At 62.7% G+C, this 57,671-nt stretch carries 46 protein-coding genes, 1 tRNA gene and 3 pseudogenes (1 of these 50 running past the window's edge); 19 read left to right on the top strand and 31 right to left on the bottom strand.

Annotated features, from left to right (window positions below; all coding sequences use genetic code 11):
• Positions 1 to 967, bottom strand: the 5' portion of a protein-coding gene (locus P1U48_RS10785) for an acyl-CoA dehydrogenase family protein (RefSeq protein WP_301068989.1). Its footprint begins 236 nt before the window's first position; only the first 967 of its 1,203 coding nucleotides appear in the window; the start codon lies at positions 965 to 967; the stop codon falls past the left edge of the window.
• Positions 968 to 1,138: 171 nt separating this feature from the next.
• Between P1U48_RS10785 and P1U48_RS10780 the strand changes: the two genes are divergently transcribed.
• Positions 1,139 to 1,429, top strand: coding sequence for a hypothetical protein (locus P1U48_RS10780; protein WP_301069044.1), 291 nt, complete (start codon positions 1,139 to 1,141; stop codon positions 1,427 to 1,429).
• A 185-nt stretch (positions 1,430 to 1,614) separates the two neighbouring features.
• Here the strand turns inward: P1U48_RS10780 and P1U48_RS10775 are convergent, their stop codons facing one another.
• From P1U48_RS10775 to P1U48_RS10735, 9 genes and pseudogenes are all read right to left on the bottom strand, one after another.
• Entirely contained in the window at positions 1,615 to 1,971 is a 357-nt protein-coding gene (locus P1U48_RS10775) for a DUF5368 domain-containing protein (RefSeq protein ID WP_301068988.1), read from the bottom strand.
• A gap of 11 nt (positions 1,972 to 1,982) precedes the next feature.
• Positions 1,983 to 3,173, bottom strand: coding sequence for an FAD/NAD(P)-binding oxidoreductase (locus P1U48_RS10770; protein WP_366142877.1), 1,191 nt, complete (start codon positions 3,171 to 3,173; stop codon positions 1,983 to 1,985).
• Positions 3,174 to 3,572: 399 nt separating this feature from the next.
• Entirely contained in the window at positions 3,573 to 3,713 is a 141-nt protein-coding gene (gene cydX / locus P1U48_RS10765; RefSeq protein ID WP_301068986.1) for a cytochrome bd-I oxidase subunit CydX, read from the bottom strand.
• 14 nt (positions 3,714 to 3,727) lie between these two features.
• Positions 3,728 to 4,891: a cytochrome d ubiquinol oxidase subunit II gene (gene cydB, locus P1U48_RS10760; protein ID WP_301068984.1), complete on the bottom strand. Its 1,164-nt coding sequence runs from the start codon at positions 4,889 to 4,891 to the stop codon at positions 3,728 to 3,730.
• 5 nt (positions 4,892 to 4,896) lie between these two features.
• Complete coding sequence (locus P1U48_RS10755; protein ID WP_301068983.1) at positions 4,897 to 6,507, bottom strand: cytochrome ubiquinol oxidase subunit I; 1,611 nt, start codon at positions 6,505 to 6,507, stop codon at positions 4,897 to 4,899.
• 122 nt (positions 6,508 to 6,629) lie between these two features.
• On the bottom strand, positions 6,630 to 8,270 hold the full coding sequence (cydC, locus tag P1U48_RS10750) for a thiol reductant ABC exporter subunit CydC (RefSeq protein WP_301068982.1): 1,641 nt from the start codon (positions 8,268 to 8,270) through the stop codon (positions 6,630 to 6,632).
• The gene (gene cydD / locus P1U48_RS10745; protein ID WP_301068981.1) at positions 8,267 to 9,934 is read right to left on the bottom strand and encodes a thiol reductant ABC exporter subunit CydD; all 1,668 of its coding nucleotides are present in this window, start codon (positions 9,932 to 9,934) and stop codon (positions 8,267 to 8,269) included. Before cydD ends, cydC begins: the two co-directional genes overlap by 4 nt.
• Positions 9,935 to 10,119: 185 nt before the next feature.
• A pseudogene (locus P1U48_RS10740) lies at positions 10,120 to 10,321 on the bottom strand (IS3 family transposase); the annotation flags it as partial.
• Between the two features lie 6 nt (positions 10,322 to 10,327).
• Positions 10,328 to 11,344 (bottom strand): hypothetical protein, encoded by a 1,017-nt coding sequence (locus P1U48_RS10735; RefSeq protein WP_301068980.1) that lies wholly within the window; start codon positions 11,342 to 11,344, stop codon positions 10,328 to 10,330.
• A 143-nt stretch (positions 11,345 to 11,487) separates the two neighbouring features.
• On the opposite strand from P1U48_RS10735, the gene prs reads away from it, so the two are divergent.
• Together prs and P1U48_RS10725 are read left to right on the top strand one after the other, a co-directional pair.
• Positions 11,488 to 12,459: a ribose-phosphate diphosphokinase gene (gene prs / locus P1U48_RS10730; RefSeq protein WP_301068979.1), complete on the top strand. Its 972-nt coding sequence runs from the start codon at positions 11,488 to 11,490 to the stop codon at positions 12,457 to 12,459.
• 207 nt (positions 12,460 to 12,666) lie between these two features.
• On the top strand, positions 12,667 to 13,509 hold the full coding sequence (locus P1U48_RS10725) for a hypothetical protein (protein ID WP_301068978.1): 843 nt from the start codon (positions 12,667 to 12,669) through the stop codon (positions 13,507 to 13,509).
• A 38-nt stretch (positions 13,510 to 13,547) separates the two neighbouring features.
• Here the strand turns inward: P1U48_RS10725 and P1U48_RS10720 are convergent, their stop codons facing one another.
• The 3 genes from P1U48_RS10720 to P1U48_RS10710 form a co-directional block, all read right to left on the bottom strand.
• On the bottom strand, positions 13,548 to 14,552 hold the full coding sequence (locus P1U48_RS10720; protein ID WP_301068977.1) for an SUMF1/EgtB/PvdO family nonheme iron enzyme: 1,005 nt from the start codon (positions 14,550 to 14,552) through the stop codon (positions 13,548 to 13,550).
• A complete protein-coding gene (locus tag P1U48_RS10715; RefSeq protein ID WP_301068976.1) occupies positions 14,549 to 16,237 on the bottom strand; it encodes a hypothetical protein in 1,689 nt (562 codons plus the stop codon). The genes P1U48_RS10720 and P1U48_RS10715 overlap by 4 nt, the downstream gene beginning before the upstream one ends.
• 73 nt (positions 16,238 to 16,310) lie before the next feature.
• Entirely contained in the window at positions 16,311 to 17,345 is a 1,035-nt protein-coding gene (locus P1U48_RS10710; protein ID WP_301068975.1) for an NAD-dependent epimerase/dehydratase family protein, read from the bottom strand.
• 354 nt (positions 17,346 to 17,699) lie between these two features.
• On the opposite strand from P1U48_RS10710, the gene P1U48_RS10705 reads away from it, so the two are divergent.
• Entirely contained in the window at positions 17,700 to 19,133 is a 1,434-nt protein-coding gene (locus tag P1U48_RS10705; protein ID WP_301068974.1) for a UbiA family prenyltransferase, read from the top strand.
• Between the two features lie 218 nt (positions 19,134 to 19,351).
• On the opposite strand, the gene P1U48_RS10700 is transcribed toward P1U48_RS10705, so the two are convergent.
• Positions 19,352 to 19,759 carry a GtrA family protein gene (locus tag P1U48_RS10700; RefSeq protein WP_301068972.1) on the bottom strand — a complete coding sequence of 136 codons (408 nt, stop codon included), beginning with the start codon at positions 19,757 to 19,759 and terminating at the stop codon, positions 19,352 to 19,354.
• Positions 19,760 to 20,169: 410 nt separating this feature from the next.
• On the opposite strand from P1U48_RS10700, the pseudogene P1U48_RS10695 reads away from it, so the two are divergent.
• Positions 20,170 to 20,307, top strand: a pseudogene (locus P1U48_RS10695) (elongation factor P); the annotation flags it as partial.
• A 44-nt stretch (positions 20,308 to 20,351) separates the two neighbouring features.
• Here the strand turns inward: P1U48_RS10695 and P1U48_RS10690 are convergent.
• The 5 genes from P1U48_RS10690 to P1U48_RS10670 all read right to left on the bottom strand — a co-directional run bounded on the left by P1U48_RS10690 (position 20,352) and on the right by P1U48_RS10670 (position 28,243).
• Complete coding sequence (locus P1U48_RS10690) at positions 20,352 to 22,640, bottom strand: molybdopterin guanine dinucleotide-containing S/N-oxide reductase (protein ID WP_301068971.1); 2,289 nt, start codon at positions 22,638 to 22,640, stop codon at positions 20,352 to 20,354.
• Positions 22,641 to 22,659: 19 nt separating this feature from the next.
• A complete protein-coding gene (locus P1U48_RS10685) occupies positions 22,660 to 23,418 on the bottom strand; it encodes an enoyl-CoA hydratase-related protein (protein ID WP_301068970.1) in 759 nt (252 codons plus the stop codon).
• Position 23,419: 1 nt separating this feature from the next.
• Positions 23,420 to 25,540 (bottom strand): acetate--CoA ligase family protein, encoded by a 2,121-nt coding sequence (locus P1U48_RS10680; RefSeq protein ID WP_301068969.1) that lies wholly within the window; start codon positions 25,538 to 25,540, stop codon positions 23,420 to 23,422.
• Between the two features lie 260 nt (positions 25,541 to 25,800).
• A complete protein-coding gene (locus P1U48_RS10675; protein WP_301068968.1) occupies positions 25,801 to 26,676 on the bottom strand; it encodes an enoyl-CoA hydratase-related protein in 876 nt (291 codons plus the stop codon).
• A gap of 430 nt (positions 26,677 to 27,106) precedes the next feature.
• Positions 27,107 to 28,243 (bottom strand): MFS transporter, encoded by a 1,137-nt coding sequence (locus tag P1U48_RS10670; protein ID WP_301068967.1) that lies wholly within the window; start codon positions 28,241 to 28,243, stop codon positions 27,107 to 27,109.
• 492 nt (positions 28,244 to 28,735) lie between these two features.
• Here P1U48_RS10670 and P1U48_RS10665 point away from each other — a divergent pair, with 492 nt between their 5' ends.
• The 4 genes from P1U48_RS10665 (at position 28,736) to P1U48_RS10650 (ending at position 32,529) form a co-directional block, all read left to right on the top strand.
• Positions 28,736 to 29,956 carry an HlyD family efflux transporter periplasmic adaptor subunit gene (locus P1U48_RS10665; protein WP_301068966.1) on the top strand — a complete coding sequence of 407 codons (1,221 nt, stop codon included), beginning with the start codon at positions 28,736 to 28,738 and terminating at the stop codon, positions 29,954 to 29,956.
• Positions 29,953 to 31,125 (top strand): FtsX-like permease family protein, encoded by a 1,173-nt coding sequence (locus P1U48_RS10660; RefSeq protein WP_301068965.1) that lies wholly within the window; start codon positions 29,953 to 29,955, stop codon positions 31,123 to 31,125. The genes P1U48_RS10665 and P1U48_RS10660 overlap by 4 nt, the downstream gene beginning before the upstream one ends.
• 2 nt (positions 31,126 to 31,127) lie before the next feature.
• Positions 31,128 to 31,829, top strand: coding sequence for an ATP-binding cassette domain-containing protein (locus tag P1U48_RS10655; RefSeq protein ID WP_301068964.1), 702 nt, complete (start codon positions 31,128 to 31,130; stop codon positions 31,827 to 31,829).
• Between the two features lie 289 nt (positions 31,830 to 32,118).
• A complete protein-coding gene (locus P1U48_RS10650) occupies positions 32,119 to 32,529 on the top strand; it encodes a group III truncated hemoglobin (protein WP_301068963.1) in 411 nt (136 codons plus the stop codon).
• 208 nt (positions 32,530 to 32,737) lie between these two features.
• Here P1U48_RS10650 and P1U48_RS10645 read toward each other — a convergent pair whose 3' ends face one another.
• The 5 genes from P1U48_RS10645 to P1U48_RS10625 form a co-directional block, all read right to left on the bottom strand.
• Complete coding sequence (locus P1U48_RS10645) at positions 32,738 to 32,917, bottom strand: hypothetical protein (RefSeq protein ID WP_301068962.1); 180 nt, start codon at positions 32,915 to 32,917, stop codon at positions 32,738 to 32,740.
• A 62-nt stretch (positions 32,918 to 32,979) separates the two neighbouring features.
• Positions 32,980 to 33,141: a hypothetical protein gene (locus P1U48_RS10640; RefSeq protein ID WP_301068961.1), complete on the bottom strand. Its 162-nt coding sequence runs from the start codon at positions 33,139 to 33,141 to the stop codon at positions 32,980 to 32,982.
• Positions 33,142 to 33,205: 64 nt separating this feature from the next.
• Complete coding sequence (locus P1U48_RS10635) at positions 33,206 to 33,883, bottom strand: ABC transporter ATP-binding protein (protein ID WP_301068960.1); 678 nt, start codon at positions 33,881 to 33,883, stop codon at positions 33,206 to 33,208.
• Positions 33,880 to 35,085, bottom strand: coding sequence for an ABC transporter permease (locus P1U48_RS10630; protein WP_301068959.1), 1,206 nt, complete (start codon positions 35,083 to 35,085; stop codon positions 33,880 to 33,882). The genes P1U48_RS10635 and P1U48_RS10630 overlap by 4 nt, the downstream gene beginning before the upstream one ends.
• Positions 35,085 to 36,254, bottom strand: coding sequence for an efflux RND transporter periplasmic adaptor subunit (locus tag P1U48_RS10625; RefSeq protein ID WP_301068957.1), 1,170 nt, complete (start codon positions 36,252 to 36,254; stop codon positions 35,085 to 35,087). The genes P1U48_RS10630 and P1U48_RS10625 overlap by 1 nt, the downstream gene beginning before the upstream one ends.
• A 207-nt stretch (positions 36,255 to 36,461) precedes the next feature.
• Between P1U48_RS10625 and P1U48_RS10620 the strand changes: the two genes are divergently transcribed.
• From P1U48_RS10620 to P1U48_RS10585, 8 genes are all read left to right on the top strand, one after another.
• Entirely contained in the window at positions 36,462 to 37,406 is a 945-nt protein-coding gene (locus P1U48_RS10620; RefSeq protein ID WP_301068956.1) for a J domain-containing protein, read from the top strand.
• Positions 37,403 to 37,732, top strand: coding sequence for a chaperone modulator CbpM (locus P1U48_RS10615; protein WP_301068955.1), 330 nt, complete (start codon positions 37,403 to 37,405; stop codon positions 37,730 to 37,732). Before P1U48_RS10620 ends, P1U48_RS10615 begins: the two co-directional genes overlap by 4 nt.
• Positions 37,733 to 38,101: 369 nt before the next feature.
• Positions 38,102 to 39,850 (top strand): ABC transporter substrate-binding protein, encoded by a 1,749-nt coding sequence (locus P1U48_RS10610; RefSeq protein WP_301068954.1) that lies wholly within the window; start codon positions 38,102 to 38,104, stop codon positions 39,848 to 39,850.
• Positions 39,851 to 40,338: 488 nt separating this feature from the next.
• Entirely contained in the window at positions 40,339 to 41,901 is a 1,563-nt protein-coding gene (locus P1U48_RS10605; protein WP_301068953.1) for an ABC transporter substrate-binding protein, read from the top strand.
• A 295-nt stretch (positions 41,902 to 42,196) separates the two neighbouring features.
• Positions 42,197 to 43,231, top strand: coding sequence for an ABC transporter ATP-binding protein (locus tag P1U48_RS10600; RefSeq protein WP_301068952.1), 1,035 nt, complete (start codon positions 42,197 to 42,199; stop codon positions 43,229 to 43,231).
• A complete protein-coding gene (locus P1U48_RS10595; RefSeq protein WP_301068951.1) occupies positions 43,228 to 44,247 on the top strand; it encodes an oligopeptide/dipeptide ABC transporter ATP-binding protein in 1,020 nt (339 codons plus the stop codon). The genes P1U48_RS10600 and P1U48_RS10595 overlap by 4 nt, the downstream gene beginning before the upstream one ends.
• Positions 44,248 to 44,260: 13 nt before the next feature.
• The gene (locus tag P1U48_RS10590; protein WP_301068950.1) at positions 44,261 to 45,226 is read left to right on the top strand and encodes an ABC transporter permease; all 966 of its coding nucleotides are present in this window, start codon (positions 44,261 to 44,263) and stop codon (positions 45,224 to 45,226) included.
• Positions 45,223 to 46,101, top strand: a complete 879-nt coding sequence (locus P1U48_RS10585) for an ABC transporter permease (RefSeq protein ID WP_301068949.1) — start codon at positions 45,223 to 45,225, stop codon at positions 46,099 to 46,101. The genes P1U48_RS10590 and P1U48_RS10585 overlap by 4 nt, the downstream gene beginning before the upstream one ends.
• Before the next feature lie 432 nt (positions 46,102 to 46,533).
• On the opposite strand, the gene P1U48_RS10580 is transcribed toward P1U48_RS10585, so the two are convergent.
• Together P1U48_RS10580 and P1U48_RS10575 are read right to left on the bottom strand one after the other, a co-directional pair.
• Positions 46,534 to 46,610 (bottom strand) — tRNA-Pro (locus P1U48_RS10580).
• Positions 46,611 to 46,686: 76 nt separating this feature from the next.
• Positions 46,687 to 48,108, bottom strand: coding sequence for an amidase (locus tag P1U48_RS10575; RefSeq protein ID WP_301068948.1), 1,422 nt, complete (start codon positions 48,106 to 48,108; stop codon positions 46,687 to 46,689).
• 121 nt (positions 48,109 to 48,229) lie between these two features.
• On the opposite strand from P1U48_RS10575, the gene P1U48_RS10570 reads away from it, so the two are divergent.
• The gene (locus P1U48_RS10570) at positions 48,230 to 49,036 is read left to right on the top strand and encodes a lytic transglycosylase domain-containing protein (protein ID WP_301069043.1); all 807 of its coding nucleotides are present in this window, start codon (positions 48,230 to 48,232) and stop codon (positions 49,034 to 49,036) included.
• 34 nt (positions 49,037 to 49,070) lie between these two features.
• On the top strand, positions 49,071 to 50,210 hold the full coding sequence (locus tag P1U48_RS10565) for an alpha/beta fold hydrolase (protein ID WP_301068947.1): 1,140 nt from the start codon (positions 49,071 to 49,073) through the stop codon (positions 50,208 to 50,210).
• Between the two features lie 67 nt (positions 50,211 to 50,277).
• Here P1U48_RS10565 and P1U48_RS10560 read toward each other — a convergent pair whose 3' ends face one another.
• The 5 genes and pseudogenes from P1U48_RS10560 to P1U48_RS10540 all read right to left on the bottom strand — a co-directional run.
• Positions 50,278 to 52,281: a TRAP transporter fused permease subunit gene (locus P1U48_RS10560; protein WP_301068946.1), complete on the bottom strand. Its 2,004-nt coding sequence runs from the start codon at positions 52,279 to 52,281 to the stop codon at positions 50,278 to 50,280.
• A 105-nt stretch (positions 52,282 to 52,386) separates the two neighbouring features.
• A complete protein-coding gene (locus P1U48_RS10555) occupies positions 52,387 to 53,547 on the bottom strand; it encodes a TAXI family TRAP transporter solute-binding subunit (RefSeq protein WP_301068945.1) in 1,161 nt (386 codons plus the stop codon).
• Between the two features lie 108 nt (positions 53,548 to 53,655).
• Positions 53,656 to 54,783, bottom strand: coding sequence for a peptide chain release factor 2 (prfB, locus tag P1U48_RS10550; protein WP_301068944.1), 1,128 nt, complete (start codon positions 54,781 to 54,783; stop codon positions 53,656 to 53,658).
• Positions 54,784 to 54,865: 82 nt separating this feature from the next.
• Positions 54,866 to 57,382, bottom strand: coding sequence for a PBP1A family penicillin-binding protein (locus tag P1U48_RS10545; protein WP_301068943.1), 2,517 nt, complete (start codon positions 57,380 to 57,382; stop codon positions 54,866 to 54,868).
• Positions 57,383 to 57,545: 163 nt separating this feature from the next.
• A pseudogene (locus tag P1U48_RS10540) lies at positions 57,546 to 57,671 on the bottom strand (3-isopropylmalate dehydrogenase); the annotation flags it as partial.

Genomic DNA, 57,671 nt, shown 5'->3' with positions numbered 1-57,671 from the left:
AAACCTCGGTGCCGACCTGACCGTCACTGGTGATCAGCTCGGCAAAGGTGCGGTAGAGGTCCTGCGCATCCAGCGTATCAAATTCCGCCTGCACCAGCCGGTCCTGCCAGACCGCGTCGCCGCTGAGCCCGGATTGCGCGACGATCGCCTCAAGCTCGCCCAACGCATGGCGGGCACGGCGCGGCGACCCGGCCCAGATCCGTTCAAAGCCCAGAACCGAACGCGCAACATTCCAGCCGTCATGCGGCTGACCGAGAATGCAATCGGTGCTGATGGTGACATCGTCAAAGAACACCTCGCAGAAATCGGCCTCGTCGTTCAGGTTATAGATCGGGCGGACGGTGATGCCGGGGGTCGCCATATCGACCAGGGCGAAGGTGATGCCGCGATGCGCCGTGGTGCCGCGTTCGGTGCGCAGCAGCATGAACATATGGTTGGCGTGCTGGCCCGAGGTGGTCCAGATCTTCTGGCCATTGATGGTCAGCCGGTCGCCATCAATCTCTCCGGCGCAGCGCAGGCTGGCCAGATCCGATCCGGCGCCGGGTTCGGAATAGCCCTGGCACCAGATCTGATCGCCCGCATGGATGGCGGGCAGGTAGCGCTGCTTTTGCGCGTCGGTGCCATGGGCGATGATGGCGAGGCCGAGATTGCGCACGCCGCTGTCATGCAGCCAGGGGGTCCCGGCGGCATCCATCTCTTCGATGAACACCAAATGGCGCCCCGGCGACAATTCCATACCGCCATGAATACGCGGCCAGCCCGGCGCGATCAGCCCCGCCGCCGCCAGCGCGTGATACCAGGGCAAGGTGTCCGCCGGCGGCAGGCGACGGCGGACATAACGTAGATGCTGCGGGCAATTCTCGTCGATAAAGCGGCGCAGATGGGCGCGAAACTCTGCCTCGGGCAGAGCGTTCCAGTCGGTATCGGGGTCGGGATTTGACCCGGAGCTCGGGTGGGTGTCGGTCATGAGTTTACCCTCTGTGCAAGGCGGTCGCCGGGCGCAACCTGTCGAAAGTGATGGACGTTCTTGTGCAGGGTTCGAGTCATGTCTCCTCCACAAAGTCAGATTCTGAAGGCTCATCACAGGGCGGATGCCCTTCCGGGTCAACTCTGCAGGACAACATTTCAAGAGCCTGATGTGTTCAAACGGAACCTTGAATACGAGAACTGCCACTCGGCGAAGGCGGCGGTGCGGTACGAACTGTCGGGCGATCTTCTTCAGAAACTGTTCGTGTTGGTAAGGGGCTGTTTGCGCCCATTTCCGGTCGTCCCGGATGAGGGCGTTTGCGAGGACCAACAGCTTGCGCATGACCGCCCTGATGGTGACTTTGGCGAGCTTACCGGCATCGCAGAGCGCCCGACAGGTTTTGACCTGCCACTGAACTTTCATCCAGCCGCAACCGGAGCCCGGTTTGCGCGCTGGCAGTGATGCAAGCGGCGCGCTTCGAGGGTCTTTCGTTTGACCCTTTCCCTTTGTTGCAGGATGGCTTTGTCACCCCCGAAGTAGGCATCTGCGGGTGTGACGTTGTTCAAGCTTTCCCGGGATTTGTGCAACAGAGCCGTGTCAGACTGCTTCCTCTTTAGAAATCATCAGCCAATAAATGTTATAAACACTCATGACTCATCTGGCTTTCCGCGCAGCAGCGATTGCGCGGTGTAGACAAATATCGCGATCCCAACGGCCCCCATCGCCGCGATTCCCAACAGCACGATCACGTCAATCGCGCCCCCCATGTCGCGCAGTTGCGAATGTGTCATGGCCAGCACAAAGATAACGGCCGCCACCGCGCCAAATGGCATGGAAAGCTGCGACAACAGGAATTTCCGCATCGACATCGACCGATCGCGGATCAGAACGTAAAGAAAGGCCAGCGTGACGACGACAGCCGCCGCGACCATCACCCAGAAAAGCACCCGCCCAAAGATTTCTTCGAACACGGCAATCAGGGTCTCTGGCGTTAGTTGTTCCATGATCGGCCTCCTCAGGCTTTGCCGCGCAACATTGCGTTATAGGTCGCTTTCAGCGCCACTTCTTCCATCAACCAGCTGATCCACAGCTCTTCCAAGGGGGCAATGATGCCGGGGAAAGAGGGGGTCAGGTTGTTGTGGTAATCGAATTCGACCAGCATCGCGCGGCCAACCCGTGTCATCAGCGGGCAGGATGTATAGCCGTCATAGACAGCATTGCCTTCCCGCCCTTCAATGGCCGCGATCAGGTGATCCTCGACCACCGGCACCTGCCATTTCACCGAGGCCGCGGTCTTGCCCTTGGGCACACCGGCCACATCGCCAAGCGCGAAAACCTCGGGGTAGCGCAGGTGGCGCAGGGTCTGTTGATCGACCTCGACCCAGCCCTGATCTGTCCACTTGTCCGCCCAGCTCAGGCCGGATTGACGAACCACATCGGGCGCGCGCTGCGGAGAGATGACATGGAGATAGTCATACCCCATCTCTGTATCCCCCTCGGGCGTGGCAAAGGTCGCGATCTTGCGCCCCGGCTCTATCGCCTTGAGAACATGGCTGTATTGGGGAGTGATGCCGCGGTCCTCGAACAGCATCCGCACTTTTTCGGAAACGATCGGCAGCCCGAACAGGCTGTTGTTGTTTGAGGCATAGTGCATTTCATGCTTGCCCGCGCCAGCGGTGCGTGTGGCGATGTCTTCGATCAGGAAGGCATGCTTGAGCGGGGCGCCGGCGCATTTCATCTCTGTCGCGGGGCGGGTGAAGATCCCGACGCCGCCGTCTTCGGTGAACTTTGATGCGGCCTCCCAGGTCTTGGCCGCATATTGAGCGCCGGGATACAGCGCACCGATGCCGTTGGTCCCGACCAGGTCAAGCGAGAAGCCCTCGATCGCGTCGTGATCCAGAACAAGACCAGGTGCGACGACAAGGAAGTCATAGGCGAATGTCTGAGCGCCGCTTGTGCTGACGGTCTTGGCGACCGGGTCAATGGCAGCGGCAGCTTCGGGGATCAGTGTGATCCCCTTGGACAGCCAGTCGGCCGTGTTTGATTGCGTGTAGCTTGCTGGCTTCAGCCCGGCCGCCACCAGCGACAGGCCCGGTTGATATAGATGCTCGGTACTGGGATCGAGAATGGTGATCTCTGCCCCGTCCAGCCGCCCGACGAGGCGGTTGGCCAGGGATGTCCCTGCCGCCCCTGCCCCGATGATCACGATACGCGCTTTTGTCTGAACCCGTTGAGCGGAGGCTGGACGCACAGCAGCAGCGGTTGCAAGCCCTCCGAGCGTAAGCCCCAGGAACGCGCGGCGCGAGGGCTGGATTTCATTGATGGACTTCATCTTTCACTGCCTTTCGGTAAACTCTGTCAGGCTGGCGATGGTGCATTCGGGAGCACCCGCTCCAGCGCAACGGTGCCGGTGCTGCGTGTTTCTACCAGGCCAGCGTTGTGACATCCGGGTCGAACAAACGCCCTTCGACCAGGTTCGCAAGCCGCGATCCGATTGCCTGATCTGCTTCTGAAGCTGACATTAGACTGACTTTCTGTCGCTGAGGTTATGGGGGCGAGGCCCGGCGGCGGCGAGAAGAAGACCGCCGCCGGGCCACCATCTCGGTCAGGACCGTGGTGCCTGTGCCGAAGCGTCTGCGCCTTCAGCCATCCTGCGTTCATCTTCTTTCAACTCAAGCCACATCGCGTTCATCACGGCAAAGATGGCGGCCAGCGGAAGGCCCAAAAGCCATGCAAAATACCACATCGGGAAGCCTTTCTTCAGTAAACGGAATTGGAGTTTTCAGAAACATCGGCCTCGGTGACCTTGCCCCAGAGCACCTTGTAGACCCAGGCGGTGTACATCAGGATCAGCGGCATGAAGATCGCCGTGACCACCAGCATGATGAACAGAGTGAGGTGCGAGGATGAGCTGTTCCAGACGGTCAGCGAGGATTGCGGGTCGCTTGAGCTGGGCATGATGAACGGGAACATGGTCAGGCCAACCGAGGAAATCACCCCGAGGATCGCCATCTTCGAGAACAGCAGGGTTGAAACTTCGCGCCCGGCCCGCAGACCGAGAAAGGTCAGCAAGCCGCCTAGGATCCCCAGAACCGGTGCGACAACGATCCACGGACGATCCGCATAGGCGCTCAGCCAGGACGACGTGCGCTCGACCTCGAAGTGCAAAGGATTGGAGGGGCCATTGGTCAGGTAATCCCCCACGATCCGGAAGCCTTCGATGCCGACGGCCATCCACAGGCCCGCCAGAACGTAAGCGCCGACAGCCACCAGCGCCGCAATGGATCCGATCGCACGGGCCCGTGCCTGCACCACACCTTCGGCTTTCAGGGTCAACCACGCGCCGCCATGCATCACCAGCATCGCAAAGGACACAACACCGGCAAGGAGAGAGAACGGATCAAGCAGGCCGATGAACTTCATGTACCATGCCCCCTCGTAGATGGTGTGCAGATCATCGGTAAAGTGGAACGGAACCCCCTGGATCACGTTGCCGACCGCCACACCAAACAAGAGCGCTGGGATTGCACCACTGCCGAACAGCGCCCAGTCCCAGGTGTTGCGCCAGCGCGGGTCGTCGCGCTTGGAGCGGTATTTGAACGCCACCGGCCGCACGATGAAGGCCGCGAGGATGACAAACATCGCAAGGTAAAAGCCCGAAAAACTGACCGCGTAAAGTGGCGGCCAGGCGGCAAAGATCGCGCCACCGCCAAGGATGAACCAGACCTGGTTGCCTTCCCAGACCGGGCCGACCGTATTGATCGCAACGCGGCGTTCGACATCGGTCTTGGCGACGAAGGGCAAAAGCGCGCCGACCCCCATGTCGAACCCGTCTGTCAGGGCAAAGCCGATCAGCAATACCCCCAGAAGGCCCCACCAGATCACGCGCAGCAATTCATAGCTCATAAAATCATGCAGGATCATCTGTCTTACTCCGCAGGCATGGCGATGGCGTCGGCGTTCTTCCGGCCGGCCAGGCGATTGTGGTGACGGGCGTTCCAGGCCTCGGTTTCTTCAACGTCCTGGTACGGGCCCTTGCGAATGTATTTCAGCATCAGGCCCATCTCGATGATGAACAGCACCGTGTAGAACAACACGAAGCCCGCCAGCGTCAGCGCCACCTCGGTCATTGACAGGGCCGAGACCGACATCGCCGTCGGTAGCACGCCGTCCACCGTCCAGGGCTGACGTCCGAATTCGGCGACGAACCAGCCCAGCTCGGCGGCAAGCCACGGCGCCGGGATCATCCAGACGGCCAGATGCAGGGCAGGGCGCGGGAAGTTCATGCCCTTGAACGAGGCCCGATAGAAGAAATACAGCATCGTGCCGATGAAGCCGAAGCCAAGCCCCACCATCAGCCGGAACGCCCAGAACAGCGGCCATACCTGCGGCACGGTATCGTTGGCAGCGGCCTTGATCTGCTCCTCGGTCGCGTCCAGCGGGTTGTCGACGTATTTCTTCAGCAGGAAGGCAAAGCCGAGGTCGGCGGAATGCGCCTCAAATGTCGCCAATGTGGCCGGGTCGGCAGCATCGCGTTGTTCGCGCACGTGCAGCAAGGCGTCATAGGCAATCAGCCCCGAGCGGATGCGGTCTTCGGCGTCGGCCACCAGATCGTTGATACCGGGCATTTCGGTGGTCAGCGAGCGGGTGCCGATCAGGCCCATCACCCAGGGGATCGAGATGGCGTATTTCGTCTCGCGCGCCTCCTGGTCGGGAAAGCCGATCAGATTGAATGGCGCGGGCGCGTCGTGGGTCTCCCACATGCCTTCCATCGCGGCGAGCTTCATTTTTTGGTTGTGGGATGCGGAGTAACCCGATTCATCCCCCAGCAGCACGACCGACAACGCCGAGGCCAGGCCAAAGGCCGCGCCCACGGTGATCGAGCGGCGCGCCAGATCGCTGTGCCGCCCCTTCAGCAGGTACCAGGCCGAGACGCCAATCACGAAGACCGAAGCGGTGACATAGCCTGCCGAAACCGTGTGCACGAATTTGGCCTGCGCGACCTCGTTGAACAGCACCTCGAAGAAGTCCGTCATCTCCATCCGCATCGTCATCGGATTGAATTCAGCCCCCACCGGGTTCTGCATCCAGCCGTTGGCGATCAGGATCCACAGCGCCGAGAAGTTCGAGCCGATGGCCACCAGCCAGGCGACGGTCAGGTGCGCGACCTTGCTCAGCTTGTCCCAGCCAAAGAAGAACAGCCCGACGAAGGTCGCCTCAAGGAAGAAGGCCATCAGACCCTCGATCGCCAGCGGCGCGCCGAAAATGTCGCCGACATAGTGGCTGTAGTAGCTCCAGTTCATGCCGAACTGGAATTCCATGGTGATGCCGGTGGCGACGCCAAGCACGAAGTTGATGCCGAACAGCATCCCCCAAAACTTGGTCATCTGTCGCCAGATCGGGCGATTGGTCATGACATAGACCGTCTCCATGATCGCCACGAGGACAGACAGGCCCAACGTCAGCGGCACGAAGAGAAAGTGATACAGGGCTGTCATAGCAAATTGCAGGCGTGACAGCTCAACGATCCCAAATTCCATAACTATTGCTCCAGATATCGGGGACCGACCTCCCCTACTTCAAATTCCCGCTCTGGAATGTATCTAGAGCAGAGCGCTGTGTGGCTTTGATCTGAATCAATAAACGATATCGCAGATAAAGCTTAAATCAAGCTGACGGTTCGATCAGCAAAACTTGCCTCAACAAGGCGGTGGGCTGCGATCACAACAGCCGCGTCAGGCAAAAACCGACGCATCCCCGCGAGCACGGCTCGAGCGGTGGCTTCGTCCAACCCTTCGGTTGGTTCATCCAGGAGCAGCACCTGCGGACGGCGCAGCAACACACGGGCCAGGACCAATCGGCGCGCTTCGCCACCTGACAGACCTTCACCGCCGGCACCGATGGCGGTGTTCAAACCGGCTCTTGCTTGCAAAACTTCGACAAGCTGAACGGCCTCAAGAACCTGCCATAGTGTTTCATCATCACTGTTCGGAGCGGCAAGCCGAAGCGTATCCGCGACCGTTCCACTCATCAGGGCACTGCGCTGAGGCAACAGCGCGACGACGCTGCGCAGTGACGGCTCATCCCAATCCGAGATCGGCAAACCGTCCAGCGTGATCCGCCCCGCTGCGACCGGATGCAGACCCGCAATCGATAAAAGCAACGTGGATTTTCCGGATCCACTGGGCCCGGTCAGGGCCACGGCCTCACCAGATCGGGCCTCAAAGCTCAGGCCATTGAGTACAGGAATCTTTGAAAGCGGACGCTGCAAAGCCACCGCCTGGATCTGCAACGGCCCGCCTGTCGCGGCGGCGGGTGCGGTTGTTGGCAATGGCACCGCGATATCGCGCGAAACGCGTCTGGCAGCCTCGGCCATACGCCCCAGATCGCTGGCCGCCCGACGCAGGGGCGCGATGGTTTCGGCAAGGGCCAAGGTTGTAAAGAATCCAAGAGCGGCAAGCGAGGGGGCGAGATTGCCCGCCTGCACCATCGTTATGCCCAGCCACAACGTGCCCCCAGCGATCAAGGTTCCAAGCATTTGCAGGGCGGCTCCGGTTAGGCGCTCAGCGTGGTCTTGTTGCCCCTGCAAAGCCCGCCGTCGCCTATCAGCCTCCAATGCGAAATCGGATTGCGCAAGCAATCGGCCCTGCACCGCCAGGTCGCGGCGCCCGCGAATGAGGTCAATCAGGCGCGATCGGAACGCCTGCGCGGCCGCCTCGGCCCGGCGGGACAGACGCGCGGTCTTGCGGGTGGCCTGCACAAAGATCACAGCCCCCCCCAAAACATAGCCTGCCAAAATCCACAGCGCGACCGCCCCCCCAATCAGTGCCCAGATCACCGCGAAAACAAGCGCTTGCGTCATCAGCCCGGCCATCACTGGCAAGACGAGCCGCAGAGCCACGCCATCCAGGACATCGATATCCGCCGTCAACCGGTTCAGCGCCTGCGCCCCCCTGATACGGAGCATCCGGGGATAAGGGGCCACGACAAGCCCGGCAAGCAGCCGTACACGCAACGATTCCAAGGCCCTCAGAGTGGCGTCATGGGTCAGGACCCGCTCTCCGTAGCGCGCGGCGGCGCGGCCAAGGGCGAGAAAGCGCACCATCGCAGAGGGACGAAAGACATCGAATACGGCCCCCATGCCCGCCAGCCCCGCAGCGGCGGCGGCGGTGATGAACCACCCGGACAACCCCAGCAATGCAGCGCCCATCAACAGAACGACACAGCTCAGCGCCGCGCCGCGCCACAGGGCGGTCGGTTGTTCACGCAGGATCAGTCGAAAGATGCGCCACAAAGCGGTCATGACCGGCCTCCGATCCAGATGGTCCGGTCCATCTTTGCAGCAAGGTTGCTATCATGTGTCGCCACGATCAGCGTCGCGCCGCGATCCGCTTGCGCCAACAGTCCGCGAGTCACTGCCGCTGCCGTGTCCGCATCCAGATCCGCGGTCGGCTCATCCGCCAGGATCACGTCTGGCGCGCCGTGAATTGCGCGGGCCAGTGTGATACGCCGCGCCTCACCGCCCGAAAGACCGCCACCGGTTTCGCCAAGACGTGTGTTCAAGCCCTGCGGCAAGGCTGCAACGACCTGGCTGACCGCCGCCAGTTCCAGCGCCTGCGCCGGGTCCTTCCCGCGGCCAAGCGTCAGGTTGTGGCGCAAGCTGGCATTCAGGAAATGGGGCGCCTGCGGCATCCAACCGATCCGGGCGCGCCAGGGATCCGCCGTGGTGTTGTCCAGTGGTTGACCGGCCACCATGACGCGGCCCGAAACCGGCGCGCGCAGCCCAGCGATCATTCGCAACACGGTTGTCTTGCCGGTCCCGCTGGCCCCCATCAAGGCAACTTTTTCGCCGGACATTACATCAATGTCATCCAGGACAGCGCCGCCCGGCAAGACACACCCCCGCAACGAGACGCTGGCGGGACCGACAAGCGGGCTTGCGGACCCGCCCTGCCCCAGCAAGCTTGCGGTTTCGGCCCCGCTCCACTCGGACAGCTCGGCAAAGACGGCATCGGCAGAGGCTTTGTCATGCCAAGCGGCCGCAAGATCACGCAACGGTTGATAGAATTCAGGCGCAAGCAGCAAAAGAAACAGGCCCACTTGCGGAGACATCGGATCACCCCAGGTGCCGAAGTCCAGGGCGCCCAAGAGCGAGAAACCGACATAAACCGCCACCATTGCCACACCGATCGCGGCAAAAAGTTCCAACACGGTGGACGACAAGAACGCCACCCGCAGCACGGCCATCGTGCGTTTGCGAAAATCACCTGCCTGTGCCGAGAAGCCTTCAAGGACTGTCTTGTTCGCCCCCAGCAGACGGATATCGACGAGCGCCGACAATCGCTCGACAAGAAGATCATTGAGTGTCCCGATCTCGGCCATCTGCCGCTGGCTCGCCTCCTTGGCGGCCATCCCGACCAGCGCCATGAACACTGGAATCAGAGGTCCGGAAACAAGAAAGATCAGCGCGACCGCCCATGAGAACCAAACGGCGAGCGCGAAGATGACCATTGGCACGACCATCACCCGCGCCCGCGCCGACGCATAGCGGGTGATGTAGGCGGTCAGATGATCCAGCTTTTCGCTCGCCAAAGCTGAAATACTTCCGGCGCCTCCAAATGGACTGTCCGAGGCGCGACGGGCCTCATGCGAAACGATATCTGCGCGCGCCGCATGGACCACGCGTTGCGCGGCGGTTTCGGCCAGAGATTCGGACCTGACTCCAAGGACGGCGCGCACCGCCCCCAAGGCAATAAAGCCGCAAGCGACCCAAACGGGCGACACATCGGCGCCCGTCAGCAGCCCCCCCAGCGCGAAAGCGACCAGCCCTGCTTGCGCCGGCCACAGAAGGCTGGCCAAAACGGCGAAAACCGCTGCCCGCTGCTGGCATTTGCGGCCCGGAGTCAGCCAATCACGTGCTGAAATCGCATTGGAATTGTCCTCACCGCTCCTCGGTTGATGCACCACGCGGCCCTCCTAAACTTGAATCTGGAATTCCAGTTATATTAGTTTGAACTGCGTCTATGTGATCTGGATCAAATACACCGTCCGATAGTCCTCCCAGTATTAACGGGACGTGGCCGTAGAACTTACGCAGCCATTTTCAGTTTCATGGCGGGGGGTAACCACTGGCAACTCCACACGGATGGCCTGGGCTGGCCGGGTCGCGCGATGAGGTTGTTGAGGCTCTGGATGACCCGCTCTACCGGCAGGGAAAGTCCATCTCGATGCCCAAGCTTTCCGGCTGAAGTCGTCCAATACGTTCAACCGCCGGAACGCGCGGCCGTTCGCTAACCGATCAACCATGAAATCCATCGACCAGGTCAAATCAGGCATCGCCGGCACGCCAACCTCAAACGATTAAGGCAACAATGCCGGTTCGAGGATCTGGCGTGCGACCGACAGATAGTTGCGCGCCTGTACCGGCCATTTCTCGGGGTTGCGGATATGGTCGTCGCGCAAGTGGTCGATCGACAACCGCGCCCGGGTCAGCGCCCGGAATGCACCATAGGCCTTCAGCAGACCGGGCGACGGCGGATTGCCATGAACTGCCTTCAGAAGGTCAAGCAGCCGGGGCCAGATCCAGTCAGCACCCAACATGGCGCATTCGAGACCGAGGTAATTCACCTCGTCATAGATGTCGACCTGGCGCAGTTTCGACGCAAACTCAAGCCGGTCAAAGATGACGGGCGGCGAGGTCAGGCAGACATGCTCCGGTCGCAGGTCACCGTGGCCCTCGACAATCAGACCTGCGGCCCGGCGTTCCTCGATCTCGGCGCGGAAACTGTGCAGGAGAGCGGTCACGGCTTCCGGGATCGAGGGTGAATAGTCCGGGCCAAGATGATGCCCCATCTCAGACAGATGGGCCGCGTTGATCAGACTTTCGTGAAGCAGGTGATCGAAATAGGCGCCACCTGGCACGATCTCGTGGCGTCTCTCTTGATAGAAGGTGGAAAGCCGGTCTATCACCGCATCCACATCGGATTCCGACACCCGCCCGGCACTCAACCGGGTGTCGAGAAACTGGTCCGATGGCAGGCGCTGCATCTGCACCAGCCAGTCCACGATATGTCCCGCGCCACCGAGACGAAGCGCGCCTTGCTCGGACTGCACCAGTGGCACCACGCCGACATAGACGGGGCCAGCCAGCTGGCGGTTCAGCCGAAGTTCCTCGTGGCAGATGAAATCGCGGGTCTGCAGGCTTCGGAAATCAACAATGCCGAAGACCACCGGCTTCTTGATCTTGTAGGCCTGATCGCCCACCAGAAAGACCATCGCCGTATGGGTCTCGATTACCGTCACATCGCCTGCCAGGGCGCCGTAAGCCTCGGGTCGCGACAGGTATGCAACCTTTTCCTGAAACCTCACATCGCGCATCCCGTCTTGCCGCCTCCCTGCTGACGGGGCACAATCCCCCGATGGCAGTGGTCGCGCCTGCCCATGTGTTTGTCAGCCGGAGCTTTTGCGGTTGCGTTGATCCAAGTCAATGCGATCACCCCATTCCAACCTAACGTGGTCTCATGTTGTTCTTTGCCCTCAATGGTTCTGAAACGCTGGGCCAAGCCATTGCGGCTGCGACAGGGTTTGACGTGGCGCCACACGAAGAGCGCGAATTTGAGGGGGGCGAACACAAGGCCCGTCCGTTGGTCTCGGTGCGTGGCAAGGATATCTTTGTTCTGCACAATCTGAACGGCCGCGAGGGCGCGTCGGCAAACGATCGACTGCTGCGGCTCTTGTTCTTCATTGCCACCTGTCGGGAGAATGGCGCGGCCCGGGTGACGGCGGTGGTGCCCTATTTGGCCTACTCCCGCAAAGACCGGCAGACCAAACCGCGCGATCCGGTGACCACGCGATATGTCGCGTCCTTGTTCGAGGCCGTGGGCACCGACATGGTGATGACGCTGGACGTGCATACGATCCTGGCGTTTCAGAACGCCTTTCGCTGCCGTACCCTGCATCTGGACACGCGTCGGCTTTTCGCTGCCGATATTGCCGCCCGGATGCCCGAGGGGGCCATCGCGGTGGTGTCGCCCGACGGCGGCGGCGTCAAGCGCGCGGAACTGCTGCGCGAGACCCTTGAGGCGGTATCGGGGCGCGCAGTGGACTTTGGCTTTATGGAAAAGCGTCGCAGTGGCGGCGTGGTCTCCGGCTCATTGTTCGCCGGGGATGTCGAGGGTCGTCAGGTCTTTATCGTGGACGACATGATCTGCGGCGGCGATACCGTCCTGCGCGCGGCCTTGGCCTGTCGGCAGCACGGTGCCACGGCGGTGAACGTGCTGGCTGCCCATGGCATGATGACCCCGAAAGGGATCGGGGTTCTGGGCGATGCCGCGATTGACGGGATCACGCTTACCGACAGCGTGGCACCTTTCGCGGTGCCCACAGCCGCGCTGGCTGCGAAGCTGCGTGTGCTTTCGGTGGGCCCCTTGTTCGCACAGGTCATTCTGGCGGTGCATGAGAGGCGCCCGGTCGGGGATAGTGTTTCACCCTGATGTGACCGGGCACAGACACCCACACACCAAGATTGACGCAAATCCGCCAATTGCCGTAGGGGCAGACAGCGGAATTCCGCGCGCGATTTGAACGTCGCTTGACCTGAATGCCGCCCCGTCGGCATTACTGGAACCACAACGTTCGCCAGACCAATGAGGTAACCGATGAAAAGATCCGCTTCGATCGGAGCCATGGCCTGCGGCCTATTGCTGGCGAGCGCCATTTCAGCATTCGCATCCAATACGCGGTCGGCCTCGTGCAACACCAAGCTTGCTGAAGATATTCCGGCGCGGACATCCGCAGCCCCCGCGGGCAGCACCCTCATGCAGCAGGTGATGCGCCTGAGCGGCAGAGCGCGTGATGCCGTGGTCAAAGAGCAGGTGCTGGCCGGAAATGTGCCATCGTTCCTGCGCAACCTGTCGCCTGTCACCTTCACCGGCAAACAGGCCGATGGCCAGGCCGTTCAGGTCGTGATCTGCGTCCTGCCGGATTATCTGGCCGTTGGCAGCGACCGTGATTTCGTGCGTATCCCGATGGGCCTTCCGACTGCCGCCGAAATCGCCGACCGGTTTGGTTTCTTTTTGCCGACGCCCAAGATGGTGGACGCGATCTATGCCCAGGCCAAGGTGCGTCTGGTGGCAAGCCCGATGCCGGCGAACGACCGGATGCGGTCTACCGCCTATCTGTTGCAGCACAATCGGACGGTGGAGACCCAGCTTGCGACGTTTTCCGTTCCGGCAAAAGATCTGACCGCTGGCGAGAAGAAGGACGTCGTGTTCTCGCTTCGGCTGCGCGCGCATCCAGGCAAGGTGGCGATCTATGGCTGGCAGCGGGGGAATGGCCGCCCGATCCAGCCGCTCAGCACTGTGCATGGCGCCGAATATGCCGATTATAGCCATGGCATCCGGCTGGTCAGCGGCACCGCCTATGTCGATGGCGCGCCGCAGCCCTTGGCTGATGTGATGCAGGACTCTCGACTGGCGCAGATCGTCAGCAGCGAAGGGCCGATCGCAAACGCGCAGGCCCTGCTGACGTCACTTTACCAGTGACCCTGTTTACCAGTTGATCCTGTCGCAGGTCGCCGGGTTCAGTCCAGCGTCTTGCAGCACCGAAAGCCCAGATGGTAATTCGCGTGGCTTTTCGGGTCGAGCACGCGGGTGCCGTGCCAGAACGGCGCCCTCCACCGGCACCAATCCGGGTGGGCGCGGTATTTGTCGAAGATGAACCAGCTGCCCTTCATCTCGGTCACGCCAAGGGTGGTGCTGCCGGTGCTTGCCATCTGTTTGGGCGCGAGCGGCAGGTTCATATGCTCTGCCGCGTTGCCGTTCAGGTCATAGACCCCCAAAGTGCTGCGGCAATCAGGGAAACTGCCCGTCGGATAGGTGTTGGAACCGCAGTTGCCATAGCCGCCGCCCGGGCACGTCGCGCTCTTCGTGCTGTTGGCGGCGCAGACGCCGCGCTGATAGCTTGGGCCATAGCTCCAGCTTTGGGTCGGGGCGAATTTGGTGTTGTGCTGGGCGCGCATCCGCGCGACCGCGGTGCTGGCGGACGCCCCGGCTGACAGATCGAAACGGTAGTCGGGCGAGTTCAACTCACCGGCACAGGCCCCCTCCCATTCATGGGCGTCGCAGATGCGTTCGCCGACGGCGGCACAAATCTGGGCGGCTTCGGCAGCCTTGACCCAGACGACAGGGTAGGTGCAGGGAATGTTAGGAAATTCAAACTGGTCGATGCAGACCTTGGCATCCTCGGGCCGCTGGCTGCGCGGATCGTAGAGGGGGGCGAGGTATTTGCCGCCGCAGATCCTTTCGAACCTTGGGTTGGAATAGCCCGCCGGACCGCCCGGGATATGCGACCGGCATTGCTCGGGCGTCAAGGGATGGGTGGTAATCGCCGGGTTGCCCTGCCCGATATAGCCCGAGCGCGCAAAGATCGCCTTGACCCGCTCCATTTGCCTGTCTGACAGGCGGTGCACCTGCCGAAGCTGCTGAAACAAGACATCATTGTTCCTTTGCAGGGCGGTTTCGGCAAATCCGGCAGAGGCTCCACAAAGCACCAAAGCCGCCAGTGCGGTAAAGAGCTTGCGTATCATGGCTGATCCTCTTTCCTGACCAGATAGAACAAGTCGCGATTGTCAGCAAAGCCCACGAACCTCGGCAGCAGGTTGCCCTTGCGGTCTTTCGCGTCGGCCTCTGACATCGACGGGACGAGGTGTTCGACCTGCACCGTGCCATCGCTGCGCAGATAAAGCGCCATGTAGGTCAGCACCGGCGCGTTCATGTCCAGCTGCATGGCGAATGTGCAGCCATAGGCCTGAAACGTGCGCGCCATCGCAGACGGTGTCGCCGTCGAGAAATAGCCGTAGACGAGAAAGCGGTGGCCACCGCTTTCCTTCAGGCAGGCGCCAGCCCGAAGGGTGCGCAGCTGCGCGTCAGCCGACCCCGACCAGTTGCCAGCCCCCCATTGCGTGACCAGCGCACCGGGGAGGCCAAGGCCGGTTGCCGGGTCGGTCTCCAGGATCGGAACCCCGTTCTGGCGCGCGAACCGGATGTTGGGCAGCAAGGTCTCGTCGTCTTCCCGGCTCCACGCCTTCATGTTGATCGTGCCATCGTTCAGCACGTAGAGCGTGGACAGGCCGGGTTGCAGCTTGCTCAGGATCACCCCTTGTTCAATGAAACCATAGTGCGAGCCGCGATTGACTGTGGAAAACGGACCCCACTTGAACGCCCCGTGCCGGCGTTTGAAGCCACCCGCGAAGGTGGCGATGGTCTGGCCGGCAAGCGCTGGGCCGACCATGCCGGTCATCACCAGCGGCGCAGGCGAGCCGACACCGTCCGGCCCCGGCAACTTGCCACTGCGTACGGAACTGGGCGGGCGCGGCGACCAATCAAGGCGGGGATGGTCGGTTCCCACGGCATACCCGAGGTCAAAGCGCGACAGGTCGAAGGCGATCATGTAATCATTGGCGCGTGCCTCGACCCGATCAAGCGGGTTTACCGTGCCGGGCCCTTTCAGGATTTCGGCGTTGATCGCGTTTGGCCGGATGGCGCTGGCAAACACCCCGTCCAGACCGGCGACCGGATACCAAAGCCCCAAGGACATCTCGCCCGCCTCTGGACCGACCAGGCCGAAGCCAAGGTCGGTGGTGACAACCGGGTGGCTGCTGAGCGCAGGCCCGATCTGGGCGGCCACATCAGCTTGTTCCTTTTCCGGCGTGCCATCGGCCGCAACCGTCTTGCCATTTTCGGCATAGGCATCCTTATAGAATGTGGACTTCACAAAGCCGACGATCTTGTCACCGCCCCAGATATTGTCGCGCAGGAACCCGGTGGTGCGCTCCAGCGTCGACTGCGCCCCCGACACCTTGTTGCGCAGGGTCAGCTTTCCGTCGCAGATTGCCGCATAGGGCAATCCGTTGTCTTGGGCCGTCACGAGTTGCGACGGCGCACCGGTCCAGGGCACGCAACGCGTGGTGGCGGTCTTGCCTGCAATGACAAGCGCGGGCTCCGGGTCGGAGGACAGGGAAATCCGCTGGCCCTTCGGATCCGGGTTCTCGATATGGTAGGTTTCAAGATCCTTGGCACCATCGTCGCCGATCAGCACAAGAAACCAGCCATTGCTGGCGGGATTGAGCGAGATCAGCCTCAGCGCCTTGCCAGAGTCGGGCAGGACCGCGGCCGTTTCCTGCCGGAAAGGTTGCAGCTCGACAATGCTCTTGGGGCGTTCGGCGTCGTACTGCGCGCGTTGATCCGTCAGTTGCTGGGCCGTCTGCGCCATGGCGCCGCCAGGAACCAGGGCGGCAAGTGCCAGGCCAATCGCTGCGGCCCGTGATCTGTTGCGGCGTTCGGCTTTAGAATACATAGCGTGCAAGGGCCAATGCTCCTCTTTTCCAGGGCACGCGATGCGTCACCCCTGCGCGTTTCGCGATCCCGTCGCGGTTGGCAACATACCAGTCGTAATTCTGGATCAGCGCCTCGTCGTTAGAGTATTTCGGGGCGTAGCCAAGACGGTTGGTGATCTTGTCGATGCTGACAAAGCTTTCCTTTGCGGCGGTTTCATAGATCCACGGATACAGCGGCGACAGGTGCAGCGCCTCGAGCACTTTCAGAATCCAGATCGCCGCAGCGACGGGCAGGCCGATCACCCGTTTGCCGTGACCGGCCCGGTCCAGCACGGTCTGAAAGCCCTGCCGCAGCGTGCCATAGCGTGCGGCACCCACGTTGAAGACATCGTTGACGGTGTCACGGTCGCCCGTGGCACAGAGCAACACGGCCTGACACAGGTCCTCGACATCCAGCAGTTGGTACAGGTTATCGCCACGCCCAAGCACCGGAAAACTGTGACCGGTGAAGGCAAAGTCATACAGCAGCTCGAACACGCCAAGCCGCTCTGGCCCGACAAAGGATTTCGGACGCAGCACAGGAAGGCAGAGGCCGCGCGCGCGGTACTCGACGCAAAGCGCCTCGGCCAGCACCTTGGCCTCGCCGTAAGGGCCGACGCCGATCAGCCGGTCTTCTTCGGTCAGCGGATGATGATCCGGCACCCCATAGACCGCCGTTGAAGAGATATGAATAAAGCGGTCGATCCCAAGTCTGGTCGCGGCTTCAAGCAAGCCGCGCGTGCCTTCGACATCGGTCGACATGATTTCTTCCCGGGTGCAAAGCGGGAGGGCCGCGGCGCAATGAACGACGACATCGATGCCGTCGAACGCCTGCGCATGCAGCGCATGATCACGGATATCCCCCTGCAGCACCGAGATCTGGTCCGCCTCGGGATAATCGAACGGGGCGATGTCATAGCTGCGCACCTGATGGCCGCGCTCCAGCAGGTAGCGCGTGAGGTTGATGCCCATGAAACCCGCGCCGCCGGTAATCAGATAATGCATTCACCCCCCTTGGCCCACCCGCTACAACGAATACCGCGAATCTGCATTCGTCGGCTCCAATAATCGACAGCCTAGAAGAAACCGGCGGGCGAGACATGATCCGTATCAAGCTCGACCAAGTTTCTGCGGCCAGATTGAAAAACATGCGATAGCGACGCCGTGGTCGGGCCGCCAAACGCGTTTTGCGCACCCGGATATCGCGGGCGGGAAAGGCGCATGGCATAGCGCTTGGAACCTGCGCGAAAGACGCCGCCCTGGCAATCCGCGGCGCCTGTCGCCCCTTTCGCACGCCCGGGTTTCCTTACAGACCGCTCCGTGCTATCGGCGGATTATTCCTTTTGGCAAGGATATCGGATGAAGCAGTTTGGTTCGGTTGAAGACGCGGCTCTGGTTCCGTTGGTCCTGGATGTCGATGGCTCGTTGCTGCTGACGGATTTGCTGCTTGAAAACCTGTGGGCCGCATTGCGGGTCGATCTTCTGGCCACATTACGCACTGTCGCGACTTCGATCCGCACACCGGCACGCCTGAAACAACAACTGTCGATGATCGCATCGCCCGATCCGAGTTTGTTGCCGGTCCGCGCCGCCGTTCTTGACCTGGCCAGACAGGCCGCAATGATCGGGCGCCCGGTGTTGCTGGTGTCGGGGGCCGACCAGGTTCTGGTTGATGGCCTGGCGCAGCAACTCGGGTTGCCGGGGCCTCACTTCGGCTCGGATGGAAAGACCAATCTGACCGGGGCCAGCAAGTCCCGGTTGCTTGTCTCGAAATTCGGAGAGGGCGGGTTCGACTATGTCGGAAACGCCGCCGAGGACCTGATGGTATGGCAACATGCGCGCCGTTGCATCGTCGTCGCACCGGGCGCGCAAATGTCCAGGCGCGTGGCGACGTTGGAAAAGCCGGTGGAGGTGGTCGGAAGCCGCTGGAAACTGTCGAGCCTGATTGCTGAAATGCGTCCCCATCAATGGGCAAAGAACCTGTTGTTGCTGCTGCCACTTCTGGCGGCGCATGGCGGCTCGTTTCAGGCTGTCTTGTCGACGATGCTGGCGATCGCCGCGTTTTGCGCCGGGGCATCCTCGCTTTACCTGGTCAATGACATGCTTGACCTGGGCGATGACCGGCAACACCCGGAAAAACGATCGCGACCGCTCGCCTCCGGAGCCTTACCACTGGCGGTTGGAATGATTGCCAGCGTCTGTCTCGGCGTCAGCGCCGTGTTGGTCAGTTGGGCGGTGGCCCCCGATGTCACCGGCTTGCTGGTCTTGTACATGACCCTATCACTGGCCTACTCGTTGTCCTGGAAACAAATCCGTTGGGTGGATTTGTTCGTTCTGGCAACACTTTACGTGCTTCGCGTTCTCACCGGAGCCGCCGCCTCGAATATCGCGGTTTCGGCGTGGCTGATCGCGTTCTGTTTCGCGGTCTTCTTCACGCTCGGCATCGTAAAACGCCTGACCGCCCTCGCGCGCGCCACAAACGGCGGCACCTTACCCGGGCGCGGGTATAGCGCCGCCCAATTGAAGGGGCTGCAGCGTCTTGCCCTGCTGACAAGCTTGGCCAGCGCTGCCATTTTTCTTGGCTACAGTCTCGGTCCGGATGCCGGGCGGCTCTATTCAAGCCCCGAAATTCTGCGATGGGCGACGGTTCCGATCGGCTTCTGGTTGATGCGCATGGTTATATTGAGCCGACAGGGCCGCGAGGATTTTGATCCGATGGTATTCGTAGCACACGACCGGACCGGCCTGGCGATCGTAGCGACCGGACTGGCGCTGGTTGCACTTTCAATCTGACAAGGCTCAGGCTCATCGAAAGCCCGTTTTCGGCCTGTTTTCGGTCGGTGCCGCGGGCTTCTGCCCTGTGTTTGACGCTGGTGACGGCAATGTCACCCGATGGCTCTCACACATTCAACTGCAGATTGTTTCCCTCCCGCAGCTGCTTTGCAAACCTGCCCGCATCGCGCTGGTGAGCGCCCAGGCAGGCTTTTGTCTTCATCATCTTGGTGAACAACCTAAGGCGAGGAGGCCGGGGGCAATGGGAACACATATCGCCGGTCGAGGCGGTACTTGATGAAATACCCCACTGTCAGCCCCAGAGCCGCTCCAATCTGGGCCATATGCACACTGTCGAAGACAAGCAGGAAAGTGGTTTCGCTGACCCAGAAGATCAGCGTCGTGGCAATTCCGGTCAGCGTATAGCGCGAGAATTGGCTGCCCTGCACGCGCAGGCTGCGATTACGATCAAAGAAGATCCAGCGCCGGTCGAGCAGATATTTCACCACAAGCCCGGCGCCGGTACCGGCAACGAGGGCCACCCCATAGCGTAACGACAAGGGCAGTATCGCAAGGCAGGCGCTCTGCACCGCCAGATTGGCGAGTGACGCGATCACAGCGAAGAGGGCGTAACGCAATGCAAACAAGGGATGTGGTCACCATTTCCGAATTGATCTTGCGAAACGCTAGCCCTCCCGGCAGGCAGCCTCAAGCACGTCCGCCGGATCCCGGGGCAAGCCCCACGGCTTTCGCCGGATCGGGACCGTATTGAACTCGCCAGTTCCATGCGCCGACGCCAGCCCCAAGCCCGGCCCATGGCGCGCAGGATATGCGGATCCTGCGTCCGGTCTGCGCTGGGCAGATAGGTGGCGGGCGGCATGATCTTCGGCCGACCGTTCTGCTTGCGGACCTTGAGCGGCACGAAGATCTGGATGGACTCGTCGGGTTTCATCATTCCGCCGCAACTCGGTCACCACGGCTGTTTTCACGAGGTCGGCAGAAAGGCGACGCGGGATGGCCGTCCCGCTGATCCTCAGGTCGCCTACTCATAAGAGTTGTTGTGGTCACCGAGACCGAACCGGTGGTCAAGGGGCAGACCACGGCGTCCAGCGACAAGCCCGCGAGAACCGGGATCGGCGTGCGCGCCATGGTGCCGTCGCATATCGACGCCGGCCCCGGCGGGATCATAAACTCCGCCAAAACACCACGTCGAACCCGCCCAGGGCTGACCCGACTCGCTCAGCCCCCTGATTCGCGCACGAAATCCGGCAGGGCAAAGGCGGTCGTGCAGGGGGGCACGTTCAGCGGCCCCGACACCCGGACAAGGCAGGTCTGCGCCGCGCTGCCCTGCGACAGGCTCGACGTCCCGACATCGAGCGTCAGGACGTTGGGATTGCCGTGACGGTCGCGCCCGGTCTCGTCCGGGTCGTGCCACGCGCCGGTCGACAGGCGCACGACGCCCGGCATGATCCGGTCGTTCAGGCAGACCGCCGCAAGGCAGGCACCACGATCATTCGAAAGCTCGACCGTATCGCCCGCTGCGATCCCGCGCGCCACAGCGTCTTCGGGGTTCATATGCATCTGTTCGCGTCCGTTCACCTTGCCGTCGCGACTGTAACGCGAGGCGTCGAGTTGGCTGTGCAGCTTGCGGCCCGGCTGGTCCGACAGCATGTGCAGCATCCCCTCACCCGCCGAGCCGAGCCATTCACGCGGCTCCAGCCACACCGCGTGGCCCGGGCAATCGGGCAGGCCAAAGCTGTCGATGGTTTCCGAGAAGATCTCGATCAGCCCCGAAGGCGTGGGCAGTTTGTTCGCCTCCGGGTCGCTCCGGAAGGGTTCCAGCAGGACAATCGGTTCGGCATGGCTGTTCAGGTCGATCAGCCCCTGTTCGCGAAATCCCTCGAAATCGGGCAGGTCGATGCCGCGCTTGATGACGGACTTGCGGTTTTCCTCGTACATCCGGCGCAGCCAGCCCTCGGTGTCCAGCCCCTCGGTATAGGCGTCGGCGCAGCCCAGCCGTTCCGCCAGCGCGGTGAAGATGGCATAGTCGTCCCGCGCCTCGCCAATCGGTTCGGCAAGCTTGCGCATCGCGACAAGGTGGCCTTCGCGGCGTGAATAGCCGATGTCCTCGCGCTCGGCGGTGATGGTCGCGGGCAGGACGATATCGGCGTGCTTGGCGGTCGCGGTCCAATATTGCTCGTTCACGATCACGGTGCCCGGTTTCTCCCAGGCCTTTTCGAGCCGGTTGAGATCCTGGTGGTGGTGCCAGGGGTTGCCCCCGGCCCAGTAGATCAGCTGGATGTCGGGGTAATTGTAGGTCTTGCCGTCATAGGCAAAGGGCGCGCCGGGGTTCTCAAGCATCTCGGATATCCGTGCGACCGGGATGAAATCGGACACCGCGTTGTGCCCCTGCGGCAGGGTCGGACCGGGCAGCCAGGCCTCGGCGCTGCCAAGGTTGTTGGTGGCGCCATAGCCGAACCCGAAGCCGCCGCCGGGCAAGCCGATCTGGCCCAGCATCGCCGACAGGGTCACCAGCATCCAGCAGGGTTGTTCGCCGTGGCTGGCCCGTTGCAGTGACCATGACATGTTGATCATCGTCCTTGTGCCGGCCATCTCGCGCGCAATCCGGCGGATGGTGTCGGCGGGCACGCCCGAGATCCCCTCGGCCCAATCGGGCGTGCGGGCGATGCCGTCCTCCGCGCCGGTCAGGTAGGCCGCGAACTTGTCATAGCCAGTGCAGTAGCGGTCAAGGAAAGCGCGGTCGGCCAGCCCCTCGCTGTGCAGGACATGGGCCATGCCCAGCATGACGGCGGTGTCGGTGTTGGGGCGGCTCTGCACCCATTCCGCGTCGGCCTCTAGATTGTCGCCCACGGGCCCGAAATTGATCATCCGAATCCCGGCTTCGGCCATCGCCTTGAGCCCGGGGCGCAGGTGGTGGCGCAGCATCCCTCCGGCCGCGATCTGGGAGTTCTTCCAAGGCACGCCACCAAAGCAGACCAGCAGCTTGGTGTGATCGCGCATCACGTCCCACGAGGTGTGATGTGTCATCAGCCACTCCATCGGCGCGATGACGCGCGGCATGATGACCCGCGCGGCGCCGAGAGAATAGGAGTTCAGATGCCGCACATAGCCGCCCGCCGTGTTCAGGAACCGGTGCACCTGGCTTTGCGCGTGGTGGAAACGTCCGGCGCTGGACCAGCCGTAAGACCCGCCAAAAACCGCCGCGTTGCCATGGGTCTTGCGCACCCGGTCGATCTCGGCGGCGGCAAGGTCGAGCGCGCGGTCCCAGGAGACTTCGACAAACGGCTCATGTCCGCGCAGATCGGGGCGGGCGCCGGGGCCGTGCTCCAGCCAGCTCTTGCGCACGGCGGGCCTGCGCACCCGGATCGACTGGAGCCCCTCGTCCAGCTGATCCAGCCCGATCGGGTTGGGATCCTGATCCGCCCCGTGCGGCGTCAGGATGACGCGTCCCTCGGCGTCGGTCTCGGCGACCCGCACGCCCCAGTGGCTTGATGTATGCCGTGTCATGTCGGACTCTCCCTGAGGCTCAGCAGCCCTTGAATTCCGGTTTGCGTTTTTCGCGGAAGGCGGCGACGCCTTCCTTGGAATCATAGCTCTGCGCCACCCGGTCCAGCGCGATTCTCGCATGAACCATATGCTCTGCCGGGGCGCGGGCCAAAACGTCACGGTTGACCGCGGTCTTGAGCGTGGACAGCACCAGCGGCGCCATGTCCGCCATCTCGCGCGCCATCTGAAGCGCCGCGTCGAGGTGGCCACCGGCGGGCGTGACCTCGTTCACCAGCCCCATTTCATAGGCGCGGCGGCCCGCGACCGTCCGGCCAAGCAGGATAATCTCCATCGCCATCTTTTGCGGGATCCGGGCGGCCAGCGCCGGGATCATGCCGCCGGTGATGCCGACCTTGGCCTCGGGATAGGAAAACTTCGACGTCTCGGTGCAGACACACAGATCGGCCATCACGGCGAGCAGCATCCCGCCGCCGATGCACCAACCGTCCACGGCAGCGATCACCGGCTTTGCGGTGTCGAGGCCGACGGTCGGCACGCAACGCCAGAACTCTGGCCTGTCGGTGACGTCGGCGCCTGACGAGAACGCCTTGCCACCCGCGCCGGTGATGATCGCCACCCGCTGGTCGGAGGCGTCGAACTCGGCAAAGGCCTGCTGGATATCCTTGGCCGCACCGCTGCTGATAGCGTTCATCTTCTTCGGGCGGTTGATCGTCACGATCGTGACCGGCCCGTCCTCGCGGATTTCGACACCGCTCTCCATGACCCGTGCCTCGCCCATCTCAGCCCTCCATCAGAATCCGGGCGTCAACGCCCGTGCAGCCCTGCCCCGCGACACGGACCAGCACCGGATTCACGTCCAGCTCGGCAAAGCCCTCACCAAGATCGGCCGCCAGCCAGCTGACCCGCGACACCGCATCAGCCAGCGCCGCGACGTCCAGGGCAGGCGCGCCACGATAACCAGCGAGCAGCGGCGCGACCTTGAGGCCCGTCAGCATCGCCGTCGCCTCGGCCGGTGTGACCGGTGCGCGTGCCATCGCCACGTCCTTGAGCAGTTCGATCACAACACCGCCCGCACCCACCATGACCATCGGGCCGAATTGCGGATCGTTGGTCGCGCCGATGAACATCTCGAACGCGCCTGAGACCATCTCCTGCACCAGGAACCCGTCGATCTTTGCGTCCGGATGGCTTTTTGCCAGCCGCGCTTGCATTGACGCGATCGCCTCGGACACCTCCTCCGGCCCCGCCAGGTTCAGTGCCACGCCGCCCGCGTCCGATTTGTGCACGATGTCGGGCGAGACGACCTTGACCACCAGCGGCCCGTCCATCATCCCAGCCGTCAGCGCACCCTCGCCCGCCTCGGCGACCACCTCACCCCGGTTGACCGGCACGCCGTAAGCGGCCAGCAGGGTCTTCGCCGCCGCCTCGTCCAGCGCCCCGGAGAGACCTTCGGGCGCCTTGCCGGGCGAGCCGCTGCTTGCCGGGTTTCGCGGGCTGCTGGCCAGCATCGTGCGATAGCCCTCGGCCACCCGGATCGCCTCGTCGATCGACTCCAGATAGATCATCCCCCGCGCGCGCAGGTCGGCCCGCGCCTTGTCACCCGCCTGTCCAGGCTGGACCACGATCAGGCAGGGCTTGCGCGCACCGCCCTCGGCCGCAATTTCCATGCCGTCGCAGATGCCCATGCAGATCTTGGCGACATCGGGCGAGGTCGTGATCGGCGCGATCACGAGTCCGGTGCCACTGTCCTTCATCAGCGCCTGCGTGCATTTGTTCGAATTGGCGGTCGAGCCGCCGAACTTGGCCGCGCCCATGTCCATCGGATTGACCCGGGTGAGGTGAGAATCAAACAGCTCCTCCATCGCCGCTGCCGTGCCATCATCGAACGCGGCCATCGGCAGACCCGCATCGGCCAGACGGTCGGCAGTGATCGCGCCGCCGCCGCCCGAAGTGGTCAGGATCGCCACATCGCTGCGCGCCGGAGTGGCGAAGGTGGTCAGCGATGCGGCCAGCATGATCATCGCATCGGCATCGTCCAGCAGGACCACGCCGGTCTCGCGGCAAGCGGTGGCGAAGGCATCGTAGCTGCCCGCCAGGCTCGCGGTATGCGAGAACGCGGCCGCCGCGCCAAAGTCGGTGCGCCCGGCCTTCACCGCGAGGATAGGCTTGCCCGCGGCCCGCGCCCGCGCCGCCATTTCGAGGAACCGAGGACCGTCCTTGAGCCCCTCGACATAGGTGCAGATCACCCCCGTCGCCGGATCGTCGATCAGGAATTCGAGGAAATCGCACAGTTCCATGTCGGCCTGGTTGCCGATCGAGAAGCAATGCGAGAACCCCACCCCCCGGGTCTGTGCCCGGTCAAAGATCGTGGCCATCAGCGCGCCCGACTGGCTGACGATGCCGATCCGCCCCTCGGGCAGCTTGTCGACGAACAGCGCGGGGGACGAACACAACGCCAGCTTGTTGGCCGGGCTGATGATGCCCAGGCAGTTCGGCCCGATGAGCCGCATCCCGGCGGCGCGTGCGATCTCGACGATCTCGCGCTCCAGCGCCGCGCCCTCTTCGCCCGAGTCCGAGAACTTGGCGGTAATGATGACCGCCGCCCGCGTTCCGGCGGCGGCACATTCCTGGACCGCTGCCTTCACGTGATCGCGCGGCACCGCCATGACCGCAAGGTCGGGCGCCGTCGGCGTGTCGCCGATGGCGGCGTAGCACTGGATGCCCAGAAGGCTCTCTCGCTTAGGATTGATCGGATAGATCACGCCCGGAAACTTGTGCTGGACCAGCAGGGTATAGAGCCGTCCACCGAATTTCGTCAGGTCCTCCGACGCCCCGATCACGGCGACCGAGCCCGGTGCAAGTATCCCGCCGATTCCGGCCGGGCGGTTCATATCTGTCATGGATTGTCCTCCTCAAGCGCCCCCTTGGGGGGCATTATGGTACTGTAGCGCAGCCCTGGACCCAGCGCCCAACCTCGCACCCGCCCCCCGCCGACCGGCAGCGGATCACCTGATCGGCAGCGTCGCGATGGCGTCCCGCGTGAAGGCGGGCAGATCGAAGGTCGGCGATGATCCGGGCCGCGTCCATGCCCACCGCCCGCTGGCCTGTCGCCAGATACAGTGCCCGGTGCGCCGCCTGTGTCGTCATCGCGTTTTCTCCCTTACGCCTTGTCCGGATTCATCCGGCGAAACCGTTCCATCGCCACCTCGACCATCGGCATCCGCTTGACCCCGGTATCCATCGGCCGCGGAATGGCATAGTCGGGATCCATCTGCGCCGTGCGTCGGGTGATATAGGTCGCGTTCGAGGCCTGGATATGCGCCGAGAACCCCTGCGCGTCCTGGGCATTGTTGATCGCCAGCTTTGTCATCCGCATGTCGAACGGATCATTGGCTGCGACGTCGCGGGCATAGGCCATGACCTCGTCCATCAACTGGTCGTTCGGCACCACCCGATTGACGAAGCCGAGGTCGCACGCTTCGGCCGCCGAGATGAAGCGGCTCTGGAACAGGATCTCCTTCGCCTTGCGCGGGTGGATGTCGTAGGGGATCGAGAAATACTGGAACGCCGACCCCAGCAGCATGGTGTCCTCGGCCGCGAAGATCACGTCGCAGACGGACGCCATCTGCCAGCCACCATAGATGACATAGCCGTGGATTGCGCAGATCATCGGCTTTGGCGCATTCCGCCAGCGCAGGTGGTTGTCGAGGTACAGCCGCCATTGCCGGTTGAACTGGCCACGCACGCCCTCCTCAAGCGGAAAGTTCTCGCGATGCGCCATTTCCTCGTCCGAGCCGATATCGTGCCCGGCCGAGAAATGCTTGCCCGCGCCGCACAGCACCACAACATTGACCTCACGGTCACCCATCGCCGCGTCGATGGCGTGGTCCAGCTCTTCCAGCATCGCGGTGCTTTGTACGTTCACCGACTTGGGTCGGTTCAGGGTGATGACCGCGATCTTGTCGGTCACCTGCGAGGTGATGTGGATATAGCCCCCTGCGGGCGGGTCGAACCGGACGTGTTCAAAGCTGCTCATGATTGGGACCTTATCGCTACAATTTGTCGAAACACGGCAACGCGGGCCGTGCCTTCTGATCATGGGCAGGGCCGGACAACGAGGCTAGGCCGATGCTCCTGATTTTCCGAATGTGTTGGACGGGGCAGGCGCGCCGCTCCATCGGTGGCATGGCTCACCCGGGAGAGCGCGCCGCATTCTCTTCGTTCAGGGCGCGCAACACGCGGGCAAGACAACTGCCCGGGTGGGCCGCCACAGCCCCCAGGTTCCGGAACGACAGCGGGAAGCGGATGTATCCCGTCACCGCCAGGCGGATGATCTCTGGCGAGGTCCTGAAATAGCGGAAGCGACGGTGCTTCTTGGTCTTGGGCGCAGGCGGCAGAACCGCCCCTTCCGCCTCAAGCCGGCATGGCCTGACAGTGCCATCAGATACTGCTGGGCAGCGAGGCCCTCACGCCTTCGGGTCGGGGATGTTCAGCCTCAGGCTCCCCAGCGACATCGCCAGCCCAACGAAGACAAAAGCCCCGGTGATCCCCGACACCGTCACGATCGCGGCAAAGCCGATCGGCATGACGAATTGCGTCAGGCGGTTTGCTGTCAGCCGCACCCCGAGGACCTCGCCTGTCTTGTCCGGCGGCGACAGGTTGACGGTCGTGCTGATTGACAGCGGCTGCCCCAGACCGAGCCCCAGCCCCATGGCGAGCGAAATCAGAGTCAGCGCGACAAGGCCTTCGGTGAAGGGCAGAAAGACGAAGAAGATGCCGCTGATCAGGATCGAACCGATGATCGTCGGACTCTTGCCGAAGCGGCGCACCAGCGGGATCTGGAAAACGCGCATGATCACCCCACCCCCGTTGTGGATGCCGATGATGATCCCGATCCAGGCGGGCGAGATGCCGCGAACGTCAGCGAAGACGGGGAAGTAGGCGACGTAGAAATCCTTGCCCAACAGCACCAGGGAGCTGATGAGGAACGCGCGCGCCATATAAGGATGATAGCCAAGAACCCGCGTCGCGCTCATTCGTTGCCGGGGCGCTTGCGCCACAGCGGGGTTCGGGGCGCTGGTGCGCACGAAGGGCATGACCAGCAAGCCGATCAGCAGCAGCGGCGCGACCAACAGCATTGCCCAATCGAATCCGAGGTGCTGACCTACGAACCCGGTGTAGAAGGGCCCCGCGAAACTGCCAAGCGCGGCCCCTTGGCTGAAGACAGCGATGCGCCGTTCCCGAACCATCGGGTCAGGGTGATCGCCCGCGGTCTTCTGCGCGGCCAGCATATGGAAAGTCAAACCGCAGCCGACCAACATCTGGGAGGCATAGAGCATGAACCGGCCCGAAATCATCCAGGGCAACGTCAGCCCGATCGCAGTGATGACCAGGCTGAGGTAGAGGACCTGCCTCGTGCCGTGGCGATCCATGAAATTGCCCGCAGGCACCGTAAGGAAAAGCGGGAATAGCGAAAAGAGAGCAACCAGCACGCCGATCTCGGCCGGGGACATACCGATCTCGATGGCATAGAGCGACACGGTCGGACGCGAGCCAAACGTCGCGGCGGTGACCAGTGCGGCAATGCAAACGAAGAGCGGCACACGACGTTCTGGCCGAGGCGTTGTGACAGGAGTTTCGGAAGGCGTTTTCAGACTCTTTCCAAGGTTTGAGCGGCGCAGACACCACGCCGTTGGGCGAACGCCGAACGGATACTGAAGACCGCGAGAAATCGCGAATCACGCACATTATGTAGCTTCAATGACGCGCTTGTCCCATAGCGTTTCCTGCCAATACAACGCAAGGATCGCACCTTCCAGCCATGTGTCAAACGCCCGGGGAAAGGATTGTGCGATCATGCAAGGAACGTTGCGGGCGCTGGCGGATCGGACCTTTCGGAGCGCCGGGCGATGGGCCATGATGCAATGAATGAACCGCGGGATGGCTCGTGCGAGTCCGCCCTCTATCGGCACAGATATCTTGCTTGGGTCCGACGCCCCGGCAGGTCAGAAAAGTGCTGAAATGGCGCGCCCACGTCAGAGCCTGGTATTTTTTCAGTTCGCTTGGCGCTTCGGCGTCCAATAAAGGCCCCTCGAATGACACGCCCAGCCGAAACCGAATTGCCACTGCTTGTCGATGCGCCGTCTGGGGATGTTTCAGGCCGTGGCCGCCGCATGCGCAAGCGCTACCTCCTGGTGCTGCTGATCCCGGTCTTTATGTTCACAGGCGCGGTCATCGGTCTCTATTTCCAACCGCCCGCCTTGCAGAAATTTTATGCGCTGACAGGCCTGCAACCCGGTGGCGGATCGGGCACGCCGATCGCGCTGCCTCCCGACATCGACCTGCCGCAGGACATGGTCGAGACGATGCTTCCGACAGATGTGGTTGGCCTGGCTCGGGTGATGCCCCGGGGCGATGTGGCCCTGGTCGCCGCGCCTTACGGCGCAGGTGATGCGCGTGTCGCGGAAATCCTTGTCGCCGTCGGGGAACGGGTCGCGCGTGGCGCATCCCTCGCCTATCTCGACAACCGCGCGGCGCTGGAAAGCGCTGTGTTCCTGGCGCAGGCCAATCTCGCCGTGCGACGGGCGACCTATCTGCAGACGCGCAGCGCCGTGCAGGCCAGCAGGGATGAATCACAATCCACGCTGGACCAGGCCCGCAGCACCTATAGCGAAGCGCAGGCAACCCTCGCCCGCACCGAAGAGCTTGTCGCCCGCGGCGTTTCGACCAGCGTCACGCTCGACAGCGCCCGCACCGCGGCGCAGGAGGCGGCGCTTGCGGTCACCCGCGCAGAAGCCACGCTTGCCCGGTTCTCGTCCACTGAGATCGACGATCAGGCTGATGTGGTGGTCGCGGCCCGCAACGTCGAGGCTGCCGAGGCCGAACTCGCGCGGGTAAAGCTCGATCTGGCCCGCGGCATCATTGTCGCGCCGATCGCCGGGACGATCCTCGACATTCACGCCACACCCGGACAACGCCCCCCTTCCGACGGAGTCATGGAGATGGGGGACATCAGTCAGATGACCGCCGAGGTGGAAGTCTACCAGGACCGGATCGCCACGGTTCAGCCCGGCCAACCGGTAGAGCTTGTCGCCAGCGCCATCGGGCGCACCCTGCACGGAACAATCGAAAGCATCGGTTTGACGGTCGGACGGCAAGGGCTGATGTCGGATGACGTGGCCGCGAATACCGATGCCCGGGTGATCAAGGTCGTGGTCGCGCTTGATGCAGAATCCTCACAGATCGCCTCGCGCTTCACCAACCTCGAAGTCATTGCCAGGATCGACACCAGCCTGGGCGGGCGGGCGGCCCAATGAGTCGCCTTCTCGCGCGGCTATTGGGCCGATTGCCAATCGGTTGGCTGCAACTTGTTCACCAGCGCGGGCGGTTCGCCGCGGCATTGTCGGGCGTGGCCTTTGCGAATGTTCTGGTCTTCGTCCAGATTGGACTCATGAGCTCGATGGGCGCCTCGACGCTGCGCCCCTACGAATTCTTTCAGGGTGACATCCTGATCTCTGCCGCTGACGCCAACACATTGACAGACGGCGGCAACGTCGCCCGGCAATGGTTGCTTCAGGCGCTTGCCGATCCGGATGTCGTGGATGGCATGGGGGTGTTCGTGGCGATGGTGCCATGGGACCGGGGCGAAACCGACATCAGCCTGACGACCTTCGGCATCGACCCGTTCCGCACCAATTTCCTGGCACCCGAAATCGCCGCCGACGTCGACGTGCTGCAGCTCAAGGACGCGGCCATCCTCGACCGGCTGGCCCGCGGGCTCACCCGCGAGGAGGCCGCCGCGATCCGACTGCAGACGCCGCTCTCCTTCGAAACCCAGGGCCGGACCCTGACCGCCTACGACACCTTCGCCGGGGGCGGAGGCTTCGGCGGGGACGGCTATCTCCTGGTCTCTGATCAGACCTTTCTATCGCTGTTTCCCGCGCGCAGCTCTGGCGCCCCGGATCACATCCTGTTGCAGCTTCGCCCCGGGGCAGAGCCCGACGCGGTGGCGGATCGTCTGAAACTTCTGATCGCGGACTCGACGCTGCGCATTCGCAGCTATGCCGATGCGATGGACGAAGAGGTGCGATTTCAACAGACCCAGCGCCCCACCGGCGTCATCTTCGGCTTTGGCGTGCTGATCGGCGTCCTCGTGGGGATCGTCATCGTCTTTCAGGTCCTGTCCGCCGATGTCGCCGATCATTTGCGGGAATATGCGACATTCAAGGCCATGGGCTATGGCCAGGGTTTCTTTCTTGGCGTCGTCATCGAAGAGGCTGTCATCCTCGGCGTGCTCGGCTTCATCCCCGGTGTCATCGCCGGTTGGGGCATCCTGACGCTGATGGCCACGGTGACGACCTTGCCCCTGTTCATCTCCTTTGAGATGGCAGTCATCGTCTTCGTTGGCACCGTCGTGTTTTCAGCCTTGTCCGGAATGATCGCCACCCGGCGGCTGGCGGCGGCCGACCCGGCGGATCTGTTTTGAAGATGGAGGATGTTGATATCTCCATTCAGACCAGCGCCCTGAACCACTATTTCGGAACCGGCGAGGCGCGCAAACAGGCGTTGTTCGATATCGATTTGCAGATCGAACGGGGCAGTTTCATCGTGATGGTCGGCCCCTCGGGCTCTGGCAAGACCACGCTGTTGACCCTGCTGGGCTGCCTTCGCGAAATCCAGGAAGGATCCGTCACTCTGCTGGGCCAGGAGCTGCGCAACGCCACAGCGGCGCAGAACGTCAGGATGCGGCGGCGCCTTGGGTTCATCTTTCAGGCCCATAACCTTCACCAAAGCCTCACGGCGCAGCAGAATGTGCTGATGGGGCTGCAGGTGAAAGGGCACTTGAACCAGGCGTTGTCTGACAAGGCCGCCGCCCATGTTCTGAGCCTTCTCGGACTTGCGGAGCGGCTGGATTATCTCCCGGCAAACCTGTCGGGGGGACAAAAGCAGCGCGTGGCGATTGGCCGGGCCCTGGTCGGCAACCCCGACGTCGTGCTGGCGGACGAACCGACCGCCGCGCTTGACTGGGAAACCGCCGCCAAGGTGGTCGACCTGTTGAAACAGTTGGGGCAGGCCCGCGGCACCACCACAATGATGGTGACGCATGACAATCGCATCCTTGATCGCGCAGACCGCATCCTGACGTTGGAAGATGGCCGACTTGTCGGGGACGAAGACCGGCGGAGCTAGCGCGCCCGGCCTCCGATGAAGGGCGCGCGGTCAGGGAGTGTGCGAAATGCGGCCTCGGCCGGGCTTGCCAGGATGGCATTGCCGTTGACCTGCGGCCCCCCTCGATCAAACCAACCCGCACAGGCCGCAATCGGTGGCGGCGGCCTGGCGCATCAGGTCTGACACCCGCCATCATATTGGTATTTACTATACCTATTCATCGGCATAGGATCGAGTATCGGCAGGAACCAACGAGACCGCCATGACGACTCCAGACATGTCCCCTCAGATTGACTCCGCCAGGCCGGAGATGACAGCGACCATCATGGCTGAGACCGGCCTTGACGAAGCGGTGCTGCGCAAACTCGTGCACGGATTCTATGACAAGGTCCGTCGCGACCCGATGCTCGGCCCGATCTTTGCCGCCCGCATCGTCGATTGGGGGCCGCATCTGGAGCGCATGGTTGCCTTCTGGTCCTCGGTCGCGCTGATGACCGGGCGCTACCACGGTCGTCCAGTGCCGGCGCATACCCCGCTTCCAATCGGCCCGATGCATTTTGAGCGCTGGCTGACCCTGTTCCGAGAGACCGCAGGTGAAATCTGCACGGAGGCGGGTGCCGCGCATGTCATCAAACGGGCCGAACGCATCGCACGCTCTCTGCTCATCGCGGTTGAAGAAGCCCAGGCGGCCCCCGACGCCATCCCCGCGCTTCGCTTGTGAGGGGGCCGGTTCCTTTGTCTGACGGACTGAAATGGACTTGATCCATGACAGCGCCTTCTCCTCTTAACTGACCACTGAAGGTCGCGGCAGCTGTTGCGCTGTGTTCGGCCTGAGATGTCCACCACCCGCTTAGGGTGAAAAATTCAGACCTCAGGCCGATCCCTGCCGCCACTTTCCCTGAGAGCCGGTTTTGCCGATCCGGCGATCCTCACCCTTTCAGCGGTCCGAGCAGCCCGAGTTCGGTCGCCAGGATCTGCAACGCGAGGTATTTCGATTTGATGCGGCACTGCGACAGGCCCCCGGCAATGAACCACAGCGCCAGAGAGTGATAGCGTTTGCGCCAGCTGTCGCCGATCCGGGGCCAGCGCTCGGCCACCAGCGTGTCCACGCCAATCGCATTCAGCCGCGCCGCAGGCGCGTCATGCCCGGCACGACAAACATGATGACGACTCAGGGCAGCACCGCGACAGCGATCCGGGCAATGGGAACGCCCAGCAGCGGCGCCATCCCCTCCTTGTCCGATATCTGTTCGAGAATGCCGCACAGATAGAACAGGTTCATTCCATAGGGCGGGGTCGCATATCGCGCGGCCCGCGCGATCAACATCAGCACGCCGAACCGGGGGCAGGTTTCGAAACGCAACCTGGCAGAGCAACGGCAGAGCCAGGCAACGGGGTCAGCCCGTTACCACCCCGTCCCCCACCACGACCTGCCGCCGACACAAGCTGGCGATCTTTTCGTCATGGGTCGAGATCAGAAAGGTGGTGCCTTCCTCGCGGTTGATCTGTCCGATCAGCTCCATCACCTGTATCGCCGAAGCACGGTCGAGGTTGCCGGTCGGCTCATCCGCCAGCACCAGTTCGGGGCCGTTCATCAGGGCGCGGGCCACGGCGACACGCTGCTTCTGCCCGCCGGACAGCTTGGCGGTGGGAAAGTCGATCCGGTCGGCCAGCCCCATCCGCACCAGGAGGTCGCGCCCCCGCGTGCGGGCGGCCGGCGTCTCGCGTCCCTCGCGCACGGCCGTCGGAAAGATCACATTTTCCAGCGCGGTGAAGTCCGGCAGCAGGTTGTGAAACTGGAACACAAAGCCGATGTGGAGGTTGCGAAAATTCGTCAGCGCCGCGTCATCGGCGGCAATCATATCCTGGCCCAGCATCACATAGCTGCCGGTCGTCGGCTTCATCAAGGTGCCGAGGATCGTCAACAGCGTGCTCTTGCCCGACCCCGAAGGCCCGAGGAGAGCGGCCATTTCACCGGCTTCCAGATCAAGGGTCAGGCCGCGCAACACCCGTGTTGCCGCCTCTCCGGTCCCATAGGTCTTGACCAGATCGCGAACTTGCAGAAGCGTGCTCATTGGCCGATCGCCGTGACGGGGTCGACGCGGGCGGCCGACCGGGCGGGCAGGATCGAGGCCAGGATCGCGCCAATCACCGTCAGGGTGATGGCCAGACCGTAAGAGCCCTGGGTGATATCCATCGGCAGGGTGCCCGGCCTGAACGCATCACGCGACGGAAACGGCAAGAGCGCAAGGTAGCCCAGCGCCGCGCCCATGACCCCGCCCATCAACCCGATCAGCGCGCCTTGCGCGACAAAGACGAAAATGACGAAGCCGCGCCCGGCGCCCATGGCCCGCATGATCCCGATCTCAGGACGGCGGCGGTAGGTGGACAGCAAAAGCGCCGAGGCAACGCCGATCACGATGGTGATCAGCGCAAAGGTTTTCAGGAAATACCCGGTCTGCGCCTGGGCATCCAGCGCCTCCATCAACTGTTCCGCCCCCTCGGTCCAAGGCACCGCATCAAGACCGGTCAGGGCCCGGATCCGCAGCGCGGTTTCATCCGCGGCATTCAGATCGTTCAGCTTGATCTCGATCTTGGTCACCCCCTGCGGCATGGCGAACAGGGTGCGCGCGGTCGACAGGCTGACAAAGGCGCGGGCATTGTCCATTGCGCCATTTCCGGTCTTGAAGATGCCGCTGAGCGTCAGCGCCGCGGTAACCCCGTTGGAGCTTTGCAGCCGCAGCGTCTGCCCCAGCGACAGATTCAAATCGTCAGCGAGGGCGCGGCCCACCACGACCAGACCCGACCCAAGCCGCACCTTGCCCTCGACCATATAGCCGTCCAGGTCGAGGATCGCGGATTCGCGCCCCGGTTCCATCCCGGTGACGCTGACCTGGGCAACCTGCGCCCCACGGGTCAGAAACCCGGCGCCGGCGATCTGCGGCGAGACGGCCCGAACCCCGGACACCGCCTGGATCAGGGGCAGCCAGGTGGCCGCCTCTGCCAGGGTTGCGGTGCGGGTTCGACCGCGTTCAGCCACCACCAGCACATGGCCCTCGGGTGAGATCAGCAGCGCCGGGTCCTCGGTCTCGGCTTCGATGGTGATGTGCGAGAGGTCGCCCACGGTGCGCGACAGGATGAATTCGGCCAGCCCCCCGATCAGCGCCGACATGAAGATGAAGATGAACACACCCACTGCGACGCCCGTCACCAATAGCGCCGTCTGGGCCTTGTTCGCCGTCAGGTAACGGGTCGCGATCTTCAAGGCATAGAGCATCAGGGCTGATCCACGACGACCGCCTGACCATCGGCGATGTCGGTCGCATCGATGATCACCGCCTCGCCCTCAGCCAGACCGGATGTCACGATCAGACGGGCAGCGGGCCAATCCACCACCGTCACCGGGCGCAGGTCTGCCACGCCGTCGACCACCACGAAGACGCTCGCCACATCCGCATTCGCCAGCAAGGCCGTGCGTGGCACGCTCAGTGCCGCAGCGCGCTGGTCCACAATAATATTCGTCGCGACGGTCAAGCCGACCGGTGCGACAACCGGGGAGTCAAAACTGATCTTGATGGCCAGCCCGCCGGTGGCCTCATCCACCCGATTTGAAACATAGCTGACATGACCCGTCTGCGTCCCGGTTTCCCCTGCCAGCTGCAGCACCGCCTGCTGACCTGCGGCAATCTGCGTCGCATAGGCCTCGTCCACATCCGCTTCGACCAACAGGTCGCTCAGATCGGTCAAGGTCAGCAGCCGGGTCGACGGGCCAACGATCTGTCCCGCCTCGGCCTCGATCTCAAGAATGGTGCCGGCGACCGGGGCGCGGATGGTGAATGTCTCAAGCGTGATCCGCGCCTGTTCCAGGACGGCAGTCAGGCGCGCAACCTCCTGGGTGGCCGATTGGACAGCGTAGGCGTCGGCCTCCAGCACCGCCTTTGCCACATTGGCGCCGAGGGCGCGCGCGCGCTCGTAAGCTTCCGACGCCTGCTGTTTCACCACAAGCGCCGCATCCAGCGCCGCCATGGCCTGCCGGACAAGGGCATTCTGTGCCGCGGCATCGATCTGCGCGAGGACCTGATCGGCTTCGACCAGCTCGCCCTCGACCACCGGAATCGCCACCAGCCGCCCCGTCACCGCCGATGTGACATCAACCGAACGGACGGCGGCGATTCGGCCATTGACGGCCAGCACACGGGTGACCGGGGCGGGGGCGGCGATTTCGACCGCGACCTGGGTTGGCTGTGCCATCCAGAACTGGGAATAGACGAAACCGGCAAGTGCCAGGCCGAGCAGCCCGACAGCCGCCCAGAGCCAGAGACGACGCTTTGCGACAGGCACGGGCGCGACCGGGCGCAGAGCCGGCACCCGCGGCGCGGCGATCGTATCCTCTCGCGGCGAAAGGCCGTCCCGATCGCCGGTCTGTTTGTCCTCAGCGGTGGTCAAGATGGTTCCTTTTCAGGTTTCGATCCGCATGCGCGGGGCGGCGACGCCGGTCGGACGACTGCTGGGTCTGTATAGGCCCCTATTGCCTTCCCGTTTTGACTTGAATCAGTGTCGAACCGGTGGTTGTCATGGCATGTCGAATTGGTTGATACCAGATCAGGGCGATTTCTGCCCCAATATGTTCTGGCTGTCGAAGAGGGAGCCTGGATGTCCAACGATCCATACGAAGTGCTTGGCCTGACCAAGGCCGCCACAGCTGACGACATCAAGAAAGCCTATCGCAAGCTGGTGCGCAGCAGTCATCCCGACCTGCACCCCGATGACGCCGGGGCCGAGGCGCGGTTCAAGGCGATCTCGGCGGCCTACGATATGCTGAAAGATCCCGAGACTCGCGCACGTTTCGATGCAGGAGAGATCGACAGCAGCGGCGCAGAGCGTCCGCAGCGCCAGTATTACCGCGATTTCGCTGAAAAACCTGACAATACCTACCAGCAGGGGCGCGGCTTCGGACCGGATGTCGATCCGGCCGACATCTTTGCCGAAATCCTGCGCAATCGCGCACGCTCATCCGGTGGCGATTTTGGCGACCGTGAGTATTCGGCCCGCGGCCCGGATGCACGATATACCCTTGAGGTGCCGTTCCTGGACGCCGCGCGCGGTGCCGAGACCCGGATCACCCTGCCGGACGGTCATAGCCTTGCGGTCAAGATCCCGCGGGGCACCGAGGATGGCCAGACGCTGCGGCTGCGCGGCAAGGGCGCGCCCGGCTTTGGCGGCGGCCCGGCCGGAGATGCGCTGATCACCGTTCTGGTGAAGCCCCACCCGGTGTTCCGCCGCGATGGCGACGACATCCAGCTGACAATGCCGATCACCATCGACGAGGCGGTTCTGGGTGGCAAGGTCACCGCACCGACCATCGACGGCCCGGTGGGCCTGACGATCCCCGCCGGGGCCAGTTCGGGCCGGGTGCTGCGCTTGCGGGGGCGCGGGGTCGCGCCTGCGGGACGCAAAACGAAGGGCGACCAGCTGGTTGAGCTGAAGATCGTGACCCCGCCCGCCCCGGACAAAGAACTGAGCGATTTCCTCGCCGAATGGCGCAAAACGCATAGCTTCGATCCGCGTGTCGATCTGATGAAGGGGGCCGGAACATGACGGACAGATTTTCCGAAGACGACGTCGTCACAACGGTGACGCGTCTGACCCGCGGCCAACTCGTGCGCTTTATCGAGGTCGAACTGGTCCGCCCGGAGCGTGACGGCAGCGGCTATGTCTTTCGCAGCGTGGATATCGCGCGGCTGGAGCTTTTGTGCGACCTCTCCCAGGACCTCGACCTGGACGAGACCGGACTCGACATCGTGGTCTCGCTCATCGATCAATTGCACGCCGCGCGACAGGATCTCGTAACCATGGCGCAGGCGATAGACACCTTGCCAGCCGACCTGAAGGCCCGAGTCATGGCCGAGCTCAAACGGGCCTGAACCGTCTGTTCGGCCCCACCTCCCAGCCCTGACGCTGCGCCCTGCGCTGCCTTCTGAGGGCACAGGTCCCGCGGCATTAGCCTTCACGCGCGACCGCGGCGCCTCTTCGCCCCCCCCTGACATCCCGCTGTCCGGTTTTGCCGTCCGGTCCGGCTAGCCGTCTGGCCGCGCTCACGCATATGTCAAACACCTATCTGTCAAAAAATCGATGGCCCAACACCTATCTGGCAAATCCCCCCGGCAGCGCGACGCTGAAGAAATAACCTCCCTAAATCTCACCATTGGCCCGATCTCCAAATCCAACGATTCGCGTGGTTGGGCCGGTTTGGGCCGATTCGGAGGACAGCGTCGGCGCCTTTGAGACGATCGTTGCTTCGCAGGAGCGCGAAGACGACGTGGTTAGGATGCGGGGTCGCCGAACAGCGATCCGCGCGCAAAGTGGGAAGAAACTCGAAACAAGGCAGTCACCGCATCGCGAGATTGCGCACTGTCGCACAAAGGCCGGCGAGCAGGGCATCAGGCCTGCTCAGGATCCGGCTGAAAGGGAGGATAATCATGACGACCAAGATAAATACTCATCGTCGGCTCACCCGCCGCGAGATGATGGCCCTGACCGGGGCCGCAGGTGGCGCGGCTGCCCTTTTGGGAGCGATGCCCGCCAATGCGCAGGTTAAAGGTGGGATCTTGAAAGTTTCGCATTACGCGAACCCCACGTCACTTGATCCGCATACCAGCCGTGCGGCAACGGATTCCACAGTCCTGTGGAACATCTACGACACCTTGATCCGCCCCACCCCCGACCTGAAGCCGGCCCCCGGTCTGGCCGAAAGCTGGAAATGGGAAGACGGCAAGACGCTGGTCCTGCATCTGCGCCCCGGCGTGAAATTCCACGACGGCACCGATTTCGATGCCGCTGCGGTGGCCCACAACATCGACTTTGCCAAGCACGACCCGCGCACGCGTGTGTCGAATCTGCTGGAAACGGTCCGTGAGGTCGAGATCCGCGATCCCCTCACCGCCGTTCTCAAACTGAACACCCCTGACGTGGCGCTGCTGATGGCGCTGACCGAGCGGGTCGGGATGATGGCGTCGCCGACGGCGCGCGCGGAGCGTGGCGAGGATCACGACCGCAACCCCGCCGGTGCCGGCATGTTCAAGGTTGACGCCTGGAACGAGGCTTCGGATGTCGAAATGACCACCTTTGCCGACTATTGGGACAAGGAAAACCAATATCTTGACGGCATGGTGATCAGCATCATCGCGGACACCTCCACCGGGGTGCGCTCTGTCCTGTCCGGGCAGAACAATTTCATGCACACGGTACCAACCATTCAGGTCAAGAAGTTGCAGAACCAGCCGGGTCTGGAAATGTATGTCGGCTCGCAGCTGTATTTCCACAAGCTCTACTTCAACCTGTCCGAAAAACGTGGCGGCCCGCTGATGGACCAGAGAGTCCGCCAGGCGATCAACTATGCCGTCTCAAAGGATGCCTTCAATCAGGTGATCTGTTCGGGACTGGGCGAGATTGCCAACATGTGCGTTCCCAAGGGATCGCCCGGCTATGACGAAGAAGCCGCCAGCCGATATTCTTATGACCCGGAAAAGGCCAAGGCTCTGCTGGCCGAGGCGGGTTATGCCGATGGTTGCGATCTTACATTCTGCTTCTACGCCAACCCGCCGGGGCAACAGCGGATGGAGGTGGTGTCCTCGATGCTGACCGCAGTCGGGTTCAACCTCAACTTCAAGTCCGGCTCACTGGCGCAGATGGGCAAGGACTGGAACGACGGTGCCGGTGATGTCTTCATGTCCGGATGGACGGGACGTCCCGATCCGGCACTGTCGATGAATCTGCTGTATCACAAGTCTTCGTACTACGTGAAAGGCGACGCAGAGCCTTCGACAGAGTTCACCGCGATGCTCGAAGCCTGCCGGTCCACCGTCGATCCGGATGAGCGCGAAGAAGTCATGCGGAAAACGGCCCGGATGGAGCGTGAGATCGCTATGGAACTGCCTTTGGTGTTCCAGCCGCAGGTCATGATTTACCGTTCGAATGTGAAGGGTTGGAAGCCGAACATTATCGGCAAACCACGCTTTAACGGCGTTTGGATCGAATCCTGATTTTCGCGACAAAACCGCGAAACCTGTGATAGCATAAAAATCGTCTAGGCGGCCGCAAAGCCGCCGCCTAGACCTGCCGCGCGCGACCGGGACTTGTCCGGCATCAGGCGCCGGTGCTCTGGCATTCAGTGTCGACCAGGATCTGGTGCGGCAGCGGTAGGGGTGAGTCCGAGGGCCCCCTCACCATGGTTCTGTGATGTCCTGCGCGAAAGTTCTTTCGTCAAATCAGGTCACATAGCGTCGCATAATATAAAAACGAATACCGGATTCGACGCTCCAACCTGCCCGCTACAATCCCGGCAGCAAGGATCGCGACAAGTGAAACCGGTTCGCTATCAAGATCCCGAGCTTGCCGACTCAGCAAGTAACGTAGGGGCGACTTTAGTAGGGCGACTGTCACCGCATCGCGAGATTGCGCGCTGTCATACAAGGGCCGACGAGACGGGCACCAGCCTCACTCAAAGAACCGGCTGAAAGGGAGGAAAAACATGACAACCAAGACAAATATCCGACGCGGGCTTACCCGTCGCGAGATGATGGCCCTGACCGGGGCCGCAGGGGGCACCGCTGCCCTGTTGGGCGCATTACCGGCACATGCCCAGGCCAAGGGTGGGATCCTGCGGTTTGCGCATTACGCCAACCCTTCGTCGCTTGATCCGCATACCAGCCGGACGTCCACGGATTCCAATGTGTTGTGGAACATCTACGACACGCTGATCCGCCCGACAGCGGACCTCGGCCCGGCGCCGGGCCTGGCGGAAAGCTGGGAATGGGAAGACGAAAAGACCCTCGTGCTGAACCTGCGCAAAGGTGTGAAATTCCAGGACGGCACCGATTTCGACGCCGCCGCAGTGGTGCATAACATCGACTTTGCCAAGCATGACCCGCGCACCCGGGTGTCCAACTTGCTTGAGACCGTGCGCGAAGCCGAAGCGCGCGATTCCCATACAGCAGTGCTGCATCTGTTCACCCCTGACGTGGCGCTGCTGATGGCGCTGACCGAACGGGTCGGGATGATGGCATCGCCAACCGCGCGCAAAGAGCGCGGCGAAGATCACGACCGCCACCCCGCCGGCGCCGGCATGTTCAAGGTTGACGCCTGGAACGAGGCTTCGGATGTCGAATTGAGCGCCTTTGCCGACTATTGGGACAAGGAAAACCAATATCTCGACGGCATGGTGGTCAGCATCATCGCGGATACCTCGACCGGGGTGCGCTCTGTCCTGTCCGGGCAGAACAATTTCATGCACCAGGTGCCAACGCTTCAGGTCAAGCAGTTGCAGAACCAGCCGGATCTGGAACTGTATGTCGGCCCACAGCTGTATTTCCACAAGCTCTACTTCAACCTGTCCGAAAAGCGTGGCGGCCCGTTGATGGATAAACGGGTGCGGCAGGCGATCAACTATGCCGTCAACAAGGATGCCTTCAATCAGGTGATCTGTTCCGGTCTGGGCGAAATCGCCAATATGTGCGTCCCCGAAGGGTCGCCCGGTTACGACGCCGAGGCCGCATCGCGCTATTCCTACGATCCCGAAAAAGCCAAGGCACTGCTGGCCGAAGCCGGTTATGCCGATGGTTGCGATCTGGTGTTCTGCTTTTACGCCAACCCGCCGGGTCAACAGCGGATGGAGGTGGTGTCCTCGATGCTGACCGCTGTCGGGTTCAACCTCACCTTCAAATCCGGATCCGTGCCGCAGATGGGCAAGGATTGGAATGACGGCGCAGGCGACGTGTTCATGTCGGCCTGGACCGGTCGCCCCGACCCGGCGCTGTCGATGAACCTGCTGTATCACAAGACGTCCTATTACGTGAAAGGCGATGCCGAACCGTCCAAGGAATTCACGGCGATGCTGGAAGCGACACGTTCGACCGTCGATCCGGCCGAACGCGAAGAGGTGATGCGCAAGACCGCGCGGATGGAGCGTGAACTGGCGATGGAACTGCCCTTGGTGTTCCAGCCACAGATCGTTCTCCACCGCCCGAACGTGAAAGGGTGGAGGCCGAATATCATCGGCAAGCCGCGCTTTAACGGTGTTTGGATGGACTCCTGAGTTTCGCGCCAAAACCGCGAAACCAGTGATCAACTAAAAAACGTCGAGGCGGCCCACAATGGTGCCGCCTCGACCCGACGCCAGGCTCGGATGCCCTGGGATTGGGTGTCCGCCTCGACCAGGCGCGACAGCGGCAAGGGTGTGTTCAGCCCCCCCTGCACCATGGTTCTGTAATCTCCCGCGTCTCGGGTACTACCTTCAGACAAGTCCCCTAAACATCATATAAATAAGAACGAATACCGTATTCGGCGGTTGAACCTACCCGTTGAAAACCCAGAAGCAAGGAGCGTGCCAAGTGAAACCGGTCAGCTATCGAGACCCCAGTCTAACCGACAACGCGGCCCAGCCGTTGCTTTCGGTTTCGGATCTCTCGGTCTACTTCCGCGCAGGGCGAAAATCCTCAAACCGGGTGGTCGACAACGTCACCTTTGATGTGGCGCGCGGCGAAACCGTGGGGCTGGTCGGCGAAAGCGGCTCGGGCAAGACAGTCACCGGGCTGTCGCTGCTGGGCCTGCTGCCGGAGGGCATCGCCTGGACCGAGGGCCAGATCGGATTCGACGGCAAGGATATCGGCAAGATGTCCGAATCCGAGATGCGGCGCCTGCGCGGGCGCCATATCTCGATGATCTTCCAGGAGCCGATGACGGCACTGGATCCGGTGTTCACCATCGGCGAACAACTGACCGAGACCCTGCGCACCCATTTCCCGATGAGCAAGCGCGAAGCCCGCGAACGCGCGATCACCGCATTGGAGGATGTTGGCATCCCCCTGCCGCACAAACGGGTCGAGGAATATCCGCACCATCTGTCCGGCGGCATGCGTCAGCGGGCGATGATCGCAATTGCGCTGGCTTGTGAGCCGGATTTGCTGATCGCTGACGAACCCACAACCGCGCTGGACGTGACGATCCAGGCGCAGATCATCGACCTGATCATGAAGATCGTGTCGGATCGCAACACGGCGCTGATCTTTATCTCGCACAACCTCGGCGTGGTGTCGCAGGTCTGCGACCGGATGATCACCATGTATGCCGGCCAAGTGGTCGAGGATTCGGTGACTGACGAGGTGCTGGAACAGCCTTTGCATCCCTATTCCTCGGGGCTGCTGGCCTCGGTGCCGCGCAAATCGGTCAGCTCTTCGCGCCTGCCCTCGATTCCCGGGCGGGTGCCGTCACCCGACGCGATGCCGCCGGGATGCCGGTTTGAACCGCGCTGCACCTTTGCGCAGGCCGGATGCGAGGCGGCGCAGGTTCTGCACCGGCGCGCCGATGGCCGTGTGGTGCGCTGCCACCGCCATGATCAATTGACGCTGAAAGGAGCCCTGACATGAGCACGCCACTGCTTTCGGTCAAGGATATGCGGATTACCTTCCACGTGAACGGCGGGCGGGATCAATTGCACGCCGTGGATGGGGTCAGCTTTGACCTCGCATCTGGTGAATCCCTCGGGATCATTGGCGAATCCGGGTCCGGCAAATCGACGATCGCGCGCGCGGTGCTGAGCCTGCTCAGGATCACCCGTGGCGAGATCACGATGGAAGGAAAGACCATCGTCACACCGCAATCGCCCGGAAAACCCGGGAATTACGGCGTGCAGATCATTTTCCAGGATCCCCATGCCGCGCTGAACCCGCGTTCAAAAATCATCCGCTCACTGGTCGAACCGCTGGAAATTCAGGGCAAGGGCAACGCCTCCAGCCGCCGCGACATGGCGCTGGAGATGCTGGCCAAGGTCGGCATCAACCGGGCCCTCGCGGATCGCTATCCGCATGAGCTTTCAGGTGGTCAGAAACAGCGGATCAACATCGCCCGCGCCCTGCTTTTGCGCCCCAAGATTCTGGTGGCGGATGAGGCGACGGCGGCGCTCGATGTGTCGATCCAGGCCGATATCCTGAACCTCTACAAGGATTTGCAGGACGAATTCGGCCTGTCCTTTATCGTCATCACCCATGACCTTGCCGTGGCCAGCTATGTCTCGGACCGGATCGCGGTGATGTATCTCGGCCGGTTCGTGGAGCTTGGCCCCTCGGCGACGCTGGCGACGAAATCAGCGCATCCCTATACCCGCGCCCTGATGTCTGCCGAACCCGAAGCCCTGCCCAGGCGTTTGCAAAAGCAGGACCGGCTGGTGCTGCGTGGCGAGATCCCCTCGCCCGTCACCCCGCCCTCGGGCTGCCGGTTCCGCACCCGTTGCCCGATTGCCACCGACCTCTGCGCCGCCGAGGCGCCGCCATGGCGCGAGATGTCGCCAGGGCATTATTCGGCCTGCCACTTTGCCGAAGAGGTCATGGCGGGCAAACCGCTGGATGGCAGCGACAAACCCCAAAACCTTGAATCCGTTAAATGAAGGAGACTTTCGCATGGTTCTGACCCGCGCAAGCCAGCGCATGATCGGGCGGCGGTTGCTGCAATTCATCCCGGTTGTGTTCGCCGTGGCCTTTATCACCTTCATGCTGCTGAACCTCGCCCCCGGCGACCCAGCCGAGCTGCTGGCCGGGGAATTCCCGACCGAGGAACGGATTCAGGAGATCCGCGAATATTACGGCTTTGACCGTCCCGTCATCGTGCAATTTGTCGATTGGTTCAGTTCAGCAATGACCGGAGACCTGTCGAATTCACTGCTCAGCCGCGAACCGGTGTTTGACATCATCGCCTCGCGCTTCCCCTACACCTTGATGATGGTTACCTATGCGATGATCATCGCCATCGCGATTGGCGCCCCCCTGGGGATCGCCGCCGCCGCGCGGCCGGGCAGCTGGGTGGACAGTATCGCCACCGGCATTTCCTCGTTCGGGGTGGCCGTGCCCTATTTCTGGGTCGGGATGGTGCTGGTGGCCGTATTCGCTCTGAAATATCCGATCTTTCCGGCGACAGGATCGGTGCCATTCAGCGAGGATCCGATCGGCGCGATCCATGCCGCCACCCTGCCTGCCATTGCCCTGTCGATGTCCGGCATCGCCGAGATCACCCGGCAATTGCGCGCCGCGATGATCGAGGTACTGTCCTCGCCCTATGTGCGCACCCTGCGGGCCAAGGGCCTGTCGCGGCAGGCGGTTCTGTTCCGCCACGGGCTGCGCAATGTCGGGATCACCGTGATCACCGTCATCACCCTGGTGTTCAACCGCAAGATCGGCGCAACCGTGGTGCTGGAAACCGTGTTCGCCGTTCCCGGCGTCGGTTCGACCCTGGTGCATAGCGCCGTCAACAAGGACTACGTCGTGGTGCAGGGGGTCATTCTGGTCATCGCGCTGGTCGTAGTCACCGTGAACCTGCTGGCGGATGTGCTCTATGCCATCATTGACCCGCGCGTGGAGGCCGAAGCATGAGTGTCCTGACCAATGAACCCCCCGCCGTCAAAAAAGACCGGGTGCCGACCAAATTCGGCTGGCTGATCCGCCAACCCAAGGCGGTGCTGTCGGTCACCTTCCTGACTGTGTTGATCGTGATTGCAATCCTGGCACCCTGGATCATGCCCTATGACCCGATCGCCCCCAATTTCGGCGCGCTGCTGCAGCCGCCGATGCCGGGGCACTGGCTGGGCACCGACGATCTGGGTCGCGATGTGGTCAGCCGTCTGATGGCGGGGGCGGGACCGTCGCTGCTGTCGGCCTTTGCCTCGGTTGGGCTGGCGGTGGTGCTGGGCGTGCCCTTCGGCTTGCTGGCCGGGTTTATGGGCGGCTGGACCGATACCATCATCAGCCGGGTGCTGGATGCGATGCTGTCGTTCCCGACGATCCTGTTTGCAGTCGGGATTGCCGGGATCCTCGGGCCGTCGATGACGACCGGGCTGGTGGCGCTTGGTGTGCTGTTCGCACCGCAATTCGCGCGGCTGGTCCGGGCACGCACTCTGGTGGTGCGTCGGGAGTTGTTCGTCGATGCCTCACGGGCCTTTGGCGCATCGAACCTGCGGATCATCATGCGCCACATCCTGCCCAATGCGATCCAGTCCGCGATCGTCCATGCCGGGCTGCTTCTGGCCATCGCCCTGCTGGCAGAATCCTCGCTGTCCTTCCTCGGGTTTGGCGTTCAGCCTCCGGGAACCAGCTGGGGCGCAATGCTGGCACGGGCCTATGCCTATATGGAGGTGAACCCCTTTCTGATGTTCCCTCCGGGTATTGCGATCCTGCTGACGGCCCTGTCCTTCAACGGGCTCGGCGAAACGCTGCGGGTGCTGCTCGACCCACAATCGCCCAAGGCCTGAGGCCGATTGAAACAAGGGGCATCCGGCGACAGCGCCGGGTGCCCCAACGGACTCCCGGATCAGACCATCTGGTGAAGAGCAGCGAAACATCTGGAACTTGAGATTGGCCGACAGCGGGTGACGTCGACCCCGGCAATCTGAAAGTGACCAAAGACCCGGGTCTTCTATCGCATTCCACTGCAACCACCGATCATCGCGGCCAGCGGTGAAGGACGTCTCATCACCGACACCCGGCGGCGGCGCGGCGGAGTCCTGCCCGGCCAGCCCGACGCGGCGGTTCCGGCGGCGATGATCGACCAGATCGAGCGCCTGTCCTTTGCCGTTACCTAAGTCTTCAGCTCGCAATCGGCGAAACGTCTGGCAACACGTTGGGTGCGCAGGCGTCCGGCACGGGAAACCCGTGCATCGGAAAATCCAAATCATTGATGAAATTGGTCGGAGTGATAGGAATCGAACCTACGACCCCTGCCTCCCGAAGGCAGTGCTCTACCAGGCTGAGCTACACTCCGACCGTGGCGGGCGGAGTAGCGCGAACCGGGGGGTTTGACAAGGGGCCAGATGCAGAGACTGCGCGCAACCTGACTGTCACAGCCCCGTCGGAACCCGGTCCGGCCAGCCGGTGGCGGCGTGCCAGCCCTGGCCGAGTTGCAGAATGCCGAGATCGCCGCCATAGCGGCCGATCAGTTGCAGCCCCATCGGCAGGCCCTCGGGCCCGAATCCAGCGGGCAGTCCCAGCGTCGGCAAGCCCAGAAGGCTGGCCGGAACCACGCATTCCATCCAGCGGTGATAGCTGTCCATCGCCTGCCCGCCAATCTCCTGCGGATAGGGCAGCTCGACCGGGAACGGCCAGCATTGCGCGGTGGGCAGCACCAGCGCGTCGAAGCGGGTGAAGAGATCGGCGGCCACGGCATACCAGCGCGAACGGATGGCGCTGGCGCGCAGAATCGCACCCGGGGTCAGGGCCAGACCGCGCTCGACCTCCCAGATCGCGACATCGCGCAGCTGCGCCCGGGTCTCGGGGTTGGCATAGGCCGCGCCGATCCGCCCGGAGACGGCGAAGGAGCGCAGGTCGATCCAGGCTTGCCAAAGGTCTTCGGCTTGCATCGGCGGCGCGATGGTTTCAACCTCAGCGCCCAGATCGGCAAAGCTTTTCAACGCCGCCTCGCAATGCGCCATCACCCCCGGCTCCATCGGCCAGGCGCCGCCCCAATCGCCGCCCCAGGCGATCCGCCGCCCGCGCAGATCGACGTCAAGTCGGCCCAAATAATCCTCGGCCGGCGGGCCGAACGGCACCCGCAGATCGGGGCCAGACATCACATCCAGCAGCAGCGTGAGATCCGCCACATCCCGCGCCATCGGCCCCAGGGTCGACAGCGGGTGCAACACCACGTCACCGCCCGGATCGGGTGGCACCCGGCCCCAGCTGGGGCGAAAGCCATAGACGTTGTTCCAGCCCGCCGGGTTGCGCAGGCTGCCCATCATGTCAGAGCCGTCACAGGCCCATTGCATCCGCGTCGCCAGCGCCGCCGCCGCCCCGCCCGACGATCCCCCGGCCGAACGGCTCAGGTCATAGGGGTTGCGGGTCGCGCCATGCACCGGGTTAAAGGTATGACTGCCCAGCCCGTATTCCGGGGTGTTGGTCTTGCCGATAAAGATCGCCCCCGCCGCCCGCATCCGGGCAATCGCGAGATCATCCTTTTGTGCCACCTGCCCGGCCATGATCGGCGACCCCATCGAGGTCGGCAGACCGGCGACATTGGCCAGATCCTTGACCGCCACCGGCAGCCCGTGCAGCGGCCCGCTCGGCCCGTCCAGCGCCATGCTGCGATCTGCCGCCTCGGCCTCGCCGATCAGCGCAGCACGGTCGCGCAGGCTGACTATGGCGTTCACCTTGCCATTGACCGCGTCGATCCGGTCCAGCGCGGCATTCATCACCTCGACGCAGGACAAATCGCGCCCAGCAATCCGGGCAAGGAGGTCGGCGGCACTCAGGTCAATCAGGCCCATCTACGGCCTCCTTTGTCGGTTCAAGTCTTTTCTGGGTCAGGTTTTTCACCCGGCACTGGTCGAAGCGCGATCAGTGACCTACCATCACTGCATAACCCATATTTCGGGAGACAAAAAAGTGATTGCCGCATTCAAACTTTGCCTCACCGCGCTGACCCTGACTGTCATCGTGACCAGCAGCCCCGCCGCCGCCGCCCCCTGCGGCAACACCAGCGCCGGATTCACCGCCTGGAAAGCCGCCTTTGCCAAAGAGGCGACAAGCGCCGGGATCAAGCAGCGCGGGCTTCAGGCCCTCGCCGCCTCTAGCTATTCCCAGGGCACCATCAGTGCCGACCGTCACCAGACCGGCGTGCGCTACACGCTTGAGGATTTCATGCGCATCCGTGGCACCGATGCGATTGCCCGAATCGGCAAACAGCGCAAGGCGCGCAATCCGAAATTCTTTGCGGCGCTGGACCGGATCTACGGGGTGCCCGCCGGCATCCTGCTGTCGATCCACGGGATGGAATCGGGCTTTGGCCGCTCCTTCGGCAAATATCGTGTGGTGTCGTCGATCGCCACCGTCGCCTATGATTGCCGCCGCAGCGACTTCTTTACCAGGCATCTGCTGGCGGCGCTGCAACTGGTCGATCGCGGCTGGCTCGATCCCAATGCCATCGGCGCCGCCCATGGCGAGATCGGCCATACCCAGTTCCTGCCCGGCAATGTCATCGCCTATGGCCAGGACGGCAATGGCGATGGCCGGGTCGACCTCTACGATGAATCCGACGCGCTCGCCTCGACCGCGCATTTCCTGCGTCAGAAGGGCTGGAAGCCCGGCCAGCCCTATCACGAGGGCAGCGCCAATTTCCGGGTGTTGAACGAATGGAACGCCGCGACGGTCTATCAGCAGGCCATCGCCCTGACGGCGAAACGGATCGACGGATGACCCAACCGGCGAAACCAATCGGCGGAACAGAGCCATGATCGACCGGCGCCGTTTCTTGTCTTCTGGCCTGTCCGCCGGGGTCGCCGCCCGGCTGGCGCTTGGCACCGCCCCGCTGGCGGGCTGTGCGCCAACCGCCCGGCTGATCCAGTCGCCCGACATTATCGGCCATGTTCAACCGGTCTTTGTGGCCACATCGCGCGGCATGCAGGCCGATCCGCAATTGGCCTTTGGCAGCGACCGTGAAACACCACCACATTTCGCCCGCTATGACATTGCCGTGCCGCCAGATCGCAAGCCGGGTGAAATTCGCCTGCCACGGGCCAATCCGGATCCAACCCGCGAATTCCTGACCAAATCCGCCGTCGCCTTTCCCACCGAGGCTCCGATGGTGCGGCAGATCAACCAGGCCATGGCAAAACTGCCGCGTGGCGAGCGCACGCTGATCCTGTTCGTACACGGCTATAACGTCACCTTTCCCGCCGCCGTCCTGCGCGCCGCGCAGATCTCCGAGGATTTCGGCTTCAAGGGGCCAATGCTGCTGTATTCCTGGCCTTCGGCAGGGCGGGTCACCGAATATATCTATGACCGCGACAGCACGCTGTTTGCCCGCAATGATCTGGCGGCGTTGTTGCGCAATGTCGCCAAATCCAAGGCCGAGCGAATCGTCGTGCTGGCGCATTCTCTGGGCAGTTTTCTGACGATGGAGGCGGCACGGACTTTGGCGCTGCAGCGCGAAACCGCCGTGCTGAACCGGATCCGCGGCCTGGTTCTGGCCGAACCGGATATCGACATGTCGGTGTTCCGCCAACAATTGGAACCGCATGACATGCAGCGTCTGACGGTGATGGTGATGGGGTCACGCCGGGATCGTGCGCTGCGGGTGTCACGCTTTATTGCCGGAGGGCACGCAAGAGTCGGATCGGCGGTCGACATCCCTGAATTGCAACGACTGGGCGTGATCTATGTCGATGTGACCGGTGCCAGCGATGGCACGATGGCCGATCACAGCGCCTTCAGCTCTTCACCCGAATTGCTGGCGCTGATTTCCAGCGGCGCACTCGCCCAAACCATTCTGAGCGGCACCGCAGGAACCGATATTCTGGTCGGCGGGTTGCGCGCGGCAGGCAATGCCGCACTGGCCATTGCCTATCTGCCCTACGCGATGAGCAATTAGCGACAGCCTGCCAAACAACCAGCGCCGGTCCGGCGAGCCCCCGTTCATACGGGGGCCCGACCGTTACTCAGGCGATTTTGGGGGCGGTCTCCTCGGCTTTGCCAGCGCGCCATGCCATCGCCACCGGAAGGGCCGCCAGCGCCAAGCCCAGCACGGTGACAGCCATATGGCTCAGCCCCGCAACCCCGCCCATCGGCGCCGCAACCGCGACACCGGCAGCAAACAGCATCACCCGCAGCGCCAACCCCGTTGTGCCGGCCCCCAGCGTGCCAATCAGGCTGACATAGCCCTGCAGCGCCGAAGAGATGAACCAGATGCCGATCAATGCGCAGATCAGCACAAAGATCACCTCGCCTGCCGGGCCCTGCCCGATCAGCGCCGGGTTCAGCACAAAGAAGAACGGCACGATATAGATGACCCCGCCGAGGCGCATTGCCTCGAACCCGGTTCTAATCGGATCGGCCCCGGCCATCGACGCCGCCGCAAAGGCACCCAGCGCCACCGGCGGGGTGATATAGCTGACCATGCCCCAGTAGAGGATGAACAGATGTACCGCCAATTCGTTCAGCCCGGCCTGCACCAGCGCCGGGGCCAGGATCACCGCCAGAAAGATGTAACAGGCGGTCACCGTCATCCCCATGCCAAAGATGAACGCGGTCACCGCCCCCATGATCAGCAGCAGGGTCAGCGAATTTCCGGCCAGCGACACCAGTTCAGCCGCCAGCGGGCCGGTCAGCCCGGTGGCCTGGAACGCGCCGACGATCATGCCGATGCCCAGAAGCACCGCCACCAGCTCGGTCAGGATCCGCCCGACCGAGGCGATCATGTCCAGAAAACCGGAAACCGAAAACCGGTCCGGCCCGACGACCTGATTCACCACCAGCAGCAGGGCGATCGCATAAAACGGTGCCGTGCGTTCCCAGCGAAAGGCCACCATCAGATAGATCAGCAACACAAAGACCGAGATATAGATCCAGCCTTCCTTCATCGTCTTGCCGAGGGCAGGCAGCACATCGCGGCCCATGCCCTTTAGGCCCCGCCGCGCCGAATAGGCGTCGATCTGGGTGAACAGGCCAAAATAATACAGCAGCGACGGAATCGCCGCCGCCAGCATGATTTCCGAATAGGGCAGCCCCAGCCATGAGGCCATGACAAAGGCGGTCGCCCCCATGATCGGCGGCATCAGCACCCCGCCAGTCGAGGCGCAGGCCTCGGTTGCCGCCGCATAGCGGGCCGAGAATCCGGATTGCCGCATCGCCGGGATCGACACCGCCCCGGTGGTCAGCACGTTGGAAATCACCGAACCCGACATCGAGCCCATGAAGCCGCTGGCAAAGATCGCCACCTTGGCCGAACCGCCGCGATATTGGCCGACCATCGCCAGCGCCAGATTGTTAAAGAATCGGCCGCCGCCGGTGAATTGCAGCACCCCGCCGAACAGGATGAAGCCGATCACCAGGCTGCCAAAGGCGCTCATCGGGATCCCGAAGGACGCCTCGGAGGAATACATGAAGAACGGCACCACATCGGTGAAGGGTTGTGAAAAGCCGCTCAGAGGATCGGGCATCTTGTCGGCAACGATCGGGTAAAGCGAGAACACGAAGACCACAAGAAACAGCACCAGCCCGCCAGCCCGACGCACCGCTTCGAGGATCAGCACATAGAATGCGATGGCCACCCAGATCGCGAAATCCGGTGCCGCATATTCCCAGCCATAGGCTGTCGCGGTGTCGGAGGTGGCCACCAGATATCCGGCCACCAACAGGGTAAACCCGGTCAGCACCCAATCATACCAGGGCACCTGAGCCGAATGCGGCCCATGTGAGCGGAAGGTGACAAAAGTCAGGCTCAGAAAGATCCCGGCCAGCAGGTTCAGATAGGTCCCGTCCAGCATCGAATAATTGCCGATACGCAGGTTGAACAGCTGATTGATCGAGACCCCGATCGCGATCGTCGTCAGCACCACGATGACGACTCTGGCCAGGCCGGTGAATTTTACCTTTTCCTGCGCAACCTCGGCCTCAATGGCCGCAGCGCCACGGCCTGCGGCCGCGCTGTCACTGGTGTTCATACTCTTCCCCCGCGCGGCCCGCTGGTATGCAGGTCCGTCTTTCATTCTGGTAATTTGATCTGCCGATGGAAAACGGGCGGGCCATTCCGGCCCGCCCTCTGGTCGTCATTTATAACTGACGCTCATCCCGGCGGCGCTCAGCGCCGCCTTGCGCTTGGCATCCCAGGCCGTGTCCCAGTCTGAGGCGCCTGCGGCCTTCATCTCTTCCCAGGCGGCTTGCAAAACGTCCTGACGTTTGATCAGCGCGTCGTTATGCGCCTGCGCCGCGTCGGACCAGAGGCCGACCTCTTTGTAATAGCGTACCGCACCCTCGTGGAAGGGAACCACCCAGTCAAAGACCTGGTTTTTCAGTGCCCAACCGTTGGCACCCGGCGCACCGTCCTTGTAGTCGTCAAACAGCCCGAACATCGCCTTGGTCATGTTGTAGGTCAGATCGACGTCCTGGATGTCATAGGCTATCAGGATCGGATAGGGATAGCTGGCGCTTGGGACACCATCGGTGCCATCCAGCCCCGCACCCACCATCGCCTGAACCGGCACAAAATAGGGGGCTTTGTCCTTCATCCGTCCCATCGCAGCCGTGTCGTTGGGATCGATCGACGGCCAGTACAAACCGTTCGGCCCGGACTCTGCCTCGTAAGCGTTGCCCGAGGTGGTCACCCCGTATGCCGCATGGACCTGCCCTTCGATAAAGCCTTTCCACGACGCGCCAAAGCCGCCGAATTCGACCACTTCGACATCATCCCAGGTCAAACCGCCATAGGCGAGATAGGCCTCCATATTGGCGTTCAGTGCCGGGGCACCCTTGACGAATGCAACCTTCAGGCCTTTGAAATCCTTATATTCAAAGCCTTTGCAATCGGGCTTGCCCGCGGCCTCACAGCCCGGCTTGTTCGCCGCCACGGTCAGCGACGACCCGCTGCCAACGTTGTTAATCAGGATCCGAACGCGTTGCGGGCCCCAGTTTTCTTCGCCGAAATCAAACACACCCTCCTGGGCCATATAGGTGCCGACGCCATTGGCCGAAAATTGCACCTTGCCCTGACGCACCGGCTCCAGCCGGGACAGGTCATTCTTGCCCGGCAGAATCCGCAGATTGATGCCAGCGACATTCTGCATGGCGGCACCAATCGCGACCGCCTGGTTATAGCCTGACGAGCCAGTGGCATAGGCTGTCCAGGTCACGGTCTTTGGCAGATCGTAGTCAGCGGCCGATACCGCGCTGGCGGCCAGCATTGCTGCTGCGCCGATTGTCAAAATTCGCATTAGGTCTCCTCCCATTTGGCAGGATCATTGTCCTGCCGATTAGGAAAAGTTACATGGGGTCGATAAAATCTCAATGAATAACTGACGCTGCGTCGCAGTATCCGCTCTTCAGATTTCGGCGTTGGCCTCGGCCCGGCTCTTGCCACTGACGTCCAGCGCCAGGGTGGCCGCCATCAACCCGTCCAGATCGCCATCCAGAACCCCGGCGGTATCCGAGGTTTCAAACCCGGTCCGCAGGTCTTTAACCATCTGATAGGGCTGCAGCACATAGGACCGGATCTGATTGCCCCAACCGGCATCACCCTTGGCCTCATGCGCCTCATTGATCGCGGCGTTGCGTTTGTCCAGCTCAAGCTGATAGAGCCGCGATTTCAGCGCCTTCATCGCGATATCGCGGTTCTGGTGCTGGGATTTCTCGGAACTGGTCACCACGATTCCGGTTGGGTGGTGGGTGATCCGCACCGCCGAATCTGTCGTGTTGACGTGCTGGCCGCCGGCGCCCGAGGACCGGTAGGTGTCGATGCGGATATCGTTCGGGTTCACCTCGATGTCGATATTGTCGTCCACCACCGGATAGACCCAGATCGACGAAAACGAGGTGTGCCGCCGCGCCGCGGAATCATAGGGGCTGATCCGCACCAGGCGATGCACGCCGCTTTCCGATTTCAGCCAGCCATAGGCATTGTGGCCACTGATCTTGTAGGTCGCGGATTTGATCCCCGCCTCTTCGCCGCGGCTCTCGGATTGCAGCTCGACCTTGTAGCCCTTGCTTTCGGCCCAGCGCACATACATCCGCGCCAGCATCGACGCCCAGTCACAGCTTTCGGTGCCACCGGCGCCGGAATTGATCTCAAGGAACGTGTCGTTGGAATCGGCCTCACCGTCCAGCAGCGCCTCAAGCTCTTTCTCGGCGGCGCGGATTTTCAGGGCTTTCAGGGCCGCTTCGGCCTCGGCAACGATATCGGCATCTTCTTCTTCCTCGCCCATCTCGATCAGCTCGACATTGTCGTTCAATTCCTGGCTGATCGACTCGTAATTCTTGATCGCATCAACCAGCATCTGCCGGTCCCGCATCAGCGCCTGCGCCTTTTCCGGATCATCCCAGAGCTTGGGGTCCTCGACCCTTGCGTTGAATTCTTCAAGCCGGTGCGACGCGGTTTCCAGCCCCATACGCTGGCCAATCAGCGTGAGGCTTTTCTCGATCTCGGCGACGATGTTCTGGGCTTCCGCACGCATTTTGATTTCCCTGACAGATCAGGCCCGGGTGATACCGCGAAGGACGCGGGCGAACAAGCTGTCGAACCGTCAGGACTGCCGGTCAATAGAGTCCGCCAGCGCTGAGGGCACCGAAACTGGCCTTGGGACCAACCACCGTCCGCTGTCCGGTGGTGGTGGTGACCTCCTGGCCGTTGTGTTCCCGCGCCTCCTGGAACAGCGGCAGATTTGACCCCATGGCAAAGCCGCCATCGAAGGACAGGCCAAAGATCGGCTCCTCGCCATCGCGGAAATACTCAGCCACCACGCTCTCGCCACCGGCATCGTCGGGCAGGCGGGCGCCGGTGAACCGGTCGATCTTGATGAAATGCCCACCCGGCGGGATGCGGAACTTGCCCCCACCGTATTTCTTGACCGCCTCGGTCATGAACCGTTGGAACACCGGGCCACAAAAGCCGCCGCCCGAGGCGCCGCGGCCCATGCTGCGCGGTTCGTCAAAACCGATATAGCAGCCAGCGACGATGTTGGAGGTAAAGCCAATGAACCACACGTCCTTTGCGTCATTCGTGGTGCCGGTCTTGCCCGCAGTCGGCACCGGTAGATTGACATGGCGCGACGCGGTGCCACGCTGCACCACCCCCTGCATCATCGAGGTCAGCTGATAGGCGGTGATGGCATCCATCACCCGGTCGCGGTTCGACACGATGCGCGGGCCGGTTAGCGGCGCCAGGTCCGGATCGGCGCAATCGACGCAATTGCGCTGATCGTGACGGTAGATGGTCTTGCCATAGCGATCCTGCACCCGGTCGACCAGCGTCGGTTCCACCCGCTCGCCGCCATTGGCGAACATCGCATAGGCGGCGACCATCTTGAACAGCGTGGTTTCCTCGGAGCCCAGCGCATTGGCCAGGAACTGGCCCATGTTCTCGTAAACCCCGAAGCGTTCGGCATAGGCCGCGACCACATCCATCCCGACCTCCTGCGCCAGCCGGATCGTCATCAGGTTGCGCGACCGTTCGATGCCGGTACGCAGCGGCGTCGGGCCATAAAATTCGTGGCTGGCATTGGTCGGTCGCCAGACGCCCTGCGGCGTGTCGATTTCGATCGGCGCATCGATGATGATCGTCGCCGGGGTGTAGCCGCTGTCGAGCGCCGAGGCATAGACAAACGGCTTGAAAGACGAGCCGGGTTGACGCCGGGCCTGGGTGGCCCGGTTGAACACCGAATTCTGGTAGGAAAACCCGCCCTGCATTGCGATCACCCGGCCAGTGTGCACATCCATCGCCATGAATCCGCCTTCGACCTCGGGCACCTGGCGCAGAGTCCAGCGAATGAAACTACCGCTCTTGTCCTCGGTCATCCGGCGGACAAGAACCACATCGCCACGTTTGAAATTGTCCTTAAAGCTGCCTTTGATCCAGGAAATATCCTTACGCGGGATGACGAAAGGCTCGGCCTCGGACTCGACCACCCCTTCGATCCCGATCCGCATCTGCCGATCGCCGATGTCGAGCACCACCGCCGGAAGCCAGGGCGATTCCAGGGTGATATCGCGCGGCACATTGGTCGCGGACAGGGCCGCGCGCCAGGCGGCTTCGGTGCCCAGCTGATCCTCGGGGATCTGCTGGCCGGTGCCGCGCCATTGGCCAAGGCCGCGATCATATTGTTCCAGCTGGATGCGCAGCGATTGCGCCGCCTCAACCTGCATTTCAGGATCGATGGTGGCGCGGACCGCAAAGCCACCGGTCAGGAATTCGCCCTCGCCGAAATCGCGCGACAGCTGGCGGCGGATTTCGTCGGTGAAATAATCGCGCGGCGGCAGGCTGTCCTTGAAACTGTCGAAGTCGCCATTCTGTACCGTGCGCAGCGGCTTCTGCACTTCGGACTGATAAACCGCCTGCGAGATATAACCGTTTTCCTGCATCTCTCTCAGGACAAAGTTGCGCCGCTCGGTCACCCGCTCCTTGTTGCGGACCGGATGAAAATTCGACGGGGCCTTGGGCAGCGAGGCAAGGAACGCCGCTTCGCCCGGCGACAGCTCGCTCAGTGATTTGTTGAAATAGGTCTGCGATGCCGCCGCCACCCCATAGGAATTCTGGCCAAGGAAAATCTCGTTCAGGTAAAGCTCGAGAATCTTTTCCTTGGACAGGCTTTCCTCAAGCCGGGTGGCAAGGATGATTTCCTTGATCTTACGCTCGATCTTGCGGTCGCCTGACAGCAGAAAGTTCTTCATCACCTGCTGGGTGATGGTCGAGGCGCCGCGCAGCCGCCCGCCCTGGGCCGCGGACAATGCCGCCGCCATCATGCCCCGCAGGTCATAGCCACCATGGGTATAGAACGACTTGTCCTCGGCCGAGATGAACGCCTGCTTGATCAGATCGGGGATCTCTTCCGCCGGGGCGAACAACCGGCGTTCGACGGCGAATTCGTCGATGATGCGGCCCTGGCCGGAATAGATCCGGCTGATCGTCTTGGGTTGATACTGCGCCAGGCTTTCATGACTGGGCAGGTCGCGACCATAGACCCAGAACACCGCGCCGATGGACAGCGCGACAACCGCGGCGCCCAGTGTCACCAGCGTGAACACGGCACCGAAAAAAGACAGAATGAATCGGATCACGTCAGGCCCCTTGGAACGTCAGGCCATTATATATGCGCTGGCGCCCGTCATGGCAAAACACAAGAACCGGAACCGGCGAATGACAGCCGGAATGACGGCATTTGTCATTCGCCAAGGGGCCGTTCCGGCCTGGCGCGCCGGGGTCAGCCCCCGGCGCAGGGGCTTACAGGCTGGCGTCCAGCGCGGCGACGATGGCATCGCCCATCTCGGTGGTGCTGACCGGAGTCTTGCCCGCTTCGCCCAGCAGATCGGCGGTGCGCAGCCCGTCGGCCAGCACCTTTTCCACCGC

This window comes from Pseudooceanicola sp. (assembly GCF_029213205.1).
Lineage (GTDB): Bacteria > Pseudomonadota > Alphaproteobacteria > Rhodobacterales > Rhodobacteraceae > Pseudooceanicola.
This window is presented reverse-complemented; position numbering and strand designations above follow the sequence as displayed.

What these genes read in the sequence shown, in the direction of transcription:
- P1U48_RS10775 (WP_301068988.1), bottom strand. Translation starts at nt 1,971, where the DNA reads ATGGAACAACTAACGCCAGAGACCCTGATTGCCGTGTTCGAAGAAATC.
- cydX (WP_301068986.1), bottom strand. Translation starts at nt 3,713, where the DNA reads ATGTGGTATTTTGCATGGCTTTTGGGCCTTCCGCTGGCCGCCATCTTT.
- cydB (WP_301068984.1), bottom strand. Translation starts at nt 4,891, where the DNA reads ATGATCCTGCATGATTTTATGAGCTATGAATTGCTGCGCGTGATCTGG.
- P1U48_RS10755 (WP_301068983.1), bottom strand. Translation starts at nt 6,507, where the DNA reads ATGGAATTTGGGATCGTTGAGCTGTCACGCCTGCAATTTGCTATGACA.
- cydC (WP_301068982.1), bottom strand. Translation starts at nt 8,270, where the DNA reads ATGACCGCTTTGTGGCGCATCTTTCGACTGATCCTGCGTGAACAACCG.
- P1U48_RS10735 (WP_301068980.1), bottom strand. Translation starts at nt 11,344, where the DNA reads ATGCGCGATGTGAGGTTTCAGGAAAAGGTTGCATACCTGTCGCGACCC.
- prs (WP_301068979.1), top strand. Translation starts at nt 11,488, where the DNA reads ATGTTGTTCTTTGCCCTCAATGGTTCTGAAACGCTGGGCCAAGCCATT.
- P1U48_RS10720 (WP_301068977.1), bottom strand. Translation starts at nt 14,552, where the DNA reads ATGATACGCAAGCTCTTTACCGCACTGGCGGCTTTGGTGCTTTGTGGA.
- P1U48_RS10715 (WP_301068976.1), bottom strand. Translation starts at nt 16,237, where the DNA reads ATGGCGCAGACGGCCCAGCAACTGACGGATCAACGCGCGCAGTACGAC.
- P1U48_RS10710 (WP_301068975.1), bottom strand. Translation starts at nt 17,345, where the DNA reads ATGCATTATCTGATTACCGGCGGCGCGGGTTTCATGGGCATCAACCTC.
- P1U48_RS10705 (WP_301068974.1), top strand. Translation starts at nt 17,700, where the DNA reads ATGAAGCAGTTTGGTTCGGTTGAAGACGCGGCTCTGGTTCCGTTGGTC.
- P1U48_RS10690 (WP_301068971.1), bottom strand. Translation starts at nt 22,640, where the DNA reads ATGACACGGCATACATCAAGCCACTGGGGCGTGCGGGTCGCCGAGACC.
- P1U48_RS10685 (WP_301068970.1), bottom strand. Translation starts at nt 23,418, where the DNA reads ATGGGCGAGGCACGGGTCATGGAGAGCGGTGTCGAAATCCGCGAGGAC.
- P1U48_RS10680 (WP_301068969.1), bottom strand. Translation starts at nt 25,540, where the DNA reads ATGACAGATATGAACCGCCCGGCCGGAATCGGCGGGATACTTGCACCG.
- P1U48_RS10675 (WP_301068968.1), bottom strand. Translation starts at nt 26,676, where the DNA reads ATGAGCAGCTTTGAACACGTCCGGTTCGACCCGCCCGCAGGGGGCTAT.
- P1U48_RS10665 (WP_301068966.1), top strand. Translation starts at nt 28,736, where the DNA reads ATGACACGCCCAGCCGAAACCGAATTGCCACTGCTTGTCGATGCGCCG.
- P1U48_RS10660 (WP_301068965.1), top strand. Translation starts at nt 29,953, where the DNA reads ATGAGTCGCCTTCTCGCGCGGCTATTGGGCCGATTGCCAATCGGTTGG.
- P1U48_RS10655 (WP_301068964.1), top strand. Translation starts at nt 31,128, where the DNA reads ATGGAGGATGTTGATATCTCCATTCAGACCAGCGCCCTGAACCACTAT.
- P1U48_RS10650 (WP_301068963.1), top strand. Translation starts at nt 32,119, where the DNA reads ATGACAGCGACCATCATGGCTGAGACCGGCCTTGACGAAGCGGTGCTG.
- P1U48_RS10635 (WP_301068960.1), bottom strand. Translation starts at nt 33,883, where the DNA reads ATGAGCACGCTTCTGCAAGTTCGCGATCTGGTCAAGACCTATGGGACC.
- P1U48_RS10630 (WP_301068959.1), bottom strand. Translation starts at nt 35,085, where the DNA reads ATGCTCTATGCCTTGAAGATCGCGACCCGTTACCTGACGGCGAACAAG.
- P1U48_RS10620 (WP_301068956.1), top strand. Translation starts at nt 36,462, where the DNA reads ATGTCCAACGATCCATACGAAGTGCTTGGCCTGACCAAGGCCGCCACA.
- P1U48_RS10615 (WP_301068955.1), top strand. Translation starts at nt 37,403, where the DNA reads ATGACGGACAGATTTTCCGAAGACGACGTCGTCACAACGGTGACGCGT.
- P1U48_RS10605 (WP_301068953.1), top strand. Translation starts at nt 40,339, where the DNA reads ATGACAACCAAGACAAATATCCGACGCGGGCTTACCCGTCGCGAGATG.
- P1U48_RS10595 (WP_301068951.1), top strand. Translation starts at nt 43,228, where the DNA reads ATGAGCACGCCACTGCTTTCGGTCAAGGATATGCGGATTACCTTCCAC.
- P1U48_RS10590 (WP_301068950.1), top strand. Translation starts at nt 44,261, where the DNA reads ATGGTTCTGACCCGCGCAAGCCAGCGCATGATCGGGCGGCGGTTGCTG.
- P1U48_RS10585 (WP_301068949.1), top strand. Translation starts at nt 45,223, where the DNA reads ATGAGTGTCCTGACCAATGAACCCCCCGCCGTCAAAAAAGACCGGGTG.
- P1U48_RS10575 (WP_301068948.1), bottom strand. Translation starts at nt 48,108, where the DNA reads ATGGGCCTGATTGACCTGAGTGCCGCCGACCTCCTTGCCCGGATTGCT.
- P1U48_RS10565 (WP_301068947.1), top strand. Translation starts at nt 49,071, where the DNA reads ATGATCGACCGGCGCCGTTTCTTGTCTTCTGGCCTGTCCGCCGGGGTC.
- P1U48_RS10560 (WP_301068946.1), bottom strand. Translation starts at nt 52,281, where the DNA reads ATGAACACCAGTGACAGCGCGGCCGCAGGCCGTGGCGCTGCGGCCATT.
- P1U48_RS10555 (WP_301068945.1), bottom strand. Translation starts at nt 53,547, where the DNA reads ATGCGAATTTTGACAATCGGCGCAGCAGCAATGCTGGCCGCCAGCGCG.
- prfB (WP_301068944.1), bottom strand. Translation starts at nt 54,783, where the DNA reads ATGCGTGCGGAAGCCCAGAACATCGTCGCCGAGATCGAGAAAAGCCTC.